Genomic DNA, 55,737 nt, shown 5'->3' with positions numbered 1-55,737 from the left:
CGCCACGCATGACGTACTCGTCCGATTTGAAGTCCAGGCCAAACGCCTGCTGATAACTTTCCGGGTACTCTTCCAGCTTGATGGACTGGCACGCCGAGAGCACGAAGGTGCGGCCTTCGAGGGCGATGTGCACCATCGAACTGCCCCAGCTCTTGCGATCATCGGCGGTCGGCGCGCAATAGAACTGCACGCCTTGAGCGTACATCGCCTGACGCAGAGCCGGCATGTAGTTCTCCCAGCAGATGACATTGCCGATCACGCCGATGTCCGTGTCGATGGCTTCAATGGTCGAGCCATCGCCAAAGCCCCAGATGATTCTTTCCTGTCCGGTCGGCATCAGTTTGCGATGGTAGTTGGCAATGCCCTTGCCAGGAATGAACGTGACTGCGGTGCAATACAGGGTGCGGCCGAAGCGCTCGATGATGCCCATGACCACCATCACGTTGAGCTCGTCGACACAGTCGGCCAGCACCGCCAGTTCCGGTCCGTCCAGCGCCACCGCGCCCTCGACGTATTCGTTGTAGAGGTCTCGGCCGGTGGTGCTGCGATTGCCGACCACACTGCCAAAGCTCTGGCCTTTGGGGTACCCGCCGATGAAGGCTTCGGGAAACACCGCCAGTTTCGCGCCCTGACTGGCGACGCGGTGCAGGATAGCGCAGGCCTTTTCGACGCTTGCCACCGGGGCGAAAGGAATGGATGACGCCTGAATCACGGCTACACGGGTCATGCGGATACTCCTAGTACTCGGAAATGTTGTTGTCTTTGGTTTCTGGAAGCATCACCAGCAGGACGACGAAGCAGATCGCCGAGACTGCCGTGAGATAAAGCGCAGGAATGTTTGCGTCGCCGGTGGCCTTGATCAGCGCTGCGGCAATGAACGGCCCCGGGCCTGCCAGAGTGGCGAGCGCCAGGTTGTGCCCCAGCGCGGCGCCGGTGGAGCGGATCGATGCCGGGAACACTTCCACCAGCAGCACGACGTCCATCACTGCGGTAATCGCGACCAGAATTCCAAAGATCAGTAACGCGGCCACGATCAACGTCGTGTCGCCACTGTTGAGCATCCAGAAGATCGGGTAGGCCATGACCGTGAGGCCGGCGGCGGCGAACAGCAGCAGCTTGCGGCGACCGATTGCATCGCTCAGGCGGCCAATGAGCGGGTTGACGATGCAATAGACCACCAAGGCGATACTGCAAAGCCAGAGCGCTGTGCTCTTGGGCAGGCCGACAGAGGTGACGAGATGGTTGTTGGCGTAGGTGATGAAGTAATACAGCGACACGCCGAACAAGGCGGAGAACGCATAGGTGGTGATGAACGCCTTGCGTTTTGCAGCGGGCGTCGGCGCTGCCAGCTTCATCGAAGCACGCTGCTTGACCAACTCTTCGTAGACCGGCGTGTCCCCCAGCTTGCGCCTGATGAACACGGCGACACCGGTCATCACGATCGAGACAACGAACGGAACCCGCCATCCCCAGGCCGTCAGTTGTTCGTCAGTCAGGCCTGAGGAAAGCAGCGCGGCGGTGAAGGTACCAAACAGAAAGGCCAGGCCCGCCGTGCCGGTGATGACGCTGGCCGCCGTCGCCCTGCGGTTGTTCGGCGCGCTCTCGACGATGTAGATCCCGGCGCTGGACCACTCGCCGCCCACCATCATCCCCTGAATGAACCGTAACGCGATGAGCAGGATGGGCGCGGCGATGCCGATTGCGCTATACGGGGGCAGCAGGCCGATGATCGTGGTGCAGATCCCCATGCCGAACACCGTCACGATCAGCACCGCGCGGCGCCCGAGCCTGTCGCCCAACGGGCCCAGTATCAAGGCGCCGAGTGGTCGGGAAAGAAAGCCGACCGCGAACACCGCCAGCGACGACAACATCGAGACGCCGGCAGCGGTGGATGGGAAAAACAACGCACCAATCACGCCCGCAAAATACCCATAGATCGCGAAATCGAACCACTCCATGAAGTTGCCGATGCCCACGGCAATGGCGCGTTTGCGGATATCCAGGTCCGCCGGCCTGGTCGGGGCATGCCCCTTGCTTATCGATTTCTGTGCCACGCTCATAAGACTGCCCCTTTGGTTGGTTTCGTGTTCTTCTTTTGGGGGACATCCTAGGAACCGCTCAGGGCTCGTCGCAAACGATTAGGAAATATGAACCGGATTAACGTACGTAATATCTCTCGCACCGACCTGAATCTGCTGCTGACGTTTCACTGCCTGATGACCGAGCGCAGCGCGACGAGGGCCTCGGCCGTGCTGCATGTCACCCAGGGTGCGGTGAGCTCGGCGCTCAGGCGCCTGCGCGAGCAGTTCGGCGATGAATTGTTTGTCCGGACCAGCGCGGGCATGCAGCCCACCCGGCGTGCGCTTGAGATTGCACCGATGATTGCCGAGGCGCTGTCGACGGTCTCTGCGCTGCTGGGTTCAGATGCAGCGTTCTCCCCTCAGGAATCCCACTACGTTTTCAACCTCGCGATGTCCGATGACATCGAGGCGTTCCTCGCGCCCAGGCTGGTCGAGGCCGTGTCCAGGGAGCGACTGGGGGTGCGCTTCGCCTTTCACCAGACCAACAGTTCGTTGTGGAAAAACGCACTGCACGACCCAGCGATGGATCTGGTGATTTGCAGCGAACCGAAGGACTTCAGCACCAATTACTCGTCACAGGTGCTGTTCTCTTCCTCCTATTCCTGCCTGTTCCGGCCAGGCGCCTGTGGCCAGGAAAGCCTGAGTCAGGAAGAGTACTTCGCTGCCGAACACGTGCGCATCTGCTTCGACGGCAGGCGTGGCTTCATCGATGATTTGTTCGAAAAAGCCGGCCACACGCGCAAAGTGACCGCTTCATTCACCCACTTCGCCGGGGCCCTGACGACCCTGCTGAGCAGCGACGTGGTCGCGACTATCCCGACTTTTGCCGCGCGGGCCTTCGCTCAGCACATGCCGTTGACCACCTGCCCCGTGCCGCTGGCGGTTCCGTCCTTCCGGTCGTTCATGGTCTGGGACATCGCCAAGCAGGACAAACCGCAGCACGAATGGATTCGCGGCTTCATTGCTCAGCTCACTCAGGGGCTGGAATGAAGACAGCACTGTCTACGCAGTGCTTCTTACGGGGGCCTGCGGACTGGAAACGAGCTGACTTTTAAGCTCCGCGATCAAACTCGCGATAGCCCGGCTGGTGTCCAGTTGAGCGATGGGAATGCCGCCCGCGACCAGGTTTTTTCCCGAGGCTGGGTCGACCAGTTCGATCGAGACGTTTTTCATCTCATCAATTGAGCATCTGCATTGCAGGGGCAGGAAGCCACACTCGATGATGTGGCGCAGTTCAAGAGGTGATATCGCCATGACGCAAACTCCTTGTTGTTGTTCAGGGTGGACTGCCGTGTATGGGGAAGATTCCAGATATTTCCCGCCCTTGGGCACCAGCGGCGGCCTCCACTTGGTGTAGCAAATGCGTTGCCCGTGGGAGCACTAATTGGTGACCAGATAATTCGGCAGTGAGCGGCGGACAAGCTCAGCGGTACGGCTCTCCACGATTACCCTGCATTCAAGTGCGTGAATGACCGCGCTGCACAATCGCGCGTTGAGACGCCGAGGCGCGGAGTTGGCGAGTCGGGCCATACAAAGTGCGTTGTGCAAAGAAATACTCAAGGGAAGCCGCCGTCCACATGGCGTATGTCAGCAGCTCGATGCCTTCCTCAACGGTGGTCTTGGCAAGCCGCGCATAGCCGTCATCGAGAATCAGGTGCCATAACGCACCCATGCCGAATATTCTCGAAAAAACCAGCACTGCCAGGCCAGTGGACAGTGCTCCGAAGGCGGGTGTACGGGTGAACGCCGCCAGCGCCTGAAAGGTGTCAGCTCGATTGGCCGGCCTGAACGCCAGGCCTATGCATATCAGCGCGATCAGGCTGAACGGCCAGCACCAGGCGCTATGGCTTATAGGGTCGAACAGGCCGTCAAGCTCACGCATCAACAGGCAGGCAAAAAAGCCACCGGCGAGGATCTTGAACCCTCGCTGCGGCGCAGACCCGGGAGCCATCCAGAACAGCATGGCGCAAACGAACAGCATCAGCTCCTGGGTGATTTCGGTGAACGAGACCTCGAGGATGTCCGTTCGGTAGACCGCTATGTCGAGCCAGAGCATGGCAAATGCCACCCCCACCAAGACCAGCCTCAACAGTACGCCCAGGGAGGCGGTCTTCAGATCGTGGTGCGTCGGTTGCAATGTAAATCTCCTCACAGCGCCCTCGGACAGGCCTTGAATCGTGCGGGGAGGGAAACAATTTTTCACAAAATAATCACACTTTTTTCACGAATTATTGATATTGCCGAAATCGATGGAACGTATACGGCCCTGGCGTGTTAGGGCCGCGTCCGAGACATCGTCGCAGGGCCTGCCACAGGATTTCCGGGCCGTATACGTCAGAATTAGGCGCGCAAAGCGTCCTCAGCCTGTCCGCCACTCGACATCAGTGATCCCGTGTTTCTCCGCTTGCGGCTTGCTGAGCTTGGTCACCGGGTCTGTTCGGTACTTGGGCAGTTGACCTATGCCCGCATCGACCGTTGCCCAATGCCAGGCCTCAGCGTTGTCCATGTTGGAGGCGCGGACGTAAAAAGTCTTGTAGCTGCCGTTAAGCAGGTAGTCGATGCGGTAGTGTTTTTCCTGAGCCATCTTTTATCTCCTTGGCAAGAGGGTTTCGGTAAGCCAAAGATTGTTCGACAAATAAAAAATTCCCTCTTTAAAACAAAAGATTAGCGTTGCAATTCAAGTGAATAGCACAGGGTTTTCTTGACCGGTCAAACGCGTGAGTAAGGACCCGGCATACGGCCGGGTCGTCGAGCCGCTGTCAGTGCTGAGCAGGTATCTCTCCACCGACCGCGTTGTTCGCGTCAACATCGCTCATGTCCTCCTCCGTGGACATTTCCTCATCGTCATCGATGGGTTGTTCGCCTTCATTCTTTCCCAGCTCCTCGCTGCCGGTTGGCGGGTTGGGCATGACATCCGGCCTGCCGGGCTCCAAGGGTTCGATCGGTTTACCGCCTTCCTGCTCTGGGTTGTTCATGTGTACCTCCTATGGTCGCGACAATCGGGACCTGTCCTTTTGAAGCGCGCAGCGGGGGTGCAGTTCTGTCTATTTCGCCAGCGGTAGGCAGCGAAGGTAAGAATCCCCGAACTCATTGGTTCGCCAGCCCTCTCAAGTGAAGGCTTGGGACACTTCATGGAACGACGGATGCAGAACCTGAAAATAGCCACCTACAACGTCAACGGCATCGGGGCTCGATTGCCCAATCTTCTTCAATGGCTGGAGCGTGAGCAGCCCGACATCGTTTGCCTTCAGGAACTCAAGGCGCCGGACAAGGCCTTCCCTGCCCAAGACATCAAGGCGGCGGGCTACGGCTCGCTGCACCTGGGCCAGACTTCATGGAACGGGGTGGCGATTCTGGCGCGCGATGCAGAGCCATTGCTCATCCGCAAAGGTCTGCCGGGTATGGAAGACGATCCCCAGGCTCGCTATCTGGAAGCAGCCGCTCATGGCGTCATCGTCGGTTGTCTGTACCTGCCCAATGGCAACCCTCAGCCCGGGCCGAAGTTCGAGTACAAGCTCAGGTGGTTCGACTGCCTGATCGCTCACGCCGAGAGCTTGCAGTCCAGCGAGCACCCGGTGGTGCTGGCGGGCGATTACAACGTCGTGCCGACCGATGAAGACATCTACAACACCCGGTCCTGGCTCAAGGACGCGCTGCTGCAACCCGAGAGCCGCGCGTGCTATCAGCGCTTGTTGGCGCAGGGTTGGCTCGACTCTCTTCGGCACCTGTATCCAGACGAACGCCTCTACACCTACTGGGATTACTTCCGTAAGCACTGGCAGACCAATTCGGGATTGCGAATCGATCATCTGCTGCTCAATCCGGCGCTCGCACCCCACCTGCAGCAAGCCGGTGTCGATGCCTGGGTGCGCGATGAAGAGCACGCCAGCGATCATGCGCCGACTTGGATTCGCATTGGCGATGCACCGAAGAAGTCCGGCAAGCAATCGACGACGACCAAGCGCAGCAATGGCGCAAAAAAAAAGCCTGAAGAAGCCGTAGCCCCAAAGCCGGTCGAGCACGTGCCGGCGCCACGCAAGAAACCGGGCAAGGCCACGCTGGACAATGCTGAAGCGACTGCCCTCCCCGCCAGTATCAAGCCAGAACTGGCCACCCTGGTGGAGTCGGCGCCCGAGGGTGACTGGCGCTATGAAATCAAGTTCGACGGCTACAGGGTGATGGCCAGAATCGACAACGGCGACGTCAAGCTGTTTACCCGCAACGGCCATGACTGGACGCACAAATTGCCTCGCCAGGCGCAGGCGCTCGCCAGCCTGGGTCTTGAATCCGCCTGGCTCGACGGCGAGATGGTGGTCGCCAACGAGGAAGGCGTTCCAGACTTCCAGGCGCTGCAAAACGCCTTCGAAGCAGGCCGCAGCGGCAATATCGTTTATTACCTGTTCGACATGCCGTTCCTCAATGGCATGGACTTGCGCCAAACCCCCGTCGAACAACGCCGGGTGGCATTGTCCAAGGTGCTCGAAGGCAACGAGGATGAAATCCTCAGGTTCTCGGAAGACTTCGAAGAAGCGCCTGACGCGCTGCTCAACAGCGCTTGTCAGATGAAAATGGAAGGTCTGATTGGCAAACGGGTTGGCAGCGCTTACGTTTCCAGACGCAGCAGCGACTGGATCAAACTGAAATGCAAACGTCGGCAGGAATTTGTCGTTGTCGGCTTCAGCGAACCCAAGGGGGCACGCAGCAAATTCGGTGCGCTGCTGCTCGGGCTGCATGACGCAGACAGTGGCGAACTGCGGTATGCGGGCAAAGTCGGCACAGGCTTTACCGAGACGACATTGAGCTCTATTCACGATCAGCTGGTGCGGCTTGAGGCCAGCAAACCGGCCGTTGTGAATCCACCCACCGGCTTCGAAGCCAAGGGCGTTCACTGGCTGGAGCCGGTGCTGTTGGCCGAAGTGGCCTTCGCCGAGATCACCAAGGATGGCTCTGTGAGGCATGCGGTGTTTCACGGCCTGCGCACCGACAAACCCGCAAAGTCGATTACCGAGGAGCGTGCTGCTCCCCCGCCTGTGTCGTCAAAGAAAGCGGCTACGAAGCGCACAAAGGCGAGGCCTACTGAAGACCAGGCTCAGCCGCCCGCCACATCGGGAAAGATCAGGCTCACCCACCCCGAGCGGGTGATCGACCCCGTCAGTGGTGCGACCAAACGCGACCTCGCCGATTTTTATATTGGCGTCTCGCAGTGGCTGCTTCCGCAACTGGCTCAGCGGCCTGTGGCGTTGGTCAGAGCGCCTGAGGGCGTGACTGGGGAACTGTTCTTTCAGAAGAACGCTGAGCGGCTCGCCATTCCTGGCATCGAGACCATGGGCAAGAAATACACCGGCCATCCCGTGATGTTGATCAACAACCTCGAAGCCTTGATTGGCGCGGTGCAGATGAGCGCCATGGAGCTGCACACGTGGAATGCCCTTGCCGAGGATCTGGAGCGGCCGGACCGGTTCATCCTCGACCTCGACCCCGATCCCGCGCTGCCCTGGAGAAGCATGGTCGAAGCCACGCAAATGACCCAGGCCGTGCTCGATGAACTGGGGCTCAAATCCTTTCTGAAAACCAGCGGCGGCAAAGGCATTCACGTGGTCGTGCCGCTGACGCCGAAAGCGGATTGGGAGGCCGTGAAGTCATTCAGCCACGCCATCGTCAAACACATGGCCAAGCTGCTCCCGGACCGTTTCTCTGCGGTGTCTGGCCCAAAAAATCGTGTGGGACGCATTTTCATCGACTACCTGCGCAATGGCCTGGGCGCCACCACCATCTGTGCGTATTCAGTGCGCACTCGCGAAGGCTTGCCAGTGTCGGTGCCGATCTTTCAGGAAGAACTCCTTGAGATAAAAGGTGCCAACGTCTGGAACATCCGCAACCTTCACGAGCGGCTCGGGAAACTGGATGCTGATCCTTGGGCGGACCTGAGCAAGACTCGGCAAACCATCACTGCCGAGATGCGCACCCGGGTCGGCCTCAAACGTTGAGTTTGTCAAAACGCATATTCACCGGGTGATGATGGAGATTTTTCCGTTGCGCTCAATGATGGCGAATTTGATTTGGTCGACACTCTCGACCCCCTGCCCTAGCCTCGCCGCCTGCATGATGTCGTCTTCTTCCACCCTGGCGTCGTGCATACGGTGTCGCAAGAACGTGCCGTTTTCCACCACTATGGTAGGCCCTCCGTCGATCAGCTTTCCGATGCGCTTTGATCGCCTTTTGAGGAGGGAAAAGCCAATGTCGATAGACAGCAGGGTCACGATGACCAGCACAGCATTGGTGACGGAAAAATCGTCCCCCAGCAGCGCTTGCTGCGTCGCCTCGCCGATAATCAGCAACAGCACGAAATCGAAAGAGGTCATCTCCCCCAGTGAACGACGCCCGGAGATTCGAAACAGCACCATCAGCGCTATGTAGATGGCACCTGCCCGCAAGACCGCATCCATGGTTTCGTACCTACGGATAGATGAACTGGTTGATAGATACTTCGCCACCGCCTTCGATACCGATGGCGCTTTTGAATAGCCCTAACCCGTCACTGCGCCAGGCCAGGTACAGCGTGCTGTCACCATGGTCATCGCCACTGAGCGTCAGCCTCAGGCCCTGCCGAGTGCCTGCAGACCTGACAGGCTGAGGTTGAATGGAGTCAATGCTGAAGCCCTCCATGATTGCGTTTCCGAGGATGACGGTGTGGAGTTTGCCGGGCTCTGCGTGACTACGGATGACCATCGTGTTAACGCCTCCGTTGCGATGGAATCGCTCGTACTCCACGGTGAGATCGCCCTGCGCGGAAGTCACTGTCGTGGAGCTGAGCAGCCCATGGGAAAAAAGCCCGCACAGCGTCAGCAGGACAACCGCGACCAGTACGTACCAGCCGACCCGCTCGAAGCGCCAGATTCGGCGCTGAAGAGCAATGTCCTCATCGACTGGATGTCGCCTGTCCTGCATCTCCTGGTCATGTGCGTTCATAAGGATGGACGATCCTCTCAGAGAATTGGCTTGCCGCCCGTTACAGCGTAGCGCGAGCCAGAGATGTAACTACCCTCGTCAGATGCGAGCAGCACATAAATAGGCGCGACTTCGACTGGCTGACCGGGTCTTCCCAGCGGCGTTTCCTCACCGAAAGTCTTGACGGCCTCTTCGGGCATTGTCGATACGATCAACGGTGTCCAGATCGGGCCAGGGGCGACGCTGTTAACTCGTATACCGCGCGGCCCCAGCATCTGCGCAAGCCCTGCTGTGAAGTTGGCAATGGCGCCTTTGGTCGTCGCATACGGCAACAGGGTCGGCTTGGGCGCATCGGAGTTGACCGAACTGGTGTTGATGATTGAACTGCCTGCTGCCATCGACGGCAGTGCCGCCTTACAGATCCGAAACATCGCCGTAATGTTGATCTCGAAGGTCTTGACCCATTCCTCGTCGGATATTTCTTCCAGCGTATCGTGGCTCATCTGAAAGGCGGCGTTGTTTACCAGCACGTCGATACGGCCGAATTTGCCGACAGTCTCATTCACAATCGCCGAGCAATGCGCCTTGTTCGCCAGATCGCCCGGCAGCAACAGGCACTGCCTGCCTGCTTCCTCGACCCATCTTGCCGTTTCCTTGGCGTCTTCGTGTTCATCGAGGTAGGAAATCGCAACATCAGCGCCTTCGCGGGCGAAAGCGATGGCGACTGCCCGACCTATTCCGCTGTCGGCCCCGGTAATTAAAGCGATTTTGTTGGCCATGCGGCCTGAGCCTTTGTAACTGGCTTCGCCGCAATCGGGGTATGGCTCCATCCTGCTCTGGTCGCCTGGAACAGGCTGTTGCTGAGGTTTGAAAGGTGGGGTCGGATAATCACTCATCACTGTTCTCCTCGAATATCGGGCAAATTTTCCCCTCTCAAAAGTGGACTCTGCCCCAAGCACCCAAGTTCGCTCTATTTGCGCCTACTGCGCTCTAAGTGAAGCCTTGAGCCTCTCCCGCATATTTCCGGGCATCCTGGGCTTTGAGCACGACAGCCGCTGCGCCGAAAAACGCGTGCGTGAGACCGGGATACAGTCGACGCACGCCACTGACGCCCGCACTTCAACACTTTGAAAAGACGGGCTCACGACGCACCAGGCCGTCAGCCCGCGATCATTGCCTTCAGGCAGCAGGCTTGAGGATGACTTTCGTCCACCCCTCATCCCGATTATCGAAATGCTTATAGGCCTCGGGGCCTTCATCGAGTTTCAGACGGTGGGAAATGATCTGCGATGGCGTTGCTCGCCCGTGGTGGATGAGTTCGGCGAGCCTGCGATTGTAGGCCTTCACGTTGGCCTGTCCGGTCCGAATCTGTTGGCCTTTGAACCAGAAAGCACCGAAGTCGAAGGCCATCTTGCCCTCCTTCGCCAGCTCGTTCTTCGCGCCCGGATCCTGAGGGACGAACACCCCCACAACACCGATACCACCTGTGGCTTTCGTCGAGGCCACCAGGTTGTTCATCGTCAGGTGATTGGCTTCATGCCCGTGCTTGTCGCAGCACTGATAGCCCACGCATTCGCAACCGCGATCAGTACCTTTGCCGTGGGTGAGATTCAGAATCTGATCGACCGCTTCTTTTTCCAGAGAGTTGATGGGTGTTGCTCCCATCTGGGCTGCAAGCTTCAGCCGGTCAGGATGATTGTCCACAACGAAGACTTGCGACGCGCCTTTGATCATGGCTGAGTGCGCAGCCATCAGGCCCACGGGCCCGGCACCGTAGATCGCAATGCTTTCGCCGGGAAGCAGCCCCGCCAGTTCGGTCGCGTGCCAGCCTGTTGGAAAGATATCCGACAGCATCACGTAATCGTCTTCACGCTCCAGGGCATCCTCGGGAAGCAGCAGGCAATTGAAGTCGGCATAGGGCACTCGCAGCATCTCGGCCTGCCCACCTTGATACGGGCCCATGTCTGCGAAGCCGTAGGCCGCGCCAGCACTGCCCGGATTGGCGGTAAGACAAAAGCCGGTCAGTCCCTTCTCGCAGTTTTCGCAGAATCCGCAGCCAATATTGAACGGCAGGCACACCCGGTCGCCCACCTTGATACGGTCGACACCGGAGCCGACCTCAATAACCTCACCCAGGTTCTCGTGGCCGAACACACGTCCGGTTTCCATCGAGGTGCGCCCTTCGTACATGTGCAGGTCGGAGCCACAGATGTTGGTGGTCGTGATGCGAACCAATGCGTCAGTAGGCTTCTCGATTCTGGCATCGGGAACGTTCTGCACGCTGACGTCCCGTGGCCCGTTGTAAACGATAGCTTTCATGATGTTCTCCCATTTAAGAGACGATTCTCCAAGAGACGAACCGGTAGGTTCGTCTGCTCACAAGACGTGTGTCATGAAAGCTGGAAATGTCGTTCAACCATTTCCACGACGGAAATGACGAGCGGTGCAAGCAGGGCCTTCAGCAGAAACTCGGAATTATCACCAAACCTGGGCATCGGTATGTCGAGTACGCCGGTGATATACCTGGCATGAGGTACGACCCATTCGGCTGGCCAGACCGGTGATCCAATCAATGATATCAAGGAGTTTTGCCATGAAAAAAATCATCGGCTTGTTGGGCTTGTGCTGCGTCCTGACGCTGCAAGGCTGCTTCGACAATGATCACAACCAGGACAAGGCCAAGGATCAATCCAAGCCATCCTTACAAATGCAGCAGACTGACGAGAAGAAATGATCCGAGGCGGTTCGGCGGCAGGTCAGCGACCCGGTCTTCATCGCTGCCCTGACCATCCGTCCGAACGCAGCCAAACCGGTTAAACCAAGTGCGCCCCAACCGCCTCCACCTAAAAACATCAATTAGATGGAGAGGCACGCCATGAAAGCAGTGGTATTTCACGGTGTCGGCGACATCAGGCTCGACGATGTCCCCGAGCCTACGATCCAGCAGTCCACAGACGCTATCGTCCGCATTACCTCGTCGGCGATTTGCGGCACCGACTTGCACTTCATTCGCGGCAGCGCGCCAGACATGGAGCCCGGAACTATCCTCGGCCACGAAGGCGTTGGCGTCGTTGAAGCACTGGGCGCGGATGTGCGCAATCTTGAAGTCGGTGATCGTGTTTTGATCCCTTCGACCATCGCGTGCGGTAACTGCGCCTACTGTCGCGCTGGTTATTTCGCTCAATGCGACGTGGCCAATCCCAATGGCAAGAAGGCAGGCACATCGTTTTTTGGCGGGCCCAAAGCAACCGGGCCGTTCCACGGTCTGCAAGCCGAAAAAGCGCGCATTCCCTACGCCAACATTGGCTTGATAAAACTGCCCGAGGCCATCACCGATAATCAGGCAATTGCCATGTCGGATATTTTCCCGACAGCATGGTTCGGCGCTGAGATGGCCGAGATCAAAGACGGTGACACCGTCGCGGTGTTTGGCTGCGGCCCGGTGGGCCTGTTCGCAATCATCAGCGCCAAATTGATGGGGGCCGGTAGAGTCTTTGCCATCGACGGGCTGAACGACCGGCTGGCGCGTGCCCGGCACCTCGGCGCCGAGTGCATCAACTTCGAGGAGCAAGACCCTGTCGAAGCGATCAATCGGCTCACTGACGATATCGGCGTCGACAGAGCTATCGATGCAGTCGGCATCGATGCCAACCACGGCCACGGCGGCCATCCTCATGGCCATGAGCAATGGCAGCCCGGCGATGCGCCCTCGCAAGCCCTGGAGTGGGCAGTAGAAGGCTTGGCCAAGGCCGGTACGCTCTCGATTATCGGCGTATACCCAGCGGGGTTCGACAGCTTCCCCATTGGTGCGGCGATGAACAAGAACATCCGGATGAACATGGGCAACTGCCACCACCGCAAGTACATCCCCAAACTGATCGAGCTGACGCTGGCCGGCAAGGTCGATCCGGCAAAAGTCCTGACGCAATGCGAGCCGCTGACTGATGCGATCAGCGCCTTCGCCGCGTTCGACCTGCATGAGGCGGGGTGGATCAAAGTCAAACTCAAACCCGATGAATAAAGCATTTCAAGGAGTTCACCCATGAAAGCCATACGAATCGACACCTTCGGCGGCCCGGAAGTCATGAACGTAAAAGACGTCGACATCCCGAACCCCGCACCCAACGAAGTGCTGGTCAGAAACCTTGCGGTCGGCGTCAATCCTGTCGACTTCAAAATCAGGCAAGGCCAGTACCCTGAGGTCAAGCAGGACAAGCTTCCTCTCACGATGGGCCGTGAAGTTGCGGGCCTTGTTGAGGCCGTAGGGCTCGAGGTTGATGGGTTTCGCCCAGGGGACCGGGTATTCGCCATGATCGGTGCGGACGGGGGGTACGCCCAATACGCTCGCGTTCCGGCAGCACACCTGGCGATTGTCCCCTCCTCTCTGGATTGGCGGCATGCGGCGGGCGTTCCATTGGCAGCCCATACCGCGTGGCAAGCGCTGGTCGAGCATGGGCAGCTGGAACAGGGCCAGAAAGTCCTGATTCATGGTGGCACAGGAGGTGTCGGTCACTTTGCGGTGCAGTTCGCCCGAATAAAAGGTGCGCAGGTCTATGCGACAGCTTCCACAGAAAGCCTGCCGTTTCTGGAAGAGCTGGGCGTAGACCGGGCAATCGATTACAAAAATGAGAAGTTCGAGGATATCTGCAGCGATTTCGATCTAGTGATCGATCTCATCGGCGGCGACACTCAGGCCCGATCATGGCAAGTGCTGGGCGAAGGCGGACGCCTGGTGTCCACTCTCACAATGCCTGATGCGCATCATCCCCAGGCCAAGGGTAAAACCGGCACTCGCTTCACCGCGCGTCCCGATGGCCGGGAACTGGCTGAAATTGCCGGGCTGGTCGAGACGGGTCAGGTCATCGTGCAGATTCAGAAGGTCTATGATCTGACCGAAGCCGCCGAGGCCTTGGACTTCATTGCCAATGAGCACGTTCATGGCAAAGTCGTACTGCGGGTTGCGTAGCGTAGATGTACCTTCTGAGCGGGCGGACGGAGCAGTGGCTATGACTGGCGGGCTCGGTTCGCCCGCTCCCCTTTTGAAGGACGGTGAGACCGTCGTACTGTTCGATGGCACGTGCAAGCTGTGCAATGGCTGGGCGAAATTCATCATTCGCCATGACCGCTTACATCGCATCCGGCTGGCTACGGTGCAGTCTTCGCAGGGGCAGCAGTTGCTGGCGTGGGCCGGGCTGCCCACGGATCATTTCAATACCATCGTGCTGGTCGCAACGGATCGATTTTTCGTTCGGTCAGACGCAATGTTCGAAATCCTCGCTCGTCTGCCCCATCCCTGGCCGTTGCTCAGGGGCGCCAAATGCGTTCCGCTGGCGCTTCGTGACCGGATTTACGACAAGATTGCATTGAACCGCTACAGATTATTCGGCAGATACGACACCAGCCGTACGCCAATGGCTGATCACCCTCAGCGTTTCATGAACCCGTGAACAGGGTGCGCACTGACGCTTGCCCATCTGAGAACAGGCCATCGACCCTTCGAACAAGGGATGTTCATCGCCTTTACCCAAATGAGTATTCAAGTCCACGGCATTGATGTTTTTGCTCATGGCTCACCTCTTTTTGGCAAGGCAAATGCCTCGAGGTAATCGCCCGACCTAGTCTGCAAACCACCGTGACCGCCAGCTGCAATGACGACGTACTGCCTGCCGTCCTTGCCCATGTATGTCATTGGCGTTGCCTGCCCTCCGGCAGGCAGCCGAGTCTTCCAGAGTTCTTTGCCGTTATGCGCATCAAATGCGCGCAGATAATCGTCCGCCGTCGCGCCCATGAAAATTAGGCCCGAGCGAGTGGTGACGTTGCCGCCGATATTGAAGATCCCTGTTGGGAAAGGCAGGTTGACGTGCAGCCCCATCGGCCCCATGTCACGGGTTGTGCCTACATCATGTTTCCAGACGACGGAACGAGTGCGCAGATCAACCGCTGCCAGCTGCCCCCACGGTGGCGCTTTGCAAGGTGCGCCCAACACCCCAAGCCACGGATCGACCTTGACCACATAAGGCGTGCCGTATTGAGGATTGATGGCGAACTTCTTAGGTCTTGGCGGCTGTCCCTTGCCATCCCATGGCTCGACCAGACCTTTTTTCTCCGCATCAGACCGTTCAAGCGTCTGCGCAACAAAAGGGATGTAGCTCAGGTTCGCATACAGGCGCTTGCGCTCAGGATCGACGGATGCTCCGTGCCAGTCGATGACGCCATCGAATGCTGGATACACCAAGGTTTTCTTATCCAGGGAAAATGGCGTAAACGCGCCTTTGTAATCCAGGCTGCGAAATTCAATCCGGCAGAGCATTTGGTCGATGGGCGTTACGCCCCAAGCGTCCTTCTCCTCGATCTGAGGAGGTGCAAACGAAGGCATGCCCACTGAGTAAGGTTGCGTTGCGGAAACAGGTTCACCAGGCAAGCCACCTTGAGGCGCGGGCTTCTCTGCCACCTGGGCGACAGGCTCCCCAGTCTCGCGATTAAGGACAAATAACTCGCCGCGTTTGGTTGTCTGCACCAGAGCGGGAACATTCTTGCCGTTGGTATCCTGCAGGTCTACCAACGTCGGGCCGATGGGCACATCCATGTCCCAAAGGTCATGGTGCAAGGTTTGGAAAGACCACCTGGGCGCGCCTGTTTCGATATCGAGCGCGACCACGGAACTCGAGTATTTCTCATCGAATGGCCGGCGTTTAGCACCGTAGTAGTCCGGCACTGCATTGCCAGTCGGTAGATACACCAGGCCGCGCTCAACGTCGGCGGTGTATACCCCCCAGGCATTAGGGGTGCCCGGAGTGAAATTCCCATCGGGCGCGGGGTGGCTGACAACGCTTTCGGGACGCCCCACGTCCCATGCCCAGGCAATTTGACCTGTGATCGGATCAAAGGCACGCACCGCTCCCGAGGGCTCGTTGGTTTTCTGGCCGTCATATATCCATCCACCAAGGATCACTCGATCACGGACGACCAATGGCGGGGACGTGACGAAATGAAAACCTTTGGGCACATCTCCCAAATGCTGCCTCAAAGAAACGAAGCCCTGATCTCCAAAGTTCGCACAGGGCTTGCCCGTGTTTGCGTCCAGCGCGACCAAGCGGGCATCAGCCACCGGAGAAATAATCCGTTGCGGGCACTCAGTACCTGCCGGCGCCTCGTAATAGGCTACGCCGCGACAGGCTAGATAAGCGTTGTTCCCTGTTTCTGGTTTGGGATCGAAACGCCAGCGCTCGGCACCCGATACGGCATCCAGCGCGATGACCTGGCTGTGCGGTGTGCAGATGTAAAGCGTATCCCCGACCTTGATGGGAGTGACCTCGAAATTGAATTCGTAGCCGTTCTTGTTCTCTCCAGAGCGCGCAACATCGCCCGTCCTGTATTCCCAGGCAGGTTGAAGTTGGTCGACGTTTTGCTGACCGATCTGCGTGAGTGGAGACCAGCGCTCACCGCGGGGCGTGCGGCCGTAGTAACGCCAGTCATTGTCGACATTTTCAGCTGCAGAGGATGGCTGCGTTAGCTGTGCCTGTTCTGGCAAATTTTCTGGATAGGGTTGAGCGAGGAAAAGCAGAGCAACGAGCAGCACGCCAACCAGAGGAAAAATCACGTTGCCTGCAGATGAGATGTTCTTGTGTGGGTGAAGCCGCCGACGAATCCGAGGAAGCAGCAAGTAGAGGCCAAGCAAAGTCGGAACGAGAAGCCTTGGCTCAAGGGCCCAGGCATCCAGCCCGCTTTCCCATAAGGCCCAGGCGACAGTCCCCAGCCACGCCAGACCGTAAACCCAGAGTGACCACCACCGGCCCCTGATCAAACCGACGCCAGTTATCAGCAAAGCTAACCCTGCCAGCAAGTAATAGGGCGACCCGTGCAGCATGACCAGCCAGATGCCGCCGCTAAACAGGAATAATCCAACGAGCGCCACCAGTGCGCCGGTAAACACAGGGGTACTGCGCTGGAAGATTTTCATGCGAACTCCGGACTATCAGTCGACCACATCTTCCCTAGAGAGAAAGTGATTAGCGCTCTAAAGTTCATTCCAGATATAAACCAGGAAGTCGATGCCGGCTCGCTCAACCGGCGTTTCCAGAGCAGATACCAGTTGCTCATGAGATCGCTGACCAGCCTGCAAAAACCGCGTTGGGCAATCACCATTCCGTTTCGTCAGCTTGTGGGAACGATTCTGTCAAAACGGTCCTCTACGGCACAGTGAACCTTAGGAGTCTGTGGTCATGCTCGACTCAAAAACAGGAATGAAACCCGGCAGGCAATATCGCGTAGAACAGATGGGTGACACACATCCGTTCACGGGGTTTTTTCTTGACGGAAAGTATTACTTAGCACCTGAATTATTGACTGCCGTCGGTTGGCTGGACGGCCAACAGTTCTTTTATGACGACCTCGATGCAGGTGGCGAACCGGTGTTTCCAGATCGTCTTGCCGGCGCCATTTCCGAGCTCACGCTCACACTAGTGACGGGGGAATTTCTGCGGCTCATCGCCGTAGAGATGGATTCGTCGGTCCCGCTGGAACCTTTCGTAGCTTCGAATGAGCCTGAGAAACTGGACATCGGGCCGTTGAACGGAAAATTGGTGGTCATCACCGGTGCGTCAAGCGGCATAGGTCGCGCGACGGCTAAAGCTTTCGCGTGCAAAGGCGCGCGACTTGTACTGGCAGCCAGGGACGAAGAAGCGCTGTACGAAGTTTTGGATGAGTGCACGGATTGCGGTACCGACGCCGTCGCGGTCACCACGGACGTAACGATCAGCCAGCAAATGATAAATCTCGCGGAGCGCGCTGCAGAGTTCGGGCACGGTCGCATCGACATCTGGATCAACAATGCAGGCGTCGGCGCCGTCGGAAGCTTTGAAGACACTCCCCTTGAAGCACACGAGCAGGTTATTCAGACAGATCTTTTAGGCTACCTACGCGGCGCTTATGTAGCCCTGCCCTATTTCAAAGCCCAGCAAAGCGGAATCCTTATAAACACGCTGTCCCTGGGCAGTTGGGTGGCTCAGCCCTACGCAGCGGCCTATTCAGCTGCAAAGTTTGGACTGCGTGGCCTGACTGAGGCGCTCAGAGGTGAGTTAACCGAATTTCCGGATATCCACGTCTGCGATATTTATCCCGCGGTTATGGACACCCCAGGTTTCCGCGATGGTGGTAACTACACGGGCCATGCTCTGAAGCCGCCATCCCCAATTTATGATCCCCACCTGGTAGCGCAAGCAATGGTGAATTGCGCCATCAAGCCGCGTCCGAGTACGACGGTGGGAGCCGCTGCCCTTGCTGCTCGGTTGACTCACCTTCTGGTGCCAGGATTCACCCACCTGGCCGGATGGTTTACGCGCTGGGGCATACGCAGAAGCCCGGCGGATGCGCCGTCTTCAGGAAATCTCTTCGCACCGCCAAGCGGCACACGTCGAGTGGAGGGCGGGTGGCGTGAAGACTCAGCCAAACCGTCCGTAGTGGTCGCACTGGCGTCCACCTTATTGATTGCAGGCTGTGCGTATGCGTTTCTGCGCAATAAGCGAAAACGGTAGTCCCGTTGCACAATGGCTGCGTGACGCCCGCGCCGTACATTCATGAGCAGAGACTCAGCAGCCACAACTGCCAATAGCACCGATGCGCAGAGTGAACGCTTTTAGGGCAACGTTGACCGGGGGCAGCTCTGCGCAGTCGTTGAGAACCCTCAGGCGCCGAGCAGGTACTCCACCAGTGTGGCAGCACAGGCATCTATCCCGTTATGGTCAATGATTTCGAAGCCGTGAGTAGTTTCGGTGGGGATAGCGAGACAACCGGCTTTTGCAGAGATGCCATGACTCATCACGGCACTGGCGTCAGAGGCGAAATCCACGAGCAGGGCAATTTGAGGAGCATATCCGGCGCGCTCCGCAGCGTTCGCCAGACCCTCCACAACTTCGCGGGAGTAATAGCCCTTCTCGTCTCCAGTGTTGATGATCGGGTCAGCGCATAGCCTGGTGCCGTATTCTTTCAGCACCGGCCCGACCTCCACCGCAATGGTGGTATCCCCTGGAAGTCGGGATGCCGCGTACATCGCTCCGGCGTTTGATTCCTCTTCAAGGGTCGTGCACACAAACCAGACATCCTGTTTGAGTTGCTGTTGCCGCTGCGCAACTCCGCGCGCCGCCAGGATTATGGAGAGCAGCGGTGCTCGATCATCAAGGAAATGTGCCGCAATAGCATCGGGCAGCTGGAACGGTTTTCGCCAGTGCTTGCTCAAGACAACGCGAGTCCCTGCTCTGACGCCGAGCTCGGTGAGCGCTTCAACACTTCGCCGAGTGACTACACGCACATCTGGCCAATGTACGTCGCCAGTGAGCACGTCGCGCCCCTGTGAGGTGCCACCGCTGTTGTGCATGGAACCAAAGGACAGGACGCCAGGAATGACCGAACTGCCCAGGACGTCGACGGGGCAGGCGCCAAAGCTGATCGGCTGCGCCCCACCAAGAGCAATCACCTCAAGCGTTCCATCTTCATTGACCCGCTTGACCATCATGGCTATCTCGTCGAGGTGGGCCATGACGCGAATCCCGTCATCTGGATCACTGGGGTGCTGAGACCGTATTACCCCGATCACATTCCCTGCCCTGTCGACATTCACCTCGTGGCAATGACTCTCGAGCGCCAAGCGACAGATACTTCTAACCTCATCCTCCTGACCGCCGGGCCCATGTGCAATGAGCAAACGCTCAAGCAAATCCAGATCCTCTTGAGTCATTGCTCCCTCCGCATAGATTTCAAACCGGACTTAGCTGCCTCTCACCCGATCTGCGCATCTTCACAGGCGAGTCAGCGCAGAACGGCGTTATCGTTTATCGACCAATTTTTTGATCGTGCCGGTAGGGATGTCGATCAGCGCATATTTGTCCTTGATTTCGACCCATTGCTGGTTCTTTCCTGGCGCGCTCAAGTGGTGTTTGTCCCAGTCTTTTATAGCCAGCGAATCGCGCTGGTATTGATCGGGAGCATTGTCCCCTTCCTTGATTTCCTTGACCCCGGCGCCTGGCCTTTCCATTGTCACGCTTGGCTCCTCGCTGGCATGACTGAGACTACTCAGCCCGCACAACGCGGCAAAGGTCAAATGACAGAGCGTTTTCTTGCTGATCATCAGGAGTCTCCTTCTTTTTTTACTGAGTACGTTCGCCAATGCGCCGCGTGCCTTTATGGCAGCTCCTCTATCGACCGAAACCATCGTCAAAGTTTCCATCGTTGTGTATGCAGACCTGGGATTTAGAGGGTGAGGAGCTGAGCCACGTGAGCGACATCCAGCGCCAGGGCAACACAGATGATCAAGATCTGGACCATCCTCCATGCGGCGTTTGTATGCCGACACATGAGTAAGCTTCAGCGGCCTATCCAAACTGAACCGTCACAGGAACAGCTGTGTCCATTGCCTAGATAGAGAGGAGACATCAATGGATACCCATCAACCAAAAGTCGTTCGAGACGTCGTTGTGATTGGGGGATCTCAGGGATCACTTGAGGTGCTACGAACCTTGCTCGGTGGACTTGCGCCCGATTTCCCGGCAGCCATCCTGATAGTGATACACACCGGGCCATCCAGCCCCGGCTACCTGGCTTCGATCCTGGACCGCTACAGTTCACTCGCCGTTGCTTACGGACAAAACGGTGAAGATGTCGTGCCGGGGCGGGTCTATCTGGCGCCTGCGGACAAGCACTTGGAGATCGTTAAGCCAGGGGTCATATTCCTCAGTGATGGCCCGAAGGTTAAACACTCCAGGCCGGCTGCAGATCGGCTGTTCGTAACAGCCGCTGAAGTCTACGGTGAGCGCGTGATCAGCCTGATCCTTTCTGGTGGCGACTGTGACGGTGCCCAGGGGGCAAACGCGATAATAGCTGCAGGCGGCTTGAGCTTTGTTCAAGAGCCAGAGGACGCTCAGATACCCAGTATGCCAATCCATGCGATACAGACAGATCACCCTAGCGCCGTGATCAAGACACGAGATATGGCAGCGGCGCTTATAAGCGCTACGAGCGACGTTCCGTCTGGTTCTGCAACATAGAGTTTTCGTCGGCCTATGAACGGCCCAGCTCAGTCTGCTTCCGTTCCTTGGTCATAAGAGGTCTGTAGCAGCTCGGAAAAACCCAGTGAGGGAAGTATCCATGCGTGAACGCAAGCCACCAGGATGTCCATCAGACGCTGTGTCGAGTGCGGTGTCGAGTGAGGGACTAGCGATACAGTGGCGTAGCAGCACAGCAGTATTCCGACTGACCTTGAGCTTCATGCTCCTCATGGTCATGGCGTTTCTGGCCGTGGAGGGATGGAGATCGTGGCGCGATTATCGTCATGCGTATTCGTCCGCCCAAGACTCAGTCAGGAATCTTGCCCAGGCGACGGCGCAACACGCCGAGGATGCAGTACGCCAGGTCGATGTCCTGACTGCCGAACTTCGTGAACGCGTGGAAGGTGATGGGCTAAACAACATCGATATTCCGCGTATTCGTGCGCTACTCGATCAGCAAACCAAAATCATGCCGCAACTGCAGGGTCTGTTCATCTATGCAGCGAACGGTGACTGGGTCGTCACCAACCAGTACATCACGCCGGAAACCGCGAACAATGCTGACCGCGAGTATTTCAACTTCCACCGCACCCATCCAGGACGAGAAATCCGGATAGGCGGTGTTGTGAGGAGCCGCTCCTCGCGCGAGCTGGTCATTCCTGTTTCCCGCCGCCTGGACAACCCTGATGGATCGTTTGCAGGCGTGTTGCTGGGAACGATCAGGGTCAGCTACTTCCTGGACTATTACGGGGATTTCAAGATCGATGACAAAGGTGCGCTGGTGCTGGCCATGCGTAGCGGTGACGTCCTGGTCAGACGCCCGTTCATTTCTCCCGCGACAGACCAGAGCCTTGCCCAGAGCGAGATCTTCACTCGCTACCTTCCCTCATCCAACGAAGGCATCGCGCTGGTGAAGGCAGTGATCGATGGCACCGAACGGCTTTATGCCTACAGGGCTCTGGAATCTTACCCGTTGGTAGTTGAGGCTGGATTGTCCCGGGAGTCATTCGTGGGGCCATGGCGTCATGACCTGCTTAAGACCGGATTGGTGCTCCTGGTACTGATCGCCGGACTCAGTGGTTTCGGTGCCTTGGTGCTGGCCCAGCTACGGGCTCGCATTGCCCTGGAAAAACAGATCCGCGTTGCACATCAGGCAGTTCAAGACATGGCCTTGACGGATAGCCTGACCGGACTCGGCAACCGGCGCAAACTGGACATCGCTTTGGTTCAGGAAGTGGAAAGAGCGCGACGCCAGGGCTCGTCAATCGCACTGATCATGCTGGACGTTGATTACTTCAAACGCTTCAACGACCGGTACGGCCATCCCGCCGGGGACGACTGTTTACGCAATGTGGCATCGGCTATCCAGCAGGCATTGAAACGACCGGCCGACCTTGCCGTACGCTATGGAGGTGAGGAGTTCACCATTCTGCTCCCTGAGACCAACGTGAGCGGTGCCGGCCAGCTGGCGGAGGAGATCCTGCAAGCTATTCGAGACTTGAACATCGAACATCCCGACCATCCTCTGGGCATTGTGACCGCTAGCGCTGGCGTCACATCAGGTACGCCAACCAAGGATGCCACGACGCCCGCCGGAATGATCAAGTCGGCTGACGCATTCCTGTATGCCGCTAAAAATAGTGGTCGAAACCAGTGGGCTTCTGAGCTGGCCAGCCTGAACGTCTCACCCGTAAGCCATGTTTGAGAACAACGACGCGCTGGTGGCACTTGAGCAGACCCGCCTTAGCCGATAGACCAGGGAGCCATTGAAAAATCCCTCTTACCAATCGCATCCTGAGAACCGAGCTCAGCGCAATCCCACGCATTGGCCGAGCGCTATACCCCCCGCAGACGTGCCAGTAATTCATCTGCCTGTGACTGTAAGTCTGCACGGGCGCGCATCAGCTCGGTTGTCTGGCTGGAGGCAGGAAGATTGGCTGCATCCATATCAACGTTTATGAGAAGCGCAGAAAGGCTGGCGTGCATCATCAAAGCAGACGAGACCACGTCGCACTGCAATGCTCTCTTTACGTTTGAAACAGCGCTTTGCGCAAGCACGATACCCTCATAGCAGGACCGCGCAGCGGCTAATGAACCTAAGGTTATGTCAAGCGCATGCTGGCGACTGTGACGAGAAGATCCTGTCCCGGCATCCTCGATAAAGGCGCCGAAAGTTCGCATGTCGTTGTCAGCATGTGCCTTCATCACGGTCAGCAACTGCTGCCCTTTAATAACGTCGAGATCTAGCTCGCTGTCGGTTTGTTCCTGATCGTAAGACTTTCGAATCGCCATCTGCAGGAGCGCCAGGGCCAGACTCGCACACACGCATGCGGTGGCTCCGCAGCTTGGTATGGGGGCTGACGAAGCCACTTGATCGCAGAACGAATTCAGAGTGCATGACCACACGCTCATGACGCATCCTCAGTGTTTGTGTTGGGTACTTGATCAGCACGATCAGGGACCGAGGTGCCTATTCAAGGTCTTTACGACCATACCGTCAGCGCGCCTTGCTAGGTTGAGCAAAATGTAGCCTTTGAGTTCAACAGCAAATGTCATCAGTTTGATTAGAGACTCAACCACCCCTGCCCGCTGCGTCTCTCCCGCAGCGGCCTCTGAAGCGATGGGGCGAGCCACAGGTCCCGCTGTCGTTATCAATCGAATGCACGCCAAATTAGCTGCACACTAAGGGCACGCGTGGTGTCCGAATAGTCAAGCCCGCCCGACTTCCGGTGTCCCATGAGCGAGATCAGAAACAGCCAGATGAAAAGAGTTGCCGCCATGCTGCGATCACTTCGAGAAGCGGTAGGCGAGCTTGAACGGGTAGAACTCGCACAGGTTGGCCAGTTGGAGGGCCACCAGACCGTTGATTCAGAGCAATCGCTCTGCGAGTGCTTCAGCAACCTCAATGGCTCGATCACCGAGATGGAAACTGCTCTTGCCACCTTGGCCGAGGCCACCGGCGAGACCGGTAATCTCTAGCTCAATCTGCATACCGTTCGGCAGCTTGCTGGAATTCCCTGCGCCCTCTTTGAGCCCAATAATGACAAGCCTCATCACTGGCATGGAACGAGCTGGTTTCTGAAACTCAAGTTACGGAGGGTCGCGACATGTCTATGCATTTGATAGACCTTTTTACTCATCCAGGCCACGCCTGGAGGAATATCCGTGATGAGGAGGCAGACCATCCTCGTCACTATCTGGCTCATCTGGTGCTTCTTGCGTTGATCCCTGTAATAGCACTGTATGTTGGGACTACGCAGGTGGGATGGAGCCTCGTAGGCGACGAGAAAGTGATGTTGCAGCCGACAAGTGCGTTTCAGCTGTGCGTGCTTTTCTACTGCAGCATCCTGATGGGTAGCGCGCTTATGGGTGGATTCATTCGCTGGATGTCGCGATCATTCGATGCAAGGCCCACCTTGAATCAGTGCATCGGATTCGCGGCCTACACCGCGACTCCGCTCTTTGTAGCAGGTCTGGGAGCTTTGTACCCTAGCCGCTGGTTGGCGGTTGCAGTATTGCTTCTAGCGTCCGCGTACTCGACTTACCTGTTGTTCATCGGGATCTCGACATTCATGAGGCTTAAAGATGAGCAACAGGGCTATCTCTATGCTGCATGCGCATGGGGTGTAGGTTTATTACTGTTGGTGACAACACTGGTTAGCGTGATCTTGTTTTGGTTTAACTATCTAACGCCTGGGTATCTGCGATAGGAGGAGACCGGCAGTTGGATATCGCCCGGCTACACACCAGATGAGGTCGAGTTCAGGGTCGCGCGTAATCCGAAGCTGAAGGCGGTCGTTCCGCCAACGGCAACCGCCGAGATACGTCAGAGGCCCAAACGTGCGCCATTCCGTCACAATTCCCACGCACCGTCATCCATCATGAGATGTCTGCGAGAGCTACGTCTACTGAACCAGATCCGGACGTCCTATGGCGGCGGACGGCGTCGGTTGACATCAGTGCTTCCTTTCGAGAATATATCGCGCACTATACAATAGCGAGCTATGAAATGACCTCGAACCGGAAGCGGGTTGGTACCCAGCTATCGTTTTCGCTCTATGCGGCGGCGAATCGCGTGGTGCGATTGCACAAACCTTTTCTTGAACCGTTGGGCCTGACCTTCCCGCAGTATCTCGTCATTCTGGAGCTTCTAAACGGCTCGCCACTTTCAGTGGGTGCGCTTGGAACCTGCCTGGCAATGGACGCTGGAACAATAACGCCATTGCTGAAGCGGCTTGAGGCTGCTGGGCTCGTCACTCGCACGCGGGATCCTGCCGATGAGCGTCGCGTAATCGTCGACTTGACCGCCAAGAGCCGCTTGTTGGAAGCCGACATACGGGGAATTACTAGCAAAATCAGGTCAGCTTGCCAGCTCGATGAGCTGGGCATTGATGAGCTTCGGCACACTCTTGATGCGCTTGGCCATCCGGCAACCGACTGAAAATTCATACATTTGCTCAAAGAGGAACTCATGACTATTTCAATGGCTAGGTTCGATGCTGATGCAGCGCTGGATGACACCCTACCGTTTCAAAAGACGGCCCGCACTAGGCGGTCTTTTCGTGGCTTTTTAGACACTCCTGTGCCCGACCACATCCTCCAGGAGGTGTTGAAAGATGCCCAGTGCGCCCCCTCCAACTGCAACACCCAGCCATGGGACGTCCATATTGTCCGTGGCCAAAAATTGATCGAGCTTTCGCAAACCCTCCACGCGAAAAACAATGCCGGAGAGTTCACACCTGACTTCTCGTTCGATATGGGTGCTTTTTACGGCCCTTATGGGGAACGCAAGAATGCGCAGGGCAAAGCCTACTATGAGGCCATGAACGTTAAGCGCGAAGACAAAGAGGGGCGGCGGCGAGCGGCGGCTTTGAACTTGTCCTTTTTCAACGCGCCCCAGGCTGTTTTTTTATTCATGCCTGTCTTTGGGGACAACGTTCGCACTGCTGGCGACATTGGCATGTATGGGCAGACCTTCCTACTGTCGCTTGCTGCCCGAGGGTTAGGCGGCATTCCGCAAACCTCGCTTGGGTTCTATGCAGGTACGATCCGAGAGGTGCTAGGCATATCCGAAGAAATGAAAATGCTGTTTGGAATGTCATTCGGCTACCCGGACGAAAGTGCTCCTGGCAACCGCATGCATATGGATCGTGTGCCGATTACCGACAGCGTAACCTTTCATTCTTGAAGAGTCGTATTTACCTGAGTCAAGCGACATGCGTGCTCACCCCAGATCGCAGCGGCTTCGCGACACGCTTGGTTCATTCGCACACCTAGCCAGGCAGCAACTTGAATATTGGTTGTAGGTGAGGAGGTTATTGAAATGAAAATCGGAATTATCGGCGCCGGCAATATTGGGGCTACCCTTGCCCGCAAGCTCGTCGCGTGCGGCCATGAAGTTAAGCTGGCAAATTCGAAAGGCCCTGAAAGCCTTCAAAACCTAGTCAGTGAAATCGGCGCACACGCTGTGACCAAGGAAGAGGCGGTGTCAGAGGTAGACGTTGTAATCCTCTCGATACCCTTCGCAAAATATCCAGATCTTAAACAGACGTTAAAGAATGTCCCCGAGAAAACCGTTGTCATTGACACGTCCAATTACTATCCGGGACGCGACGGGGCAATCAAAGAAGTTGACGACGGCAAGCCTGAGAGCGTTTGGGTAAGCGAGCAGATTGGCCGCCCGGTCGTTAAGGCCTGGAACGCCGTTCTTGCAGCGACTCTTGCCGACAATCGGCAACCAACTGGATCTTCGACACGCATTGCCTTACCTGTAGCAGGGGATGACGTTCATGCTGAGGCCATCGCGCAGGATCTCGTTGAGGATACGGGCTTTATCGCGCTTGCCGCTGGTAACCTTGAAGATTCGTGGCGTCAGCAACCAGGAACACCAGCCTACTGCACCGAGCTGACATTGCCGGAGCTGAAGATGGCGCTGGAGGCGGCAGGCAAGGCACGGGCGCCCCAAAACCGCGATGCCTTGATTGCCAAGTTCATGACTCCCGGCAGTCAGTTTACACATGAGCAAATTGTTGCCACGAATCGCGCTATGACGGCCTGATTACCGGATTAGGCGGGATTCTTTACGAGAATTTCGCCTAATTGATCTAGTCGCTAAACTCATCTGTTTACATAAACAGGGCGATGCAGACGCGTGCCTAACTCAGCGTCCGGATGAGGCCGCGAACTTCCTATCCTGTTCTGTATCGCGGCCAAGGCCACGTCACGCCGTTCAAGCATCCGCTCAATCTCAGCGCCAGCTAAAGCGTCGCAAGCGTGCGGCGTAGTCTACTACCCGATCTCAGCTATAAGGGCGTTGGCGTCAGGAAGGCGTCTTTACCGGACGCTTACCTGCTTTCAACCTCCAGCCCGATGCTGCGTCCGCTGTTGCCCACCGACGTTAGCGAAAAGAAACCCGTCGTGACGCTTAGCCAGTATCAGCGCAAAAAAAGCCCGCATCGGATGCGGGCAAGTGAGGGAGTTACTCATGATCCTCAATGAGTTCGAGAGTGGGCCATCCCTCTCGTTGTCGACATTTCATGAAAAGGAGATAAACGGCATTCATTGCAGGCGATGACTGTCACGACCCGCATTCGGCAACAAACCTGCCTTGAACTGCTCTATGAACAGTGCGGTTTTAAAACCTCTTTCCAGTGCCATCGCTTCAGCCTCAAAGCGCCGAAGATAAGGCTCATAATTCGCCTGGCGCCCCATTACATCGTCGTCGCTGACCGTGCTTGTCATTGTCGATACGCTCATAGCCATACCCTCTCAATCGTTCATTACACCTATTGCCCGGCAAGGGAACGTCGCAATCTCAAATTTACAATTCACTCGCGCACGCCTTGAGCCAAGCCCGAGCCCAAGTCAGCTCCTGTCATGGGATCACTGTCGGTATCAGACTTTGTCCGCTCCTTGAGCATCGTGAGCGTCACCGAGTCGTCTTCGCTTAAGCTCACCGAGGCGGTGCCATCGCCTCCGTCTACAGCGGGTTGAGGATGCTCGACGAAATCAAACTCTTCTTCGCTATTCCATGGGCCACGCACAGCCGGTTCGCCGTTGGACATGCTGTAATAGGTTCGGGAGAACTCTGGCATTCCAGGCAGCTTGCCCTGAGGGAAGTTTGGCTGGATGGAGTGGAGCGCTTTTTCGAACGACAGTTGGTGAGCGATCTCTCGCGTCATCAGAAAGCCAAGCGCGTCTTTGATACCAGGATCAGTCGTGACGTTCATTAGCCGTTCGTAGACGATCTTTGCGCGGGCTTCAGCAGCGATGTTCGAGCGGAAATCAGCCGTAGGCTCACCGATGGTATCGATGTATGCCGCCGTCCAGGGCACACCCGCAGAGTTGACCAACGGGGCCCCTCCACCGTAGAGCAGGCTGGTGATGTGAGAGTCATTGCCCGCGCCGTTGATATCTCTATACAGCTCGCCCTCCTCCTGGACGCCCTCCGCCATCTTGCCTTTGGCCCCCTTATTCAGCATCACGATGATTGAGCCGATTATCTCCAGGTGGCTTAACTCTTCTGTCGCGATGTCTAGCAGCAAATCTTTGCGGCCTGGGTCTTCCTCAGCCAGTGCCTGGGTGAAATAGCGAGTTGCGGCTGCAAGTTCACCTTGGGCCCCACCGAATTGCTCAAGAAGCAGGTTAGCGAGACCGGGGTTGGGCTCAGCTACTCGTACGGTGTATTGAAGTCTTTTGTTATGAAGAAACATGGTCATTCTCCCATCAGAACTTGTCTTGAGACGAGCAGTTCCACGCTGCATAAATACATGCAACTGGCAGTACGGGAACTGTTCTTTAGATGCCTATGGCATGGTTATGAATGAGCGCAAAAAACCTGTAGTGGCTGAGTGGGTTCACCCCCTTTCAGATTCAAAAGGAACTAGAGCCAGCGAGACCGTTTTACTTCTTGGTCATCGTCGCCGCTTGATTGCCACCCTGCTCAGCAATGGCTGAAAGTTTTTCGTCAGCCGCTTTCTCTTCTGCCAGCGTCTCGGCCAACAGGTTGGCCGCATCGGTCATCCCAAGGTGTTTGGCCATTGCGATCAAAGTGCCGTAGCTGGCAATCTCGTAGTGCTCAACTTTCTGGCAGGCACCGATCAGCGCTGCGTCGAGCACCTCCCCTTTCTCGATTTCGTCGAGCAATTCCTTGCTCTCTTCGACCAAGCCTTCCATCGCCACGCATTTCATGCGTTTGAGCTTCAGTCCGGCCTGTTCAACGAGTTGATCAATGCGTTCGATCTGACCTTGAGTCTCCTCCAGATGGGATGTGAACGCCTCAGAAAGTTTAGGGTTAGTCGCCGCACGCGCCAGTCGTGGAAGCGCCTTGGTGATCTGCTTTTCCGCACTATAAACGTCAGACAGTTCGTGAATGAACAGATCGTCAACGGTGGTTCTTGCCATGATTGCATCCTCATCCAATGAAGGTTTAGTCGATGGTTCACTGAGCGACTGCGCGCCAGTTACTTACTCGACCTTGCTCCGCTGAGAGACGTTCGAGCCTCTAGAAAGTCAGCCGACGAAATGCACATTCTGACGTTCGCTGACGGTAATCCTGACCGTCTGCGAATTTTTTCGGAACCGCAAAAAGGTTAGCCAGTCGAGATTCAAGTGCTTAGGGCACCCACTTTTCATCTGTAAAGGAATGAGCAAATGACCCACTTAGTACGTACCTCAGTGCTGGCGATTGTTATCGGTATGGCGAGCCAGGGAGTTTTCGCAGCACAAGACAATGATGACTTCGTAGAAGACGCGTCGGCGAAGGGTGTCGCCGAAGTCGAAGCTGGCAAGCTCGCTCAGGAGAAAGGTACTTCTGCCGACGTGAAGAGCTTCGCTGAAATGATGATCAAGGATCACTCCGCGGCCAACGAGAAGCTCAAAACGCTCGCGACCTCCAAGAACCTGGAGGTGTCCGACGACGCTCAGTTGATGGACAAGGCTAAGGCCATGATCCTGGAACTGCGAAGTGCGAAATCTTTTGACCAGGCCTACGCGAACAACCAGGTCAAGGCTCACGAAGCGACGATCAAACTGTTCGAGGAAGAAGCTGCCAACGGCAAAGATGCAGACCTGAAGGCCTTTGCGACCGAGACTCTGCCAAAGCTCAAAGCGCATCTGTCTCAGGCGCAGGCGTTAGCTAAAGCTCACGGTGGCGACGCTGCGCAGTAACCTTGCAAAACAACGTTCTCGGACGCCAAACGCGACGCCGGCTTTGCACCACTCCGGCGTCCCTTGATTCAATCCCGATGCGCCGAGACCAATCCGCTAATCAGACTCGTCAGATCTTCCAGCACAACGGGTTTTCCAAGCGCTGCATCAAAACGCCCCTCACCTTGGTAATCTGCCCCTTGCGCTGCGCCGTAGCCTGTCAACGCAATTGCCGGAACATCCGCGCATTTCGGAAGTTTACGAAGCGCGACAAGCAATTGGTGACCATCCATGTCCGGCAGCCCGATGTCTGAGATGATTACATCAAAGCTTTGCGACTGCGCACCCTCGAGCGCTCTTGAAGGGTGATCAAATGCCAGAACTTGCGCGTCCTCCAGCTCAAGCAAAAGCTGCAGCGCCTCCAGTACTTCGGGCGAATCATCCACGAGCAGGATCCGGACGCCAGCGAGTTGACCTTCATCGTTGTCAGGATCGTTGCTGGCAGGTTGATCTGGAGCGTCGGCTAGTGGCAGTTCCACCGTGAAACGTGAACCCTTGCCTTTACCTTCAGAGTGCGCCTGGATTCGGCCGCCATGGCTTACGACCAATTGCTCGACCAGTGCCAGGCCGATCCCCAATCCGCCTCGGCGCTGACCTGAAGGACGGTGATCCGCTTGGCCAAACATCTCGAAAATACGTTTTAGCTGATCCTTTTCGATCCCTGGCCCCGTATCGATTACTTCGATTCGTACCGACTGATTCTGCTTCGTCGTCGTGACTTCCACAGAACCATCAGCGGGCGTGAACTTGATCGCATTACTGAGCAAATTCCAGATGATTTGTTCGATCCTGGTGGGATCTGCATGAATGAACAGGCTCTGCGGTGGTGTGCTGAAATGGATCTTGCAACCTGGCTCAGCTTTGAGTGCGACCTGCTGAATTTCATTGAGCACCGCTACCAGATCCAGCGTTCTGCATTGCAGCTCAAGCTTGCCATTGCGAACACGCGCCACATCCATAAGGTCGTCGATGATTCGCGCTTGGCTGGCAACGGCATCCGTGATCGTACCGATGGCCTTCTGTAACGTCGGATCTTTTCGCGCCACGGGAAGGCGGCGCGCCACTTGAGCGTTGAGCTGAATGAGATTCAACGGGTGCTTCAACTCATGCGACATAACTGCAAAGAACTGATCCTTCTGCTGAATGGAGCTTAGAGAAGCCGCGATACTCTGCTGCTGCTCTTCGTGCAGCTTGATATGGTCGGTCAGGTCGCGTGCAATTTTCACGAAACCCTGAAAGCCCTTGCTGGCCAAGGCCGTGACTTCGCCACTGCAGTAGAACCGACTGCCATCCTTGCGCACATGCCAGCGTTCATCATCGCTGCGACCCGTTGTGCGGGCTGTTGCCAACTCCATCTCCGGAATGCCGGCGCGTTGATCCTCGGATGAGAAGATAAAACGGAAATGCCGGCCCTCCGCCTCCTCCTGGCTGTAGCCAAAGGTATGCTGCGCACCTTTGTTCCAATCGGTGATGAGCCCCTCTTCGTTGATGACGATAATCGCGTAGTCATGGGTGCTTTCAGTTACAAGACGCATCCGCTCTTCGCTTAAGCGAAGCTCCTCTTCAGCCTCACGTCGCGAAGTGATATCAACAAAGGTCAGCACGATACCGCCAATCTGATCCACGTTAGATCGATAGGGCAGAACGCGTACGATGTACCAACGACCGTCGGAGCTTGCGATCTCACGTTCAATGCCTTTGAGCGACTCGAACACGGACATCGCGTCGGCGATCAAGTCGTCGTATTCCAGGCGATGAGTGATGTCCATCAACGGGCGACCGGCGTCGACCGCGAGCATGCTGAAGATATCGGTGGCACGCGGTGTAAACCATTTGATCTTCAGCTCGCGATCCACGAAGACAGTGGCGATGTCGGTGGAACTGATCAGGTTGCTCAGGTAATCATTGACCTGGTCTGTTTCCTCGACCTTGATCTTCAACTCGTGGTTTACGGTGAGGAGTTCTTCGTTGATCGACTGCAGCTCTTCCTTGCTGGTTTCCAGCTCTTCGGACGCCGAACGCAGTTCCTCATTAATAGCCTGCATCTCTTCGTTGGAAGCTTTAAGCTCCTCGCTGGAAACCTCTCCCTGCTCAATCACGTCTTGAAGTTGCATCTTGGTGCGCTGCAACTCGCGATCCAGGTTGGAGAGCATTTGATTTTCCGACTGCACGGATGAGTCTGAACTGACATTCTGCGCATCGATCTCCTGCTCGCCGAACACAATGTACAGGCAGTTCAACTCCGTCTCAGTATCCGTAAACGGGTGCACCTCGATCTGCACTTGATAATGCTGTCCGTCACGTTCGTGGTTGAGCGGCCGTGCCCGGACGGATTCTCCGGATTGCTGAGCCTGGAAGATGGTAGTCCGCAGTTCCAGACGTAGATCACCGGCTACCAAGGACAAAAGGTTATTGCTGATCTCTCCGGTCATGTGCTGCAGGTACCGACCAGCGCCTCGGCTGACATAGAGAATATCGGCTTCACTGTTTACAACAATACTTGGCGGTGAAAACCGCTCCGCTGCTCGTTGATAGATTTCGACCGTCGAAGGCTTCTTGACCGCTCGGGAGTCTCCAGGCTGGGACAACGAAACCGTTCGCGCATACCCCCCCTTGGGCATCGCGGGCAGCCGGTGGGCATTGGGGCCGCTACGAGCGCGGAAGATCCGGTTTCTCTTGTCCACGGTTGTAAACAACTCAGGGCACGCATCGGCCGATTCCGATGTACCAAGAAACAGATAGCCACCTGCTCGAAGCGCAAAATGAAACATTTGCAATATTTCGCGCTGGACATCGCGGTCCAGATAAATAAGCAGGTTGCGGCAGACAATTAAATCGATCTGCGAAAAAGGCGGATCAGCCAGCAGGCTATGCTTGGCGAAAAGAACCCGTTCGCGGATGTCCTTGCGCACACGATAGTTGCTGTCCTCTTTGACGAAATACTGGCGCAATCGCGCAGGCGATACATCGGTGACAATCGCTTCTGAATAGAGCCCAGCACGACCGGAGGTGATGGCCCGCTCATCAATGTCGCTGGCAAAGACCTGGATCTTCAAATCTGAAGACGTTTCGGTCTTATAGTCAGTTAGCAGAATCGCGAGCGAGTAAGCCTCTTCACCTGTGGATGTACCTGCCGACCAGACGCGGATCTCTTGGCCAATGTCGGATTTTTGGTAAAGATCAAAAAGGCGTGGCACCACCTCGCGTTCCAGCGACTCAAAGGGCTCGCGGTCGCGAAAAAAATTGGTGACGCCAATGAGCATGTCATCAAGCAAGGCCTTTGTTTCGTCGACGTGTTCGCACAGGTATCGGAAATATGCCGGTAGATCAGGTTGCGTCGTCACCTGCATGCGCCGCTCGATACGACGCAAAACCGTAGCGCGCTTGTAGTGCCTGAAATCATGGCCGGTGCTCGCGCGTAGTTTGGCGAGAATATCGAACAATGCCTGCTCGGCGTGTTCAGTTGCCCGCTCATCGAGATCAGGCGCAGAAGGAGACTGTATATCGGCGGCGTCCGGCAACTGGATGCGTTGGGCGTTTTGCCATAACTCCAATATCTTCTGCGGCACATCCACAACGGGCAAAACGAAATCGACCTTTCCGGTATCGATAGCAGCCTTGGGCATGCCGTCGTACTCGGCATCTTCAGGGTGCTGAGCCAGCGTTACCCCGCCCTGCTCCTTGATGCGCGACAAGCCCACCGCACCGTCTGACCCGCTACCCGATAACACGACGCAGAACGCGCGTTCTTTGTGAGCGTCAGCAAGGTCGCGAAAGAACAAATCGATGGTCACATGGCCACCATTTCTGGGCTTTGGCGGCATCCCCCGCAAGTAGCCGTCATTCATCGCAAGCCGCTGCGCCGGGGAAATTACGTACACATGGTTACGTGCGATTGGCGTGGCGGATGTCAGTTGTATGACCGGCATTTTGGTTCGTGCAGCGATAACCTTTCCAGCGCTGCTCTGGTGATCGGGCGACAGGTGGAGCACCACTACGAACGCCATTCCATTGTCAGCGGGCATGTGCTCGAAGAATTGCTGAACGGCTTGCAGGCCACCTGCCGAAGCGCCGATGCCTACTACCGGAAAACTCAGGCGGCTGGGTTGGATGTCCTGTCGCTGAGGACGATCTGCGCCCGAATCTGATGGGGTGTTCATCACGTAAGTCCTATCGTGGTTGCGCCTGTGCTGGAAGTCACCTCTAGAGCTAGCCTGTCAGCTCAGGTAGTCCATGGCGAACCAAGAATCTGCAACGAGCGAACACATCGAAAGGAGATAAAAACAATGATAGCGCATGGGACGGCGCCGAAGCGCTTTACCTCCTGCGCACGCAAAGATGATTTGGCAGATACCTGCACGTCGTGCCGAGGGGCAATGTGCGAGTGAGAGCAGGTGCCTTGAACTCTAAGGCCTGAAATTCCTCCAATTTTACAGTCGGAGCATCCCAAAATCTGAGTAGCGCTCAATGCTGCCGATAAATGCTCCCTGAGTTGGCAAGGTTAATTGAAGAGGAATATTGAAGATGGACAATTATCACATCACCAAATCTGACGCTGGCTGGTCGCTGACAAAGCAAGGCGCGCAGCGAGCGTCGAAAACGGCGTCCACGAAAGCTGAAATCATGACATTGGCGAGCGAATTTCTTTCAGACAAAACGGCATCACTCAAAGTGCATAAGGAAGATGGAACGATTCAGGAAGAGCGTACCTATCCTCGCAGCGCAGACCCCTCAAAAACGAAAGGTTGACCCTGGAAAGCACGCCAAGAGAATACGTGGATTCACCCTTTACTTATCTGAGACCAGCCGCTGATCTGCGAGGCACTCAAAATCCATGAACTAATTCGGTATTTCGTCGCTCCGCTTTTTACAAGCCCCATCAAATTGCGGAGTTCGAGATGAGAGCACTCACTTACCACGGCGCCCATGACGTCAAAGTAGACACCGTTCCTGACCCGTCCATCGAGGCAGCAGACGACATTATCCTGCGGGTCACCGCGACCGCGATATGCGGCTCGGATCTGCACCTCTACCGGGGCAAAATCCCCACCGTCGAACACGGCGACATCTTTGGCCATGAGTTCATGGGCATCGTCGAGGAAACCGGCTCGGCGGTGACGGCCGTCCAGCCCGGTGATCGAGTGGTCATCCCGTTCGTGATCGCCTGCGGTGACTGTTTTTTCTGCCAGCAAGACCTGTTTGCCGCTTGTGAGACCACCAATACCGGACGCGGAGCCATCATCAACAAGAAGGCCATCCCCCCGGGCGCAGCGCTGTTTGGCTTTAGCCATATGTATGGCGGTATCCCGGGCGGGCAGGCCGAATACGTGCGAGTGCCCAAGGCCAATACCGGACCGTTCAAGGTGCCGGGCACGCTTGCCGATGAGAAGGTGCTGTTTCTCTCCGATATCCTGCCGACAGCCTTTCAGGCGGTAACCAACACCGGGATCGGGCAAGGTTCAAGCATCGCCATCTATGGCGCCGGGCCGGTGGGTCTGCTCAGCGCAGCCGTGGCGCGAATGCTCGGCGCCGACCGTATCTTCATGGTCGACCACCATCCCTACCGCCTCGCGTATGCCCAGAGAACGTATGGTGTGATCCCGATCAACTTCGATGAAGACGACGACCCTGCAGACACCATCATTCATCAGACACCCGGCATGCGAGGGGTGGATGGGGTGGTCGATGCGGTCGGCTTTGAAGCCAAGGGCAGCACCACCGAGACCGTTCTGGCCACGCTCAAGCTCGAGGGCAGCAGCGGCAAGGCGCTGCGCCAATGCATCGCTGCGGTAAGGCGCGGTGGGGTTGTCAGCGTGCCCGGTGTGTATTCGGGCTTCATCCACGGCTTCCTCTTCGGCGATGCGTTCGATAAGGGGCTGACATTCAAAATGGGCCAGACCCACGTTCAGCGCTTTCTGCCGGAACTGCTCGAGCATATCGAGATGGGCCGTCTGGAGCCCGAAGCCATCATCACTCACCGGATGTCGTTGGAGCAGGCAGCCGAGGGCTACAAGATCTTCGACAAGAAACAGGAAGACTGCCGCAAGGTCATCCTGACACCGGGTGGAACCGATATCGCAGCACCCGAAATCGACGTAACCGCAGCTGTGCCTGCCCTGTAGCGGGCAATGGAGGTGTGTGATGGAAGTGTCATTTTTCTGGGCGGCGCTGGCCGTGATCGTGCTGTTGGTCGACTTCTGGGTCATCGCGAACGTCTGGCATACAACCAAATCGTCCGGCACGAAGGTCGGCTGGGCGGTGTTGATTCTGGTGCTCCCGGTCATAGGTCTGGTCATCTGGGGCATCGCCGGGCCCCGCGGCGTTGCAGAACCCCCTACCTCTAACGAGCACAGCAAGGGCTAGTGACAAATCCGGATCAGTAACAGGGCGTCCACTCACGAATCCCAGGAGTGGACGCCGCTTCATGTCTCGCCACTCAGGCGAATGTGGGCCCTTGAAATGTCCACTCAACCGACCTTGGTTTTCATGTCTTTTGAATTCAGGGTTGCCGTCTGTCTCTCCCTCAGAACTACCGATTCCCCTGATCCCTCAACCTTCTACAGCGTGCAGATTTCCTGCCGTGCGAGATGCGTACTGCCTTGAATCGATAGTCGCGGTGTTCATCTCTTTTCAATTAAAGGAAGGTGACCAAGATGCCCACCATGAACGAGGCAGGCGCTGACGCACAGCAGCGTTCCGTGCCCCCCAATGACGCCCTTCACAACTTGCAGGATGATGCCAAGGCCCTGTTCGACACTGCCCGGGAACAAGGCTCGGACCATCTGGATGAGTATCGCGAACGTGCGGCCGACGAGATCCAGAACCTGGCCCGGAGTGCAACGTCGGCTGCCGAACAGCTGCAAGACAACGACACCCTTGGGCTTTCTCACTACATCACCGATGTGGCAGACGGTCTGGGCAGCTTTGCCGGAAGTCTGCGTGGCAAAAGCGCCGATGAACTGCTGCAACAAGTGGGACGTCTTGCCAGAGACAACCCGGCGTTGTTTCTGACGGGCAGCATTGCCCTGGGGTTCGGCCTGTCGCGTTTCATGCGTGCCAGCGCTCCGGATCTCGCCCAGCCCTCCTCCCGCGATCCCGCTGGGGGCAAAGCCGGCTCCGAGACCGACGAGTTCGACCCCAGGATTGCCGCCGACGAGGAGCTGGCCGTTCGTCCTCCGCACGAGGACGATGTGGTGCGCAGCCAGTCCGTTCCTCCGGGCTGGAGTACTTCTGCGCCACCACCTGCCGACAGCAATGGCGAGTCAGGAATCCAGCAATCCGGTGCCGAGATGGGCAGCTTCGTCGAGCCGAAACCTGACGCTTCATCCCCCGTCACGCCCGACTCGGGTTCAACCGACAAGCCCGTCATCAAAGGAGAGCTGTGATGGCTATCAACCCAGACATTCCGCCCCGTAGCAGCCCCGAGAGCGACCCTTCTGTGCTCGGGCTCGTACGTCAACTTGCCCACGAAGTACCGGCCCTGATCGGCGAAGAACTGGCGCTGGCGAAGGCTGAAATCCGCACGTCCATCGAGACCGCCAAAGCCGCCACGGCCGCGGTTGCAGGCGGCGTGGTGTTCATGCTCGCCGGGCTGGTAATTGTGCTGATGGCCGCCGTGTATGGACTTGCACTGTACGTATCCCTTTGGCTGGCCGCGCTGATTGTCGGAGCGGTTGCGATGATTGTCGGCTTCGTAATGGTGCTATCCGGCAAGAAACAACTTGAACCGTCCCAGCTTGCGCCTGAACGCACGATGCATTCCCTGCACAAGGATAAAGACGCCATTCAGAGGAAAGTCTCATGAGCACTGAAAGCAGTTTTGCAACCAAAGAGCAGTTCGAAACCGACGCCATTCCTGACGTCGACATTCCAAGGAGCCCGGATACGCTGGAGCGGGATATCGATGCACGTCGGGCGAACATCGAGAACATCGTCGATGCGCTGGAAAACAAGCTATCGCCGGGACAACTCTTTGACCAGGCATTGGCGTTTACCCGGAACAATGGCGGTGAGTTTTTCGACAATCTGGGGACGTCGATCAAGAACAACCCGGTGCCGGTCATTCTCGCCACCGTTGGCGTTACCTGGCTGATGCTGGGCCAGAATCAGCGGCCGCACAGCGCCGGGCCTTCGATGTTCAGTCAACTGGGCGAGAAGCTGAGCGGTGCCGCCGAAACGGTCAGCGATTCCCTGACCGGTGCCAAGGATCATCTGCGCCAATCGGCACATGATCTGGGAGAAAAGGCCAGCCATCTGGCAGACAGTGCCAGCGAAAAGATGGGTGACGCCAAACAGCGCGCTACCGCTGGCACATCGGACGCTGGAGACACCCTGAAGGCGACCTCCGATCGTGCGCAGGATGCGTTGCTGCGCCAAGGGCGCAATCTGCAGGGGACTGTCGAGTACATGCTCAAGGAACAACCGTTGGCGTTGGCGGCCATTGGCATCGCATTCGGCGCGGCCATTGGTGCTGCCCTCCCCACGACCCGTCAGGAAGACAAGCTGTTTGGCCAGACCCGCGACAAGTTGGCGAACAAAGCGAAAACCACGATGGATCAAACGTGGGAAGCGGTCTCGGACATCGGCAAAGATGTCGTGGATGACTTCAAAAATTCGAAGCCATCGACAACCGTCTCGAGCAGCAATATGGATGTTTGAACTCGTCTTGCGAAAAACCGGTGGGGGCTGACGCCTGAGCCCCCACGCTGTCGGGAGATCCTGCTAAACAGCGGTCGGCGCGCAATGCAGCAGCCGGCTCATGGACAACGCATTGCCCAATGCGGCGTCTTGCGCGGTGTTATCGAAAATGCACCAGACCGGCGAACCGTCACCCATGCCTCTCTGGATTTCTCGCGCTTTGTCTTCCAGCCATTCGTGCGAATAGGCGCTGTAATAAATCCGCGGCCATCCATGCAAGCGCCAGTATCGCAGGCCCTGCCAGCCACCGGGTGTGGCGTCGTTTCCAAGGCGGCTCGGGTCCACGACTGCCTGGGCAATGTGATGCTCGACCAATAACGGCTGAGCCTCGACCCAAGACTGATGACGCGGTTCGATGACCACATAGCCTGAGTAGCGAGCCCTGAGCGTTTCAAAGAACTGGCCCGCGACCTTTGCATCAAATGCCAGCGAGGGCGGGAGCTGAACCAGCAGACAGCCAAGCCGATCACCCAGCTCGCAGCACTCCGAGAGAAAGATGTCGAGCAGCCCGACACAGTTTTTCAATCGATGTTCATGAGTGATCGACTTGGGGATCTTCACCGAGAAACGGAAGTCCGGGCCCACCGATGACGCCCATTTCCTGTAGGTGCCCGGAAGATGAGAACGGTAGAACGAGCTGTTGATCTCAACGGCGTTGAGCCTGCCGGCGTAACGCTCAAGATGAGTGCCCTGAGCTTCGAATTGCGGCCAGTACTCGCGCCCGAGTTTCCAACCGGCGCACCCGACAAACACAGGTGAGCTGTTCAAAACAGCACGTCTTGCGCGTCACGCATGAAGATTTCGACAGTCTTCGGGCCGATGCCGTCGAAGGCTTCAAGGCGCTTCTCAAAATCCGCCCGGTCTTCGCTGGCTTCGCGAATGTTCGTGACCTTGCCGGCGTAATCATCAGTCAGCTTCTTGCTGAGTTTCAGCAGGCGCTCGGCGGTGGACTCGTCGTAACGGGCATAACCGCCCTCGCCGAGCATTTTCACCAGTTGCCCATGGGTGCAGGCGCCCAACTTGCGCGGTGTATCGCGCCGATGCTTTTCGATGATGACCTTGTAGGCGTCGACAGCTATTTGTGAGCGTATTCGTTTGCCCATCAGGAAGCTGGCGATCAACCATTTGAACAAGGCCTGTTCATCGCCTTCGCCCAAATGAATATTCAGGTCCTGCGCGCCGATATTCTTGCTCATCGCTTTTCCCGCCGTTCGGGGCCACCTTTTGAAGCCTGTACGAATAAGGAATTCAGCAACGAGCGGAAGTTCAGCGCAGTGGTTCGACGGTATTCGATGCATGTGACGGTAACGGGACGCGAACCAAAAGCTGACTGTATGGTCAGGATAATCAGTCCCACTCCACTCTTCTCGAGGATCACCCATGCAGACCTACACCATCAACTACCTGTTCAACGACGAACCCCGCAGCCATTCTTTCGAACTGGAGCAGCTACAGCTGCCCACCCATGAAGCAGCGATGCACCTGCTCCAGCTGCATTACGGCGATGGCGAAAACAGCCTGATGATGCCCAATGCCGATGCAACGCCTGACGACATACTGGAACAGGCAGACCGGGTGGGACTGACGCAGATTCAGGTCGTTTGACGCGCCACGTTCACAACCTTGTCCCGGCCGCCGTCATAGACCAACCCGTTCAATATCCAGCACGGCAGTATTGAGCAAGGCAGTGCATCGCCCGTACTTGTGGAATTTGCGATTGCAGGTCGTAGATATTACGTCTACTGTAGACGCTTATTCCACATACGACCGGTCTTTATCATGCCTGTCAGCACGCACCATGTAGCGCTCCATAGACCTCGCGGGGTGCATGAATATCGGCATCGTCTTTGTGGAGCCCCCTGCCGGTGGCCAACTCGTTGATGAGTCGTACAACACACCCTGGCAAGCGCGTCGCCCTGCTGGCCGGCAAAACACCCTTGCCCCATCGCCAGCCCGGCCAACTGCTACAGCATTTCTGATCAGCCTCCTTCAACCGGGACTTTCCATGCCTATCGATAACCATACCTTTGCCGCTCTTTTTGCCGACATACAGCAAGCCCATCAAGCCTTGCGACCTGGCGTATCGGTGACACCGCTGTCCCATAGCCCACGACTGTCGGCGTTGAGCGGCTGCGAGCTGTACTTGAAATGCGAACACCTGCAACACACCGGCTCGTTCAAGTTTCGCGGCGCCAGCAACAAAGTACGCCTGCTCAACGACGCGCAACGTCAACAAGGGGTGATCACGGCCTCGTCAGGCAATCATGGCCAGGGCGTTGCACTGGCGGGCAAGGCAGCTGGCGTACCGGTCACCGTGTATGCGACCACCACCGCCTCGACGTTGAAGCTGGATGCGATCCGCGCGCTGGGTGCCGAAGTCGTGACCCTCGACACCGACCCTTTGAGCGTCGAACTCCAAGCCGCGCGTCAGGCGCAGTCGCAGGGCAAGCTGTTCGTCTCGCCCTACAACGACCTGCAGATCATCGCGGGCCAAGGCACCATCGGCGTGGAAATTCATGAGCAGTTGCCGAATGTCGACGCCGTGTTCGTCGCGGTCGGTGGCGGCGGCATGATTTCCGGGATCGGCACTGCGCTCAAGCATTTGAATCCCGACGTCGAAATCATCGGTTGCTGGCCGGCCAATGCGCCGACCATGGAACGCTCGCTGGCCGCAGGCGAAATCATCGAAATGGACGAGCAAGACACCCTCTCCGACGGTACGGCGGGCGGTATCGAACCGGGGAGCATCACGTTCCCGCTGTGTCAGCGCGTCATCGACCGCACCGTTCTGGTCACCGAGCAGGAAATCCGTGAGGCGATGCAGGCAGTGGCGCGCTTCGAGCGCTGGATCATCGAAGGCGCGGCAGGCGTGGCCCTGGCCGGGGCGCTGAAGCTGGCCGCCGACTACCAGGGCAAGCGCATCGCCGTGGTTCTGTGCGGTCGCAACATCCTTCTCGAGAAATTCATCGGAGCGGTTCAGTGAACGTCTACAACCAGCAGCAGATCATCAGCGCCCTCGACCTGACGCAAGCCGCAGAACGCGTGGCTGAAGGATTCATCGCATTTTCCCAAGGCAAGGTGAAGGTACCCCCGGTGCAGAACTTCGTCTTCCCTGAGGCCAATGGGGACTGTTGCGTGAAATCGGCGTGGGTCGAGGGCGAGGCGACGTTCACGGTGAAGATTTCCACCGGTTTCTACGACAACCCGGCCAAGGGCCTGGAGAGCAACGACGGCTTGATGTTGGTCATGTCTGCGCAAAACGGCCAGCCGCTGGCGTTGTTGCAGGACGGCGGCTGGCTGACCTGCATCCGCACCGCCCTCGCCGGCCAGATCGCCGCCCGCGCGCTGGCACCCTCCCGGGTGCAGGCCATCGGCATCGTCGGTAGTGGCATGCAAGCCAGAATGCAGCTGGAACAGTTGAGGGTCGTGACCGCCTGCCGCAACGTCATCGTCTGGGGCCGTCGGCAGAGCGAGCTGGACAGCTATCGACAGTTCGCCGAGGCCTTGGGTTTCACCGTGGAAACCACCCTGGACGCTCAGCAAGTCGCGCTCAAGGCCAACCTGATCGTCAGCACGACCCCGTCTCGCGAAGCGTTGCTGCGCAGCGAATGGATTCGTCCGGGCACCCACATCACCGCCGTCGGTGCCGACACATTGGGCAAGCAGGAACTCGACCCTGCGCTGGTCGGCCGAGCTGACGTCATCGTCGTCGACTCGATCAGTCAATGCAGCCAGTACGGCGAGATTTCCCACGCGCTCAAGGCCGGCCTGATCGACCCGTCGCAATTGCTGGAGCTGGGCCAGGTGCTGGCGGGCGACGTGATTGGGCGCAGCAATGACGAACAGATCACCGTCGTGGATCTGACCGGTGTCGCCGTACAGGATGCACAGATATCCCGCTGCGCGCTGGAGTCCTGCGCGGCCGCCTGACGCCCCCTTTCAATCGCTTTAATGCCGTTTCAATCGGCGTCCCGGCATTCGTCGGGGCGCTCATCGTTCTTTGGTTCGCCACGCAAGTACTCGCACTCGAGGCCCGGCATCCCGCTCCTGACCGCAACAGAACTCGCTGAAGATCACCCCTCTCGAAACGCCTTCACGTACTTGTACACCGTCGCTCGCCCCATGTTCAGGACGTTGGCGATGTAGTCATAGGCGCTGCGCCCTTCGAAGGCGCCTTCGTGGTAAAGCGCCTCGATCAGGTTGCGCTTGTCGTCGCGCCCCAGACTGTTCAACCCCAGATGACGCTCCTGCAGCCAGGCATGCAAAAACGTGTTGATGCGCTCCTGCCAGTCATCACGAAACAGCGCTTCGGGCTGAGCGACCATGCGGCTGGCCTGAAAGAACAGATTCAGTGCATCGCGCGCCTGCTCCAGAACCGAATAGTTGAGGTTGATGCACAGCGCGACTTCCGGCCTGCCCTTGTCGTCCAGCAGGATGCTGGTGATCGAGCGGACCTTCTGACCATCCCAGTTGAGCTTTTCGTACGGGCCGATGCTCAGTTGGGTGGTCAGGTCACCGGCACTGTCCTCCAAGGCTGAGTCATCGCCGATCTTGCGCTTGGAAATGTTATTGGCGATGTGCACGACGGTCTGGCTGGCGAGGTCATGCAGGATGACCTCCGCGTGCGGAAACAACAGCGTCGCCATGCTGTCGGCAATCGTCTTGTAATTGTTCAGGCGCAGTGCTTGAGCGCCGGGCGTTGAGCTCATGGCGAATCTCGTTGGTCGGAAGGCCAGCCATCTTAAACGATCACGGGCGTGTGAGAAGCAGCACCGCCTCACACGGCGCGCGCAACACTTGGAAACAAAACACGACTGCACCTCAGTACCATTCGGTAATGATTTGCGTTTACTCGATTGTAACTAAATTGTTAGGATCGCCGCGCCGCACGGTTACAAGCCTTGATCTAGAGCTTTCACCGTCGCGACATCCCATCTTGCCATCGCTGTAAACGCGCCTCGCCTTAGGAATTGCATGATGTTTCGTCCGTCTCTGTGCTCGCTGACCGGCCTTTTGGCAATCGGTTTGCCGAGCGTTGTCCTGGCTGCCCCCGTATACCTGAATCTGCCTGCGCAGGACCTGTCCGCTTCCTTGACTCAACTGAGCCAGGCCACCGGCATGCACATCGCCTACGACGCCGCACAGGTGACCGGCAAGCAGGCGCCAGCGATCAATGGCAGCCTGGAACCGGGTCAGGCCCTCACTCATTTGCTCGCGGGCAGTGGCTTGAGTGCTCAGGTGCAGGGCAACAGCGCTCGGGTTATTCGGCCGCCACTGGCGGCGGGCGACGGCACCATGACCCTGGGCGACATCAACATTGATTCGCAGACCAGCAGCGTCGCGGGGCTGGCCACCACCGAAGGCAGCGGCTCGTACACCACCGGCAGCATGAGCACGGCCACCAAACTGCCGCTATCGATTCGCGAAACCCCGCAATCGGTGAGCGTGATCACCCGCCAGCGGATCGACGATCAGGGCATGAACGATCTCAACGATGTCGTGAAATACGCGCCGGGCATCACGCTGCGCAAGTTCGGCTCCGACCGCCAACAGTTTCTGGCGCGAGGCTTCACCATCGACAACCTGATGTACGACGGCCTGCCGACCATCGTCAGCAACTTCACGCTGGACACTATCTCAGGCGCTGATCTGGCCATGTATGACCGCGTCGAGGTGGTGCGCGGCGCCACGGGACTCATGACCGGCGCAGGCAGCCCTTCAGCGACCCTGAACCTGGTGCGCAAACGCCCTACCGCCACCCCCCAGGTGAGCGTCACCACCAGCGCCGGCAGTTGGGACCGTTACCGGACCGAAGTCGATGCCTCCAACAAGCTCAATGAGTCCGGCACCCTGCGCGGCCGGGTGGTGACGGCGTACGAGAAAGGCAACAGCTTCGTCGATGAACGCGACAAGCAACGCCAGACGTTTTATGGCGTGCTCGAGGCCGATCTCAACGATTCCACCACCTGGACCCTCGGCGCTTCGAAGCAGCGCGACGATGCAACCTCCGATTGGGGCAGCCTGCCTGCCGGTCGCAATGGCGAAAATCTGCACCTGCCCCGCTCCACGTTTTTGAGTAACGACTGGGCGTACTGGGACCGGGACAACATCAGCGTCTTCACCGACCTGACCCACCGTTTCGACAACGGCTGGAGCGCCAAGCTCGCGGCCGCACGGATCTGGGCCGAGTCCGACATGTTTTCCAGCTACATGGCGACCTCAGGCGCCACCGGCTTCGGCCAGGCCTCCGGGCAGTACGACACCACTGACGTGCAGACCAACCTCGACGGCTCGCTCTCCGGCCCCTTCCAGCTGTTTGGCCGTGAGCACGACCTGATGTTCGGCGTCAGTCGCCGAGAAGAGAAATTCGATCAGACCGGCGGCTATTACGGATCGACGCCGATCAACATCTACGACTTCAATCCGCACAGTATTCCCAAGCCTGACATCTCCACCCGCACCGGCTACGAGAGCAAGAACACCGCCACCGAGGATGGCGTGTACGCGGCAGCGCGCTTCAATCCGATCGACCCGCTGCACATCATCGTCGGCAGCCGGATCAGCTGGTACGACTACAAGAACCGCTCCGCCAACACCGGCGACTACAAGGTCACTCAGGAAGTCACGCCGTATGCCGGTGTGGTCTACGACCTGAACGAAACCTACTCGGCCTACGCCAGCTACACCGAGATTTTCAAACCGCAGAATCAGCAGGATGTGGGCGGCGGCATTCTCGACCCGATGACCGGCGAAAGTTACGAAATCGGCCTCAAGGGCGAATACCTGGATGGGGGACTCAATGCGTCGTTGGCGTTGTTCGACATGACTCAGGAAAACCGCGCCTATGCGATTCCCGATCAACCCCCGACCTGCCAGCAACAGAACCGCACCTGCTACGAAGCCGCCGGTGAAGTGCGCAGCCGAGGCATCGACGCCGAGGTCACCGGTGCGCTGACCCCGGACTGGCAGTTCACCGCAGCCTATACCCTGGTGCTGAGTCAGTACGTCAAGGACCGGACCTTCGAGAAAGGCAACCTCTTCGCACCGAACCAGCCCAAGCACCTGTTCAAGGCGGCGACCACGTACCACCTGCCGGGCGATCTGAACAAAATGCGCGTCGGTGCCGACGTCCTGGCCCAGAGCGAGACCTACAACCGGGTCGGCAACGGGCACTCGGTTCAGGACGCCTACGCAGTCGTCGGGCTGATGGCCGGCTACCGCTTCGACGAGCATTGGGATGCGCGGGTCAATCTCAACAACGTCTTCGACGAAAAGTATTGGCAAGGCATCCCGACTGCCACTGGCAGCGGCGTCTACGGCGATCCGCGCAACGTGATGTTCTCGCTGAAGTGGTCGCTGTAAATTCCTGAACCCTGGTCACGGACGACGACCACCACCCCGACGTGCCGCCGTTTCCCGCAACGGGCAGATCTTTGGCATGATGGCGCGACAGCCGGTTCGCGTATCGGGGGAGTGAAGTTGGACAGACAACATGTAGATGAAGCCGGATCCGCGCCTCAGGACGGCTGGTTCTCCAGCGAGCACCGGGCGCGGGTCGACGATCTGATTGCCAAGCTTCGTACCAGCGATACCCGGGAGAGCGTCTCGCGCTATCACGGGATGGCCGAGGGGTATCTGCTCGGCCTTCTGGACTGCTATCACCTGAGTGCCGAGCATCACGATGCGGTGCGGCAGTTCCTGCACAACCTGGCCATCGTGCGCCTGAAGGCCGTGAAGCCCAGGACCGGGGTTCGGTAAAAGTTGAACGTTTTCAGCCAGGGGCTCTCAAGTCTTGAACTGAATAATCGTTTCTGACCCAGGTTTCCAATGGCAGAATCGCGTTCACTTGATCCCTTTGGAGACCCTTATGCTTCGCGCGTTTGAACGATGGCTTGACCCTTTTCCGCCGGATGAGATTCCCCCGCCGCCTGAAGGCCTGGCGAAATTTCTGTGGGCCTGCACCCGGGGCGCGCGCGGATACATTCTTGCATTCGCGCTGCTGAGTGCCGGGGTCTCGATCTACGAAGCCTGGCTGTTTTCCTTTCTCGGCCAGGTGGTGGACCTGCTCTCGACCTGGAAAGCCGGTGGTGAAGCCGCCGCGCAGGAAAGCCGCGTACTGTGGGGCATCGGCATCGTGCTGCTGACCAGCGTGGGCCTGGTGGCGCTGCGCACGATGGTCCAGCACCAGATTCTGGCCATCAACCTGCCGCTGCGATTGCGTTGGGACTTCCATCGCCTGATGCTGCGGCAAAGCCTTTCGTTCTTCTCGGACGAATTCTCCGGCCGGGTCACCACCAAGGTGATGCAAACCGCACTGGCGGTGCGCGAGGTGCTGTTCACCCTGATCGAAATCGTCCCTGGCATCGGCGTATATTTCATCGCGATCATCGCGCTGGCGGGCGGCTTCGCCCTGAAGCTGATGCTGCCGTTCGTGGCCTGGGTCGCGCTGTTCGGCCTGGCCATGTGGTACTTCGTGCCCCGGCTGGGGAAAGTCGGGCAGGAACAGGCCAACGCGCGATCATCGATGACCGGGCGTATCTCGGACGCCTACACCAACATCACCACGGTGAAGCTGTTTTCTCACTCCAAACGCGAAGCGCACTTCGCACGGGCGGCGATGGAAGATTTCAAGCAGACCGGTTTTCGCCAGATGCGTCTGGTCAGCCAGTTCGAGATCGTCAACCAGGCCCTGGTGGTGGCATTGATCATGGCCGCAGGCGGTTACGCGCTGTGGCTGTGGCATCAGGGAGAGGTCGGCGCCGGTGCGGTCGCGGCGATTACCGCGATGGCGTTGCGGATCAATGGCATGTCCCACTGGATCATGTGGCAGATGACCTCGCTGTTCGAGAACATCGGCACCGTTCAGGATGGCATGGCGACCCTGACTCGGGGCCCGAAGGTGCAGGATGCGCCTGATGCAAAAGTGCTGGTGACCACCGGCGGCGCAGTCGCTTTCGACAACGTGAACTTCAACTATAACGGCGAACGCCAGGTGCTCAACGGCTTGAGCCTGTCCATCCGCCCGGGCGAAAAAATCGGTCTGGTGGGCCGTTCCGGCGCGGGCAAGTCCACGCTGATCAATCTGCTGCTTCGCTTCTATGACGTGGACGGCGGCGAGATCCGCATCGACGGTCAGAACATCGCCGGTGTCACTCAGGACAGCCTGCGCAGCGCCATCGGCATGGTCACGCAGGACACTTCCCTGCTGCACCGCTCCATTCGCGACAACATCGCCTATGGCCGTCCCGATGCCACCGACGCGCAAATCCGCAGCGCCGCGGCCAGCGCCCAGGCCGACGGTTTCATCAATCAGTTGAGCGACCGACAAGGTCATAGCGGGTATGACACCCTGGTCGGCGAGCGTGGCATCAAGCTGTCGGGCGGCCAGCGTCAGCGTATCGCGATTGCCCGGGTCATGCTCAAGAACGCACCGATTCTGCTCCTTGACGAAGCCACCAGCGCCCTGGACTCGGAAGTCGAAGTGGCGATCCAGGAAAGCCTCGACGAAATGATGAAGGGCAAGACTGTCATCGCCATCGCCCATCGCCTGTCCACCATCGCGGCGATGGACCGGCTCATCGTCATGGATGACGGACGCATCATCGAGCAAGGCACCCACGCCGAACTGCTGGCGAAAAACGGCACCTATGCGCGGCTGTGGCAGCATCAGAGTGGCGGGTTCCTGGGCGAAGATCAGGGTGTGGCCGAGGCGATCGAGCAATCTTGAGCCTCTGGCTGTCGATGGCGGTAGCGCCGCCATCAATGCCTTGCATCCCTCATGAGTTCGCTGATGCACTGGCCGATGATCCCGCGGCTGTCGTCGACCACCCGCAGCGACTGACGAACGGAATCGGCAACGCAGACCCCGTCATGCATTTCGAGCACTTGCGCCCAGTCAGCAAGCGTCGCCAGCGCGTCGGCGATAGCGTGCTGATTCTTCAGAATCGCGTGGAGTAGCGTGGTAGTGACAGGATTGTTTTGCATGGATGTCCCTCGCGCGCCGGTTAGGTAGATGCCAGAAATCATCCTTAAGCTGGCGAAAAGGAGCACATTGCCACCAGCCTGATTTGAGAGGACCGTGGGACGATAGTTCCATTTAAAGAAGGTCGATGCTCACCACCCGGTAATCTCTTCCCGCTTGCGTGCAATCCCGTTGAACTAACGCGCCGGCATCAGGATCCTTTTTATCGCGCAATCAGCGAAAGCAAGCTGGCCCAGTGGATGCGCGCTGCGGCCCGTCTTGGGTCGATGAACGATAAGGAGCTACCGTGACCGATACGTCCTATTCCCCCTACCGAAGCCTGCCCGGCCCGCTGCACGCGATGCTCCTGGCAGGTACATTCCCCCAGTTTCTCGGCGCATTGCTGAGCGACATCGCTTACTACAACACCTACCTCATCCAGTGGAGCAACTTTGCCTCCTGGCTAATCGCGGGGGGCATGGTCTTTTGTGGATTGGCCCTGCTGTTCGCGCTGGTCAATCTCCTCCGCGCGCCGCAGAAGTCGGGCCGCCCAGTGACCTGTTTCGTTCTGCTGCTGATCACGTGGGGGCTTGGCTGGGTCAATTCGTTCGAGCATGCCAAGGATGCCTGGGCGGTGATGCCCTCGGGTCTGGCACTGTCCGTCATCACGACGCTGATGAGCTGCGTATCGGTATGGATCGGCCTCACCCGCTCACCCGCCCGGCCCGTTTCAGGAGGCGCGCAATGAGACATTCCTACGCACTGACCGCATTGAGCATGGCACTGCTGTTGAGCGCCTGCGGTGGTGAAAAAGACAGCGTTCAGACCCATGGTCCTGACCCGAAGATGCCAGAAACCCAACGCGGGCTGCTGCCCAGCATGAAGATCGCAGAACCTGCGGCCTGGGGCGATCAGAAGCCGACCGTGCCCCAGGGTTACAGCGTCACGGCAATCGCCACCGATCTGCGGGTACCCCGTCAGACGCTGGTCCTGCCCAATGGCGACATCCTCGTGGCAGAGGGCAAAGGCGGTACCGACGCGCCGAAGCTCAAACCCAAGGATGTGATCGCCAGCTATATCAAGGCTCAGGGCAACACCAAGGTTAAGGGTGGCAATCGCCTGACGTTGCTGCGCGATGCCGACGGCGATGGCAAATACGAACTGAACACCGTGTTCGCCGAAAACCTCAACGCGCCCTACGGGCTGGCCTATGCCAACGGCAAAATCTATGTCGCCAACCAGGATGCGCTGGTGCGTTTCGACTACGTCGACGGTCAGACCAGGGCCGCCGCAGCGCCGGTGACGATCACCGAGCTTCCCTCGAAGATCAATCACCACTGGACCAAGTCACTGGCGATCACTCCGGATGGCAGCACGCTGTATGTCGGCATAGGTTCCAACAGCAACGTCACTGAGCGCGGCATGGAAGTCGAGCTGGAACGCGCACGCATCTGGCAGATCGACGCCCGGACCGGTGCACACAAGCCCTATGCAACCGGCGTGCGTAACCCAACGGCACTGAAAATTCAGCCGGGAACAGGGCAATTGTGGGCTGTGGCCAACGAGCGTGACGAGCTTGGGCCGGATCTGGTCCCCGACTATCTGACGTCAGTGCGCGAAGGCGGATTCTACGGTTGGCCGTACAGCTACTGGGGCCAGAACGTCGACACCCGCGCCCAGCCGCAAGACCCTGAAAAAGTCGCCTCCGCGATCAAACCCGACTACAGCTTGGGGTCGCACGTTGCGGCGCTCGGCGTCGACTTCTCGACCGCGGCGATGGGCGAGAAATTCGCGGACGGTGTATTCGTCGGCGAGCACGGCAGCTGGAACCGCGATAACCCTGTCGGCTACAAAGTGGTTTTTGTACCGTTCAGTAACGGACGGCCTGCCGGAGAGCCCATCGACTTCGCGACCGGCTTCCGTAGCCCTGACGGAAAAACCCACGGCCGGCCTGTAGGCGTGACCGTCGACCCGCGTGGCGCCCTGATCGTTGCCGACGACCTCTCCAACACCGTCTGGAGAGTGACCCGCAACAAGTAGGCGGATCAGGCGACGGGGCCGCTCGGCTCCGTCGCCGTTCACGACCCGAACGCCGGAAACGAAAAAGGCCAGCTAAATTAGCTGGCCTTTTCATACTTCGTCTGGCTCCACGACCTGGACTCGAACCAGGGACCCAGTGATTAACAGTCACTTGCTCTACCAACTGAGCTATCGCGGAATGCGAGCTATCTTACTGATTGAAAAAGAGAAGTCAAGCACCCGATTTAAAAAATCCGCATACGGATCAGGTGCTTACCCCAAAGGTTGCCGTTGCGGATCAGACGCCCATGCAAAAACGGTCAATTGCCGATCCTGCATGAGCGTCTCGTCAGGGCTCGCTCAGCCTGCTGCAATCACGGTGATTTCCACCAGCAGGTCTGGCGCGGCCAGGCGCGACTCCACTGTGGCGCGTGCCGGCGCATGGCCTTCCGGTGCCCAGGCATCCCAGACTTCGTTCATGCCGGCGAAGTTGGCCTGGATGTCCGACAGCCAGACCTGCGCGCTGAGAATCCGGGTCTTGTCCAGACCTGCCTTGGCCAGGAAGTTGTCGATTTTTTCCAGCACCTGAGCGGTCTGCCCCTTGATGTCCAGCGTGCGGTCGGTGGCTGTCTGGCCGCCAAGGAAGGTGAAACCGTTGCACTGCACGACGCGGCTCATGCGTTGATTGGTTTCGATACGGGTAATTTCCAGCATGTGAACTCCTAGTGTTGTGGGAGGGTGTCAACCGGTTGATGAAGATGATTGGGGTCAGTCACAGCGGCGGCGAACCGACCGATGTCGAAGGCATCCAGTGAAATGTCCGAGTGGTCGCCGAGGATCTGCTGCGCCAGGCGCTTGCCCGTTCCGGGTCCCATCTGGAACCCGCTGCCGCAGAAGCCGAACGAATAGCTGAGGTTGCTGGCCTTGCGGCTGGCGCCGATGACCGGAAGGTCGTCGGCAGTGAATGCCTCGACGCCGGCCCAGACGCGGTTCACGCCGAGGTTTTTCAGGTGCGGAAACAGATCGGTCACGGTTCGCGCGCTGGTGCCAAGGCGCGTCATGTCGACCTCGCCGTGGCGCGCCGGGAAATCCAGTGAGCCAATCAGTTTGCCGCCGATCACCACGGTGCCGTTGGCGAACTGCTTGAACGACAGCGAGCGCCCGGTAGCTCCCAGCACGGGCGCGCAAAACGGCGCGACGCGGTGCGTCACCATCAACATCAGGCCCTCGGGATGCGCAGGCACAGACTCACCGACCTGCGCCGCCAGGTCCCGTGCCCAGGCGCCAGCGGTGATCACCAGATGCTCGGCGCTGAAATCGCCTTTCGCGGTAGCGACCTTCCACCGCCGACCGCTCTGCTCGATGCGCTGCGCCGCGGTTGCTTCGTGAATCTGAACGCCAGACTTTTCGGCGGCCAGGCGAAACGCCGTGACGGTTCTGTAGGGCACCGCGTAGCCGTCGTCCTTGACCCAGATGCCCCCCACCACATGACGGGCGACCGTTGGAATGATGTCGAAGACCTGCGCCTGATCGACCAGCACTTCATGGGAGAAACCCAAGGCCTGCAGGTGCTGCACGCGCAGGCGGCATTCCTCAAGCTCGGCCCGGGTTTCCGCCAGTTTCAACTGACCGCTCGGGACGAAACCGCCGTCATCGCCCAGCGTCTGTCTGAGCTCGTGCCACAGCTCGCGGGACGACAACGCCAGCGGGATTTCGGCATCGTGACGGCCCAGCGTACGCACGCCACCCGCGTTGACGCCCGAGGCATGCCGCGCACAATAGTCGGCTTCCAGCACGGTCACAGCGACCCCGCGTTGGGCGAGATGAAACGCCGTGCTCAGGCCATGAATGCCGGCGCCGATGACCAGCACATCGCTCTGTCTGCGGCTTGCGTCAGTCACCGGCCAGCTCCCCCAGCGTGATGGGTTTGATCGGCGGACGAATCCGGTAGTAGCCCACTTCTGCGGCAGAAACCCCGCGCGCTTTGGCGATGACCTCTGTCACCGTCAGGCCACACATGCGCCCCTGGCAAGGCCCCATGCCGCAGCGACCGAAGGATTTCGCCTGATTCGGACCGGTGCAACCGATGGCAACGAACTGACGCAGGTCGCCTGCCGTGACTTCCTCGCAGCGGCAGACCAGCACATCATCGGCAGGAATCCGGTTCTCTTCCCGGGGCCGATACAGCGCATCGAGAAACGGCCGGATACGCAGGTTGGCATCCAGTTTGGTACGTAATGCCTCGGCCTTGTGATCGCGCTGGAAACTGCTGATTTTTTTCAGCTGAAAACCAATGCCCAACGCAGCCATTTCACCCTGCACCGCTGCCGCCTGAGCGCCCCCGATGCCCGCGCCGTCTCCGGCCACGAACACCCCGGGCACGTCCAGTTCGCCCCATGGATCGGCCACCGGGCTGAAGCACAGTTGGTCGACATCCCAGTGATGACGCGCGCGCAGCGACTGGCTGAATTGAATGTTCGGCACCACCCCCTGATGCAGCAATACGCAACGTGAGGCGACGCACCGGGATTTGCCAGCGATGTTAAAGGTCAGCGCCGTGGCTGCGTCATCGCCCTCCACCGCCAACGCCTCGGCACCGGTGTAGTGCGCGATGCCGGCACTGCGCAGGCTGCGCATCAGATCCAGCCCCTTGCGCAGGTAAGGCCAGGCGCGCAGCGCGGCAAACAGGTGGCGCCGCGCACGCCAGTAATCTTCCGGCCGCGTGGTGTCGACCAAGGCCTTGATCGCAACTCCAGCGCGCAGGTACTGCCAGCCGAGCAGATAAAGCAGCGGGCCACAGCCGGCCAGCACAACCGGCTCGCTGGGCGCAAGGCCTGAACTCTTGAGCAGGATCTGCGCGGCGCCGGCGCTCATCACACCGGGCAAGGTCCAGCCCGGAATCGGGAACGGTCGCTCCATGGCTCCGGTTGCCAGCAGCACGGCACTGGCCTGCAGGGTGTGCAGGCGCCCCTCGCGCAGGTAGCTGACCTGATGCTCCCGGGTCACCTGCCACACCGACGCGCCCTTTTCATAACGCACGCTCGACGACGCAAGCGCCTGCGCCAGTTGGTTACCGTGGGCATAGTCTGGCCCGAGCAGGTCACGACGGGACAAGGGTGCCAGGGTGATGCCTCGGTAGATCTGCCCGCCCGGACTGCCCTGCTCGTCCAGCAACACCACGTGCAAGCCGAGCCCGGCAAGCGCGACAGCCCCGGACATCCCGGCAGCGCCGGCGCCAATTACCACCACATCGACGGTCGCATGACTCATGACTGCACCTCAACGGTCTGCACATTCACAGGTTGGAAAATCAGATCACGGGCGCCTTCCTGAGAGCGGATTCGCATGCCCTGCGCGACTTCGATCAGACAGCTCTGGCGATTGGGCACGCCGTCGATTTCCACCAGACATTCGAAGCAAACGCCCATCATGCAATAAGGCGCACGGGGCGCTTCGCTCACGGGTGTCGCGCGGAAACGATGGATGCCCGACATCAGCAACGCCGCCGCAACGCTGGTTCCAGCGGGTACCTGGAAAGTCTGCTCGTTAAAGGTCAGGCTGACAGTGCGCGTCGACCTGGCTTCACTCGCCACCGGTTGAAACAGCGGTTCAATGCGCATGGGAAAACACCTTGTCGGTCAGAAAACGTTCGCCGGTAAACACCGCCAATTCTTCAGGCGTCGCCCCTCCCATGATCCACGGCGCGATACGCAGGGCATGGGCCGCGGCCAGGGTCACGCCGCTGTGACAGGTCACCACGAACGCACCGGGATGGCGGGGCGATTGCTGATAAATCGGGAAGCCGTCGGGGCTCATGACCCTTAACGCGCCCCAAGCGCGGATCAGGCGCACGTTGGCCAGCAGCGGAAAGGTCGACACACCGCGCCGGGCAATCGCGGCGAGAACGTCGGTGGACGTACGGTCATCGAAACCCACCTCCTCCATCGAGTCGCCCAGCTGCACCGTGCCCTCATCGGTCTGCCGCACGTTGATGGTCGGGTAATCGAGAAAGGGTCGGACCCGCTCGCTGATCAACACCTGCCCGCGATTGGGCGCGACGGGCGCATGCAGCCCCACCTGACGGGCCAGGCCCGGATTGCCCAGGCCTGCGGCAAGCACCACTCGCGGGGCAACAAAGCGCTTGTGCCCTGCGGTCACGCGAAACTCACCCGGCGCACACTCGATGCGATCCACCTGCACACCATTGTGAAAACATGCACCCTTGGCCTGAGCGCAGGTGTGCAGCGCACGCAGCAACTTCAACGGATTCACATGGCCGTCCTGGGGCGTGTAGCTTGCGCCCACCACGCAAGGCCCAATCAGCGGCAGACGTGCTTTGAGCTCGGCCGCATCGAGCATCTGAAACGGGTAATCGCCCAGGGCGTCCTGCAGGGTCTGCAAGCGCGATTGCCGCTCGAGCATCTCCTCGTCGCTGAAGCACATGTGAAAGCCGCCCGGTTGCTTGAGTTGCACGTCGACGCCGCTGTCCGCCAGCAGCGCCTTGGCGAACCCCGGCCAGCGGATCGCAGAGGAACGCGTCCAGCGCGAGTAATCCGGCAGGTCGTGGCCCTTGCCCTGGACCCAGACCAGTCCGAAGTTACCCCGCGAGGCGCGGAAGGCGTCGTCGCCCTGATCCAGCACCACTGTGTTCGCGCCATTGCGGGCCAGACCGTAGGCGACCGCGGTGCCAACCAGGCCACCACCGATCACGATCACGTCCGACTGCGTGACGCTGTTTGTCCCCTGGTTCATTTGCCCTCTCCGATCAAAACCCGGTCAAGCCCGA

57 protein-coding genes and 1 tRNA gene (2 of these 58 cut by a window edge) are annotated in these 55,737 nt (G+C 58.3%); 29 read left to right on the top strand and 29 right to left on the bottom strand.

From position 1 onward, the window contains the following. A protein-coding gene (locus BWR59_RS26295; RefSeq protein WP_081568608.1) for a carbon-nitrogen hydrolase family protein crosses the window boundary here: on the bottom strand, positions 1 to 727 show its 5' portion. Its footprint begins 200 nt before the window's first position; only the first 727 of its 927 coding nucleotides appear in the window; its start codon is at positions 725 to 727; its stop codon lies off the left edge, out of view. A 10-nt stretch (positions 728 to 737) separates the two neighbouring features. Continuing rightward, complete coding sequence (locus BWR59_RS26290; RefSeq protein WP_081568607.1) at positions 738 to 2,060, bottom strand: MFS transporter; 1,323 nt, start codon at positions 2,058 to 2,060, stop codon at positions 738 to 740. 87 nt (positions 2,061 to 2,147) lie between these two features. On the opposite strand from BWR59_RS26290, the gene BWR59_RS26285 reads away from it, so the two are divergent. Continuing rightward, positions 2,148 to 3,071, top strand: coding sequence for a LysR family transcriptional regulator (locus BWR59_RS26285; protein ID WP_081568606.1), 924 nt, complete (start codon positions 2,148 to 2,150; stop codon positions 3,069 to 3,071). 12 nt (positions 3,072 to 3,083) lie between these two features. Here the strand turns inward: BWR59_RS26285 and BWR59_RS26280 are convergent, their stop codons facing one another. The 4 genes from BWR59_RS26280 to BWR59_RS26265 form a co-directional block, all read right to left on the bottom strand. Continuing rightward, complete coding sequence (locus BWR59_RS26280) at positions 3,084 to 3,335, bottom strand: DUF1652 domain-containing protein (RefSeq protein WP_081568605.1); 252 nt, start codon at positions 3,333 to 3,335, stop codon at positions 3,084 to 3,086. A 202-nt stretch (positions 3,336 to 3,537) separates the two neighbouring features. Further along, a complete protein-coding gene (locus BWR59_RS26275; RefSeq protein ID WP_081568604.1) occupies positions 3,538 to 4,218 on the bottom strand; it encodes a hypothetical protein in 681 nt (226 codons plus the stop codon). A gap of 222 nt (positions 4,219 to 4,440) precedes the next feature. After that, on the bottom strand, positions 4,441 to 4,665 hold the full coding sequence (locus BWR59_RS26270) for a DUF6555 family protein (RefSeq protein WP_081568603.1): 225 nt from the start codon (positions 4,663 to 4,665) through the stop codon (positions 4,441 to 4,443). A 175-nt stretch (positions 4,666 to 4,840) separates the two neighbouring features. Next, the gene (locus BWR59_RS26265) at positions 4,841 to 5,056 is read right to left on the bottom strand and encodes a hypothetical protein (RefSeq protein WP_081568602.1); all 216 of its coding nucleotides are present in this window, start codon (positions 5,054 to 5,056) and stop codon (positions 4,841 to 4,843) included. Between the two features lie 168 nt (positions 5,057 to 5,224). Between BWR59_RS26265 and ligD the strand changes: the two genes are divergently transcribed. Further along, on the top strand, positions 5,225 to 8,068 hold the full coding sequence (gene ligD / locus BWR59_RS26260) for a DNA ligase D (RefSeq protein WP_081568601.1): 2,844 nt from the start codon (positions 5,225 to 5,227) through the stop codon (positions 8,066 to 8,068). Positions 8,069 to 8,086: 18 nt separating this feature from the next. On the opposite strand, the gene BWR59_RS26255 is transcribed toward ligD, so the two are convergent. From BWR59_RS26255 to BWR59_RS26240, 4 genes are all read right to left on the bottom strand, one after another. After that, complete coding sequence (locus BWR59_RS26255; RefSeq protein WP_081568600.1) at positions 8,087 to 8,527, bottom strand: YetF domain-containing protein; 441 nt, start codon at positions 8,525 to 8,527, stop codon at positions 8,087 to 8,089. 10 nt (positions 8,528 to 8,537) lie between these two features. Beyond that, a complete protein-coding gene (locus BWR59_RS26250) occupies positions 8,538 to 9,050 on the bottom strand; it encodes a hypothetical protein (RefSeq protein ID WP_081568599.1) in 513 nt (170 codons plus the stop codon). 17 nt (positions 9,051 to 9,067) lie between these two features. Further along, positions 9,068 to 9,925 carry an SDR family oxidoreductase gene (locus tag BWR59_RS26245; RefSeq protein ID WP_081568598.1) on the bottom strand — a complete coding sequence of 286 codons (858 nt, stop codon included), beginning with the start codon at positions 9,923 to 9,925 and terminating at the stop codon, positions 9,068 to 9,070. Positions 9,926 to 10,208: 283 nt separating this feature from the next. Further along, the gene (locus tag BWR59_RS26240; RefSeq protein WP_081568597.1) at positions 10,209 to 11,348 is read right to left on the bottom strand and encodes a glutathione-independent formaldehyde dehydrogenase; all 1,140 of its coding nucleotides are present in this window, start codon (positions 11,346 to 11,348) and stop codon (positions 10,209 to 10,211) included. A gap of 274 nt (positions 11,349 to 11,622) precedes the next feature. On the opposite strand from BWR59_RS26240, the gene BWR59_RS32495 reads away from it, so the two are divergent. The 4 genes from BWR59_RS32495 (at position 11,623) to BWR59_RS26225 (ending at position 14,476) form a co-directional block, all read left to right on the top strand. Then, entirely contained in the window at positions 11,623 to 11,763 is a 141-nt protein-coding gene (locus BWR59_RS32495) for a hypothetical protein (RefSeq protein WP_168184535.1), read from the top strand. Between the two features lie 141 nt (positions 11,764 to 11,904). Then, positions 11,905 to 13,050, top strand: coding sequence for a zinc-dependent alcohol dehydrogenase (locus tag BWR59_RS26235; RefSeq protein WP_081568596.1), 1,146 nt, complete (start codon positions 11,905 to 11,907; stop codon positions 13,048 to 13,050). A gap of 21 nt (positions 13,051 to 13,071) precedes the next feature. Next, positions 13,072 to 13,995 carry an NADP-dependent oxidoreductase gene (locus tag BWR59_RS26230; protein WP_081568595.1) on the top strand — a complete coding sequence of 308 codons (924 nt, stop codon included), beginning with the start codon at positions 13,072 to 13,074 and terminating at the stop codon, positions 13,993 to 13,995. A 40-nt stretch (positions 13,996 to 14,035) separates the two neighbouring features. Further along, positions 14,036 to 14,476, top strand: coding sequence for a thiol-disulfide oxidoreductase DCC family protein (locus BWR59_RS26225; protein WP_081568594.1), 441 nt, complete (start codon positions 14,036 to 14,038; stop codon positions 14,474 to 14,476). A gap of 116 nt (positions 14,477 to 14,592) precedes the next feature. Here the strand turns inward: BWR59_RS26225 and BWR59_RS26220 are convergent, their stop codons facing one another. Further along, positions 14,593 to 16,989 carry a membrane-bound PQQ-dependent dehydrogenase, glucose/quinate/shikimate family gene (locus tag BWR59_RS26220; protein ID WP_081568593.1) on the bottom strand — a complete coding sequence of 799 codons (2,397 nt, stop codon included), beginning with the start codon at positions 16,987 to 16,989 and terminating at the stop codon, positions 14,593 to 14,595. Between the two features lie 262 nt (positions 16,990 to 17,251). Between BWR59_RS26220 and BWR59_RS26215 the strand changes: the two genes are divergently transcribed. After that, a complete protein-coding gene (locus BWR59_RS26215) occupies positions 17,252 to 18,562 on the top strand; it encodes an SDR family oxidoreductase (RefSeq protein ID WP_081568592.1) in 1,311 nt (436 codons plus the stop codon). 149 nt (positions 18,563 to 18,711) lie between these two features. Here the strand turns inward: BWR59_RS26215 and BWR59_RS26210 are convergent, their stop codons facing one another. Both BWR59_RS26210 and BWR59_RS32490 read right to left on the bottom strand, forming a co-directional pair. After that, positions 18,712 to 19,761, bottom strand: a complete 1,050-nt coding sequence (locus tag BWR59_RS26210) for a peptidase M42 (RefSeq protein ID WP_081568591.1) — start codon at positions 19,759 to 19,761, stop codon at positions 18,712 to 18,714. Positions 19,762 to 19,848: 87 nt separating this feature from the next. Then, on the bottom strand, positions 19,849 to 20,151 hold the full coding sequence (locus tag BWR59_RS32490; protein WP_168184534.1) for an RcnB family protein: 303 nt from the start codon (positions 20,149 to 20,151) through the stop codon (positions 19,849 to 19,851). Positions 20,152 to 20,458: 307 nt separating this feature from the next. Here BWR59_RS32490 and BWR59_RS26200 point away from each other — a divergent pair, with 307 nt between their 5' ends. Both BWR59_RS26200 and BWR59_RS26195 read left to right on the top strand, forming a co-directional pair. Then, positions 20,459 to 21,067, top strand: coding sequence for a chemotaxis protein CheB (locus BWR59_RS26200; protein ID WP_081568589.1), 609 nt, complete (start codon positions 20,459 to 20,461; stop codon positions 21,065 to 21,067). A 220-nt stretch (positions 21,068 to 21,287) separates the two neighbouring features. After that, positions 21,288 to 22,772: a sensor domain-containing diguanylate cyclase gene (locus tag BWR59_RS26195; RefSeq protein WP_230982096.1), complete on the top strand. Its 1,485-nt coding sequence runs from the start codon at positions 21,288 to 21,290 to the stop codon at positions 22,770 to 22,772. A gap of 131 nt (positions 22,773 to 22,903) precedes the next feature. On the opposite strand, the gene BWR59_RS26190 is transcribed toward BWR59_RS26195, so the two are convergent. Continuing rightward, entirely contained in the window at positions 22,904 to 23,479 is a 576-nt protein-coding gene (locus BWR59_RS26190) for a cyclodeaminase/cyclohydrolase family protein (protein ID WP_081568587.1), read from the bottom strand. A gap of 366 nt (positions 23,480 to 23,845) precedes the next feature. On the opposite strand from BWR59_RS26190, the gene BWR59_RS26185 reads away from it, so the two are divergent. The 5 genes from BWR59_RS26185 (at position 23,846) to BWR59_RS26165 (ending at position 27,125) form a co-directional block, all read left to right on the top strand. Beyond that, positions 23,846 to 24,046: a hypothetical protein gene (locus BWR59_RS26185; protein WP_081568586.1), complete on the top strand. Its 201-nt coding sequence runs from the start codon at positions 23,846 to 23,848 to the stop codon at positions 24,044 to 24,046. A 128-nt stretch (positions 24,047 to 24,174) separates the two neighbouring features. Then, positions 24,175 to 24,777, top strand: a complete 603-nt coding sequence (locus BWR59_RS26180) for a Yip1 family protein (protein ID WP_081568585.1) — start codon at positions 24,175 to 24,177, stop codon at positions 24,775 to 24,777. A gap of 299 nt (positions 24,778 to 25,076) precedes the next feature. Beyond that, positions 25,077 to 25,508: a MarR family winged helix-turn-helix transcriptional regulator gene (locus BWR59_RS26175; protein WP_081568584.1), complete on the top strand. Its 432-nt coding sequence runs from the start codon at positions 25,077 to 25,079 to the stop codon at positions 25,506 to 25,508. Between the two features lie 30 nt (positions 25,509 to 25,538). After that, the gene (locus tag BWR59_RS26170) at positions 25,539 to 26,255 is read left to right on the top strand and encodes a nitroreductase (RefSeq protein ID WP_081568583.1); all 717 of its coding nucleotides are present in this window, start codon (positions 25,539 to 25,541) and stop codon (positions 26,253 to 26,255) included. 129 nt (positions 26,256 to 26,384) lie between these two features. After that, entirely contained in the window at positions 26,385 to 27,125 is a 741-nt protein-coding gene (locus BWR59_RS26165; protein ID WP_269140374.1) for an NAD(P)-binding domain-containing protein, read from the top strand. A 500-nt stretch (positions 27,126 to 27,625) separates the two neighbouring features. On the opposite strand, the gene BWR59_RS26160 is transcribed toward BWR59_RS26165, so the two are convergent. From BWR59_RS26160 to BWR59_RS26150, 3 genes are all read right to left on the bottom strand, one after another. After that, positions 27,626 to 27,829 (bottom strand): hypothetical protein, encoded by a 204-nt coding sequence (locus BWR59_RS26160; protein WP_143490949.1) that lies wholly within the window; start codon positions 27,827 to 27,829, stop codon positions 27,626 to 27,628. A 65-nt stretch (positions 27,830 to 27,894) separates the two neighbouring features. After that, on the bottom strand, positions 27,895 to 28,779 hold the full coding sequence (locus BWR59_RS26155) for a manganese catalase family protein (protein ID WP_081568580.1): 885 nt from the start codon (positions 28,777 to 28,779) through the stop codon (positions 27,895 to 27,897). Positions 28,780 to 28,969: 190 nt separating this feature from the next. Next, positions 28,970 to 29,470 carry a ferritin-like domain-containing protein gene (locus tag BWR59_RS26150; RefSeq protein ID WP_081568579.1) on the bottom strand — a complete coding sequence of 167 codons (501 nt, stop codon included), beginning with the start codon at positions 29,468 to 29,470 and terminating at the stop codon, positions 28,970 to 28,972. Between the two features lie 249 nt (positions 29,471 to 29,719). On the opposite strand from BWR59_RS26150, the gene BWR59_RS26145 reads away from it, so the two are divergent. Continuing rightward, positions 29,720 to 30,235 (top strand): DUF4142 domain-containing protein, encoded by a 516-nt coding sequence (locus BWR59_RS26145; RefSeq protein WP_081568578.1) that lies wholly within the window; start codon positions 29,720 to 29,722, stop codon positions 30,233 to 30,235. Between the two features lie 68 nt (positions 30,236 to 30,303). Here the strand turns inward: BWR59_RS26145 and BWR59_RS26140 are convergent, their stop codons facing one another. Then, positions 30,304 to 34,434, bottom strand: a complete 4,131-nt coding sequence (locus BWR59_RS26140) for a CheR family methyltransferase (RefSeq protein ID WP_081568577.1) — start codon at positions 34,432 to 34,434, stop codon at positions 30,304 to 30,306. A 364-nt stretch (positions 34,435 to 34,798) separates the two neighbouring features. Between BWR59_RS26140 and BWR59_RS26135 the strand changes: the two genes are divergently transcribed. The 6 genes from BWR59_RS26135 (at position 34,799) to BWR59_RS26110 (ending at position 38,932) form a co-directional block, all read left to right on the top strand. Beyond that, positions 34,799 to 35,023: a DUF2188 domain-containing protein gene (locus BWR59_RS26135; RefSeq protein WP_081568576.1), complete on the top strand. Its 225-nt coding sequence runs from the start codon at positions 34,799 to 34,801 to the stop codon at positions 35,021 to 35,023. Positions 35,024 to 35,172: 149 nt separating this feature from the next. Next, positions 35,173 to 36,396 (top strand): zinc-dependent alcohol dehydrogenase, encoded by a 1,224-nt coding sequence (locus BWR59_RS26130; RefSeq protein WP_081568575.1) that lies wholly within the window; start codon positions 35,173 to 35,175, stop codon positions 36,394 to 36,396. Positions 36,397 to 36,415: 19 nt separating this feature from the next. Continuing rightward, complete coding sequence (locus tag BWR59_RS26125; protein ID WP_081568574.1) at positions 36,416 to 36,637, top strand: PLD nuclease N-terminal domain-containing protein; 222 nt, start codon at positions 36,416 to 36,418, stop codon at positions 36,635 to 36,637. 290 nt (positions 36,638 to 36,927) lie between these two features. Further along, complete coding sequence (locus tag BWR59_RS26120) at positions 36,928 to 37,659, top strand: hypothetical protein (protein ID WP_081568573.1); 732 nt, start codon at positions 36,928 to 36,930, stop codon at positions 37,657 to 37,659. Continuing rightward, positions 37,659 to 38,078, top strand: coding sequence for a phage holin family protein (locus BWR59_RS26115; RefSeq protein WP_081568572.1), 420 nt, complete (start codon positions 37,659 to 37,661; stop codon positions 38,076 to 38,078). The genes BWR59_RS26120 and BWR59_RS26115 overlap by 1 nt, the downstream gene beginning before the upstream one ends. Next, entirely contained in the window at positions 38,075 to 38,932 is an 858-nt protein-coding gene (locus BWR59_RS26110; protein WP_081568571.1) for a DUF3618 domain-containing protein, read from the top strand. The genes BWR59_RS26115 and BWR59_RS26110 overlap by 4 nt, the downstream gene beginning before the upstream one ends. Positions 38,933 to 38,995: 63 nt before the next feature. Here BWR59_RS26110 and BWR59_RS26105 read toward each other — a convergent pair whose 3' ends face one another. Together BWR59_RS26105 and BWR59_RS26100 are read right to left on the bottom strand one after the other, a co-directional pair. Continuing rightward, positions 38,996 to 39,739 (bottom strand): DUF72 domain-containing protein, encoded by a 744-nt coding sequence (locus BWR59_RS26105; protein ID WP_230982090.1) that lies wholly within the window; start codon positions 39,737 to 39,739, stop codon positions 38,996 to 38,998. Next, positions 39,736 to 40,167, bottom strand: a complete 432-nt coding sequence (locus BWR59_RS26100; protein ID WP_081568570.1) for a DNA methylase — start codon at positions 40,165 to 40,167, stop codon at positions 39,736 to 39,738. The genes BWR59_RS26105 and BWR59_RS26100 overlap by 4 nt, the downstream gene beginning before the upstream one ends. A gap of 184 nt (positions 40,168 to 40,351) precedes the next feature. Here BWR59_RS26100 and BWR59_RS26095 point away from each other — a divergent pair, with 184 nt between their 5' ends. From BWR59_RS26095 to BWR59_RS26085, 3 genes are all read left to right on the top strand, one after another. Next, positions 40,352 to 40,576 (top strand): hypothetical protein, encoded by a 225-nt coding sequence (locus tag BWR59_RS26095; protein ID WP_081568569.1) that lies wholly within the window; start codon positions 40,352 to 40,354, stop codon positions 40,574 to 40,576. 400 nt (positions 40,577 to 40,976) lie between these two features. Further along, a complete protein-coding gene (locus BWR59_RS26090) occupies positions 40,977 to 41,954 on the top strand; it encodes a threonine/serine dehydratase (protein WP_081568568.1) in 978 nt (325 codons plus the stop codon). Further along, positions 41,951 to 42,901, top strand: coding sequence for an ornithine cyclodeaminase family protein (locus tag BWR59_RS26085; protein ID WP_081568567.1), 951 nt, complete (start codon positions 41,951 to 41,953; stop codon positions 42,899 to 42,901). The genes BWR59_RS26090 and BWR59_RS26085 overlap by 4 nt, the downstream gene beginning before the upstream one ends. A 143-nt stretch (positions 42,902 to 43,044) precedes the next feature. Here BWR59_RS26085 and BWR59_RS26080 read toward each other — a convergent pair whose 3' ends face one another. After that, positions 43,045 to 43,680, bottom strand: coding sequence for a PAS domain-containing protein (locus BWR59_RS26080; protein ID WP_081568566.1), 636 nt, complete (start codon positions 43,678 to 43,680; stop codon positions 43,045 to 43,047). A 268-nt stretch (positions 43,681 to 43,948) separates the two neighbouring features. Between BWR59_RS26080 and BWR59_RS26075 the strand changes: the two genes are divergently transcribed. The 3 genes from BWR59_RS26075 (at position 43,949) to BWR59_RS26065 (ending at position 48,698) form a co-directional block, all read left to right on the top strand. Next, positions 43,949 to 46,333, top strand: coding sequence for a TonB-dependent siderophore receptor (locus tag BWR59_RS26075; protein ID WP_081568565.1), 2,385 nt, complete (start codon positions 43,949 to 43,951; stop codon positions 46,331 to 46,333). A gap of 117 nt (positions 46,334 to 46,450) precedes the next feature. Continuing rightward, positions 46,451 to 46,729, top strand: coding sequence for a hypothetical protein (locus BWR59_RS26070; RefSeq protein WP_143490948.1), 279 nt, complete (start codon positions 46,451 to 46,453; stop codon positions 46,727 to 46,729). 109 nt (positions 46,730 to 46,838) lie between these two features. Beyond that, positions 46,839 to 48,698, top strand: coding sequence for an ABC transporter ATP-binding protein (locus BWR59_RS26065; RefSeq protein WP_081568563.1), 1,860 nt, complete (start codon positions 46,839 to 46,841; stop codon positions 48,696 to 48,698). 32 nt (positions 48,699 to 48,730) lie between these two features. On the opposite strand, the gene BWR59_RS26060 is transcribed toward BWR59_RS26065, so the two are convergent. Beyond that, positions 48,731 to 48,955: a hypothetical protein gene (locus tag BWR59_RS26060; RefSeq protein ID WP_143490947.1), complete on the bottom strand. Its 225-nt coding sequence runs from the start codon at positions 48,953 to 48,955 to the stop codon at positions 48,731 to 48,733. A gap of 284 nt (positions 48,956 to 49,239) precedes the next feature. On the opposite strand from BWR59_RS26060, the gene BWR59_RS26055 reads away from it, so the two are divergent. Further along, positions 49,240 to 49,680, top strand: a complete 441-nt coding sequence (locus BWR59_RS26055) for a DUF2231 domain-containing protein (protein WP_081568561.1) — start codon at positions 49,240 to 49,242, stop codon at positions 49,678 to 49,680. Continuing rightward, positions 49,677 to 50,972 carry a sorbosone dehydrogenase family protein gene (locus BWR59_RS26050; protein ID WP_081568560.1) on the top strand — a complete coding sequence of 432 codons (1,296 nt, stop codon included), beginning with the start codon at positions 49,677 to 49,679 and terminating at the stop codon, positions 50,970 to 50,972. The genes BWR59_RS26055 and BWR59_RS26050 overlap by 4 nt, the downstream gene beginning before the upstream one ends. A gap of 102 nt (positions 50,973 to 51,074) precedes the next feature. Here the strand turns inward: BWR59_RS26050 and BWR59_RS26045 are convergent. The 7 genes from BWR59_RS26045 to BWR59_RS26015 form a co-directional block, all read right to left on the bottom strand. Next, positions 51,075 to 51,150, bottom strand: a tRNA-Asn gene (locus tag BWR59_RS26045). A 161-nt stretch (positions 51,151 to 51,311) separates the two neighbouring features. After that, positions 51,312 to 51,665, bottom strand: a complete 354-nt coding sequence (locus BWR59_RS26040; RefSeq protein ID WP_081568559.1) for a RidA family protein — start codon at positions 51,663 to 51,665, stop codon at positions 51,312 to 51,314. A gap of 8 nt (positions 51,666 to 51,673) precedes the next feature. Next, entirely contained in the window at positions 51,674 to 52,852 is a 1,179-nt protein-coding gene (locus tag BWR59_RS26035; protein WP_081568558.1) for an FAD-binding oxidoreductase, read from the bottom strand. Beyond that, positions 52,845 to 54,221 carry an NAD(P)/FAD-dependent oxidoreductase gene (locus BWR59_RS26030; RefSeq protein WP_081568557.1) on the bottom strand — a complete coding sequence of 459 codons (1,377 nt, stop codon included), beginning with the start codon at positions 54,219 to 54,221 and terminating at the stop codon, positions 52,845 to 52,847. Before BWR59_RS26030 ends, BWR59_RS26035 begins: the two co-directional genes overlap by 8 nt. Continuing rightward, complete coding sequence (locus BWR59_RS26025) at positions 54,218 to 54,571, bottom strand: (2Fe-2S)-binding protein (RefSeq protein WP_081568556.1); 354 nt, start codon at positions 54,569 to 54,571, stop codon at positions 54,218 to 54,220. The genes BWR59_RS26030 and BWR59_RS26025 overlap by 4 nt, the downstream gene beginning before the upstream one ends. Further along, positions 54,561 to 55,703 carry an FAD-dependent oxidoreductase gene (locus BWR59_RS26020; protein WP_081568555.1) on the bottom strand — a complete coding sequence of 381 codons (1,143 nt, stop codon included), beginning with the start codon at positions 55,701 to 55,703 and terminating at the stop codon, positions 54,561 to 54,563. The genes BWR59_RS26025 and BWR59_RS26020 overlap by 11 nt, the downstream gene beginning before the upstream one ends. After that, positions 55,700 to 55,737 carry the final stretch of an ABC transporter permease gene (locus BWR59_RS26015; RefSeq protein WP_081568554.1) on the bottom strand. Its footprint extends 760 nt past the window's final position, so only the last 38 of its 798 coding nucleotides appear in the window; its start codon lies beyond the right edge, outside the window; it ends in the stop codon at positions 55,700 to 55,702. Before BWR59_RS26015 ends, BWR59_RS26020 begins: the two co-directional genes overlap by 4 nt.

Origin of the sequence: Pseudomonas sp. Bc-h (assembly GCF_002080045.1) — a bacterium.
Classification (GTDB): Bacteria; Pseudomonadota; Gammaproteobacteria; order Pseudomonadales; family Pseudomonadaceae; genus Aquipseudomonas.
The sequence above is the reverse complement of the archived record's forward strand: the minus strand, read 5'-3'. Positions and strand labels throughout refer to the sequence as shown.

Excerpts from the sequence above, each read along its gene's own strand:
- BWR59_RS26270 (WP_081568603.1), bottom strand. The coding sequence starts at position 4,665 with ATGGCTCAGGAAAAACACTACCGCATCGACTACCTGCTTAACGGCAGC.
- BWR59_RS26240 (WP_081568597.1), bottom strand. The coding sequence starts at position 11,348 with ATGAAAGCTATCGTTTACAACGGGCCACGGGACGTCAGCGTGCAGAAC.
- BWR59_RS26255 (WP_081568600.1), bottom strand. The coding sequence starts at position 8,527 with ATGGATGCGGTCTTGCGGGCAGGTGCCATCTACATAGCGCTGATGGTG.
- BWR59_RS26050 (WP_081568560.1), top strand. The coding sequence starts at position 49,677 with ATGAGACATTCCTACGCACTGACCGCATTGAGCATGGCACTGCTGTTG.
- BWR59_RS26060 (WP_143490947.1), bottom strand. The coding sequence starts at position 48,955 with ATGCAAAACAATCCTGTCACTACCACGCTACTCCACGCGATTCTGAAG.
- BWR59_RS26195 (WP_230982096.1), top strand. The coding sequence starts at position 21,288 with ATGCTCCTCATGGTCATGGCGTTTCTGGCCGTGGAGGGATGGAGATCG.
- BWR59_RS26115 (WP_081568572.1), top strand. The coding sequence starts at position 37,659 with ATGGCTATCAACCCAGACATTCCGCCCCGTAGCAGCCCCGAGAGCGAC.
- BWR59_RS26190 (WP_081568587.1), bottom strand. The coding sequence starts at position 23,479 with ATGAGCGTGTGGTCATGCACTCTGAATTCGTTCTGCGATCAAGTGGCT.
- BWR59_RS26180 (WP_081568585.1), top strand. The coding sequence starts at position 24,175 with ATGTCTATGCATTTGATAGACCTTTTTACTCATCCAGGCCACGCCTGG.
- BWR59_RS26140 (WP_081568577.1), bottom strand. The coding sequence starts at position 34,434 with ATGAACACCCCATCAGATTCGGGCGCAGATCGTCCTCAGCGACAGGAC.
- BWR59_RS26170 (WP_081568583.1), top strand. The coding sequence starts at position 25,539 with ATGACTATTTCAATGGCTAGGTTCGATGCTGATGCAGCGCTGGATGAC.
- BWR59_RS26245 (WP_081568598.1), bottom strand. The coding sequence starts at position 9,925 with ATGAGTGATTATCCGACCCCACCTTTCAAACCTCAGCAACAGCCTGTT.
- BWR59_RS26040 (WP_081568559.1), bottom strand. The coding sequence starts at position 51,665 with ATGCTGGAAATTACCCGTATCGAAACCAATCAACGCATGAGCCGCGTC.
- BWR59_RS26150 (WP_081568579.1), bottom strand. The coding sequence starts at position 29,470 with ATGGCAAGAACCACCGTTGACGATCTGTTCATTCACGAACTGTCTGAC.
- BWR59_RS26235 (WP_081568596.1), top strand. The coding sequence starts at position 11,905 with ATGAAAGCAGTGGTATTTCACGGTGTCGGCGACATCAGGCTCGACGAT.
- BWR59_RS26160 (WP_143490949.1), bottom strand. The coding sequence starts at position 27,829 with ATGGCTATGAGCGTATCGACAATGACAAGCACGGTCAGCGACGACGAT.
- BWR59_RS26155 (WP_081568580.1), bottom strand. The coding sequence starts at position 28,779 with ATGTTTCTTCATAACAAAAGACTTCAATACACCGTACGAGTAGCTGAG.
- BWR59_RS26285 (WP_081568606.1), top strand. The coding sequence starts at position 2,148 with ATGAACCGGATTAACGTACGTAATATCTCTCGCACCGACCTGAATCTG.
- BWR59_RS32490 (WP_168184534.1), bottom strand. The coding sequence starts at position 20,151 with ATGATCAGCAAGAAAACGCTCTGTCATTTGACCTTTGCCGCGTTGTGC.
- BWR59_RS26185 (WP_081568586.1), top strand. The coding sequence starts at position 23,846 with ATGCTGCGATCACTTCGAGAAGCGGTAGGCGAGCTTGAACGGGTAGAA.
- BWR59_RS26230 (WP_081568595.1), top strand. The coding sequence starts at position 13,072 with ATGAAAGCCATACGAATCGACACCTTCGGCGGCCCGGAAGTCATGAAC.
- BWR59_RS26175 (WP_081568584.1), top strand. The coding sequence starts at position 25,077 with ATGACCTCGAACCGGAAGCGGGTTGGTACCCAGCTATCGTTTTCGCTC.
- BWR59_RS26250 (WP_081568599.1), bottom strand. The coding sequence starts at position 9,050 with ATGAACGCACATGACCAGGAGATGCAGGACAGGCGACATCCAGTCGAT.
- BWR59_RS26280 (WP_081568605.1), bottom strand. The coding sequence starts at position 3,335 with ATGGCGATATCACCTCTTGAACTGCGCCACATCATCGAGTGTGGCTTC.
- BWR59_RS26090 (WP_081568568.1), top strand. The coding sequence starts at position 40,977 with ATGCCTATCGATAACCATACCTTTGCCGCTCTTTTTGCCGACATACAG.
- BWR59_RS26220 (WP_081568593.1), bottom strand. The coding sequence starts at position 16,989 with ATGAAAATCTTCCAGCGCAGTACCCCTGTGTTTACCGGCGCACTGGTG.
- BWR59_RS26130 (WP_081568575.1), top strand. The coding sequence starts at position 35,173 with ATGAGAGCACTCACTTACCACGGCGCCCATGACGTCAAAGTAGACACC.
- BWR59_RS26290 (WP_081568607.1), bottom strand. The coding sequence starts at position 2,060 with ATGAGCGTGGCACAGAAATCGATAAGCAAGGGGCATGCCCCGACCAGG.
- BWR59_RS26145 (WP_081568578.1), top strand. The coding sequence starts at position 29,720 with ATGACCCACTTAGTACGTACCTCAGTGCTGGCGATTGTTATCGGTATG.
- BWR59_RS26065 (WP_081568563.1), top strand. The coding sequence starts at position 46,839 with ATGCTTCGCGCGTTTGAACGATGGCTTGACCCTTTTCCGCCGGATGAG.
- BWR59_RS26020 (WP_081568555.1), bottom strand. The coding sequence starts at position 55,703 with ATGAACCAGGGGACAAACAGCGTCACGCAGTCGGACGTGATCGTGATC.
- BWR59_RS26025 (WP_081568556.1), bottom strand. The coding sequence starts at position 54,571 with ATGCGCATTGAACCGCTGTTTCAACCGGTGGCGAGTGAAGCCAGGTCG.
- BWR59_RS26110 (WP_081568571.1), top strand. The coding sequence starts at position 38,075 with ATGAGCACTGAAAGCAGTTTTGCAACCAAAGAGCAGTTCGAAACCGAC.
- BWR59_RS26135 (WP_081568576.1), top strand. The coding sequence starts at position 34,799 with ATGGACAATTATCACATCACCAAATCTGACGCTGGCTGGTCGCTGACA.
- BWR59_RS26225 (WP_081568594.1), top strand. The coding sequence starts at position 14,036 with ATGACTGGCGGGCTCGGTTCGCCCGCTCCCCTTTTGAAGGACGGTGAG.
- BWR59_RS26210 (WP_081568591.1), bottom strand. The coding sequence starts at position 19,761 with ATGACTCAAGAGGATCTGGATTTGCTTGAGCGTTTGCTCATTGCACAT.
- BWR59_RS26095 (WP_081568569.1), top strand. The coding sequence starts at position 40,352 with ATGCAGACCTACACCATCAACTACCTGTTCAACGACGAACCCCGCAGC.
- BWR59_RS26125 (WP_081568574.1), top strand. The coding sequence starts at position 36,416 with ATGGAAGTGTCATTTTTCTGGGCGGCGCTGGCCGTGATCGTGCTGTTG.
- BWR59_RS26075 (WP_081568565.1), top strand. The coding sequence starts at position 43,949 with ATGTTTCGTCCGTCTCTGTGCTCGCTGACCGGCCTTTTGGCAATCGGT.
- BWR59_RS26080 (WP_081568566.1), bottom strand. The coding sequence starts at position 43,680 with ATGAGCTCAACGCCCGGCGCTCAAGCACTGCGCCTGAACAATTACAAG.
- BWR59_RS32495 (WP_168184535.1), top strand. The coding sequence starts at position 11,623 with ATGAAAAAAATCATCGGCTTGTTGGGCTTGTGCTGCGTCCTGACGCTG.
- BWR59_RS26265 (WP_081568602.1), bottom strand. The coding sequence starts at position 5,056 with ATGAACAACCCAGAGCAGGAAGGCGGTAAACCGATCGAACCCTTGGAG.
- BWR59_RS26120 (WP_081568573.1), top strand. The coding sequence starts at position 36,928 with ATGCCCACCATGAACGAGGCAGGCGCTGACGCACAGCAGCGTTCCGTG.
- ligD (WP_081568601.1), top strand. The coding sequence starts at position 5,225 with ATGCAGAACCTGAAAATAGCCACCTACAACGTCAACGGCATCGGGGCT.
- BWR59_RS26030 (WP_081568557.1), bottom strand. The coding sequence starts at position 54,221 with ATGAGTCATGCGACCGTCGATGTGGTGGTAATTGGCGCCGGCGCTGCC.
- BWR59_RS26200 (WP_081568589.1), top strand. The coding sequence starts at position 20,459 with ATGGATACCCATCAACCAAAAGTCGTTCGAGACGTCGTTGTGATTGGG.
- BWR59_RS26100 (WP_081568570.1), bottom strand. The coding sequence starts at position 40,167 with ATGAGCAAGAATATCGGCGCGCAGGACCTGAATATTCATTTGGGCGAA.
- BWR59_RS26215 (WP_081568592.1), top strand. The coding sequence starts at position 17,252 with ATGCTCGACTCAAAAACAGGAATGAAACCCGGCAGGCAATATCGCGTA.